General features: G+C 57.0%; 55 protein-coding genes, 1 tRNA gene, 1 pseudogene and 1 riboswitch (1 of these 58 running past the window's edge). Of the genes and pseudogenes, 15 read left to right on the forward strand and 42 right to left on the reverse strand.

What is annotated here, in order from left to right; translation table 11 throughout:
• From RGB73_RS23285 to RGB73_RS23345, 13 genes and pseudogenes are all read right to left on the reverse strand, one after another.
• Window positions 1-227, reverse strand: partial view of a TIR domain-containing protein gene (locus RGB73_RS23285; RefSeq protein ID WP_310765134.1) — the beginning only. 802 nt of this gene lie to the left of the window's left edge; 227 of the gene's 1029 nt are visible here — the first part of the coding sequence; the start codon lies at window positions 225-227; the stop codon falls past the left edge of the window.
• 129 nt (window positions 228-356) lie between these two features.
• Entirely contained in the window at window positions 357-686 is a 330-nt protein-coding gene (locus RGB73_RS23290) for a hypothetical protein (RefSeq protein WP_310765135.1), read from the reverse strand.
• A gap of 10 nt (window positions 687-696) precedes the next feature.
• On the reverse strand, window positions 697-2946 hold the full coding sequence (locus RGB73_RS23295) for a YcdB/YcdC domain-containing protein (RefSeq protein WP_310765136.1): 2250 nt from the start codon (window positions 2944-2946) through the stop codon (window positions 697-699).
• A gap of 117 nt (window positions 2947-3063) precedes the next feature.
• Window positions 3064-3816, reverse strand: a complete 753-nt coding sequence (hemQ, locus tag RGB73_RS23300; protein WP_310765137.1) for a hydrogen peroxide-dependent heme synthase — start codon at window positions 3814-3816, stop codon at window positions 3064-3066.
• 121 nt (window positions 3817-3937) lie between these two features.
• Window positions 3938-4681: a glucosamine-6-phosphate deaminase gene (gene nagB / locus RGB73_RS23305; protein WP_310765138.1), complete on the reverse strand. Its 744-nt coding sequence runs from the start codon at window positions 4679-4681 to the stop codon at window positions 3938-3940.
• 17 nt (window positions 4682-4698) lie between these two features.
• Complete coding sequence (locus RGB73_RS23310; protein WP_310765139.1) at window positions 4699-5592, reverse strand: MurR/RpiR family transcriptional regulator; 894 nt, start codon at window positions 5590-5592, stop codon at window positions 4699-4701.
• 128 nt (window positions 5593-5720) lie between these two features.
• On the reverse strand, window positions 5721-12251 hold the full coding sequence (locus RGB73_RS23315) for a carboxypeptidase regulatory-like domain-containing protein (RefSeq protein ID WP_310765140.1): 6531 nt from the start codon (window positions 12249-12251) through the stop codon (window positions 5721-5723).
• A 155-nt stretch (window positions 12252-12406) separates the two neighbouring features.
• Window positions 12407-12760 carry a DUF1516 family protein gene (locus RGB73_RS23320; protein WP_310765141.1) on the reverse strand — a complete coding sequence of 118 codons (354 nt, stop codon included), beginning with the start codon at window positions 12758-12760 and terminating at the stop codon, window positions 12407-12409.
• Between the two features lie 563 nt (window positions 12761-13323).
• Complete coding sequence (locus RGB73_RS23325) at window positions 13324-14328, reverse strand: proline racemase family protein (RefSeq protein WP_310765142.1); 1005 nt, start codon at window positions 14326-14328, stop codon at window positions 13324-13326.
• Between the two features lie 30 nt (window positions 14329-14358).
• Window positions 14359-15798: an aldehyde dehydrogenase family protein gene (locus tag RGB73_RS23330; RefSeq protein ID WP_310765143.1), complete on the reverse strand. Its 1440-nt coding sequence runs from the start codon at window positions 15796-15798 to the stop codon at window positions 14359-14361.
• Window positions 15799-15813: 15 nt separating this feature from the next.
• Window positions 15814-16698 carry a dihydrodipicolinate synthase family protein gene (locus tag RGB73_RS23335; protein WP_310765144.1) on the reverse strand — a complete coding sequence of 295 codons (885 nt, stop codon included), beginning with the start codon at window positions 16696-16698 and terminating at the stop codon, window positions 15814-15816.
• 30 nt (window positions 16699-16728) lie between these two features.
• Window positions 16729-17753, reverse strand: a pseudogene (locus RGB73_RS23340) (proline racemase family protein).
• A complete protein-coding gene (locus RGB73_RS23345) occupies window positions 17750-18949 on the reverse strand; it encodes an NAD(P)/FAD-dependent oxidoreductase (RefSeq protein WP_310765145.1) in 1200 nt (399 codons plus the stop codon). The pseudogene RGB73_RS23340 and the gene RGB73_RS23345 overlap by 4 nt, the downstream one beginning before the upstream one ends.
• A 181-nt stretch (window positions 18950-19130) precedes the next feature.
• Here RGB73_RS23345 and RGB73_RS23350 point away from each other — a divergent pair, with 181 nt between their 5' ends.
• Window positions 19131-20831, forward strand: coding sequence for a sigma-54 interaction domain-containing protein (locus RGB73_RS23350; RefSeq protein WP_310765146.1), 1701 nt, complete (start codon window positions 19131-19133; stop codon window positions 20829-20831).
• Window positions 20832-21024: 193 nt separating this feature from the next.
• Here the strand turns inward: RGB73_RS23350 and RGB73_RS23355 are convergent, their stop codons facing one another.
• From RGB73_RS23355 to RGB73_RS23385, 7 genes are all read right to left on the reverse strand, one after another.
• On the reverse strand, window positions 21025-21741 hold the full coding sequence (locus RGB73_RS23355) for an ABC transporter ATP-binding protein (protein ID WP_310765147.1): 717 nt from the start codon (window positions 21739-21741) through the stop codon (window positions 21025-21027).
• Window positions 21738-22514 carry an ABC transporter ATP-binding protein gene (locus RGB73_RS23360; RefSeq protein WP_310765148.1) on the reverse strand — a complete coding sequence of 259 codons (777 nt, stop codon included), beginning with the start codon at window positions 22512-22514 and terminating at the stop codon, window positions 21738-21740. The genes RGB73_RS23355 and RGB73_RS23360 overlap by 4 nt, the downstream gene beginning before the upstream one ends.
• Complete coding sequence (locus RGB73_RS23365; RefSeq protein ID WP_310765149.1) at window positions 22474-23481, reverse strand: branched-chain amino acid ABC transporter permease; 1008 nt, start codon at window positions 23479-23481, stop codon at window positions 22474-22476. Before RGB73_RS23365 ends, RGB73_RS23360 begins: the two co-directional genes overlap by 41 nt.
• Window positions 23482-23484: 3 nt before the next feature.
• Window positions 23485-24387 (reverse strand): branched-chain amino acid ABC transporter permease, encoded by a 903-nt coding sequence (locus RGB73_RS23370; protein ID WP_310765150.1) that lies wholly within the window; start codon window positions 24385-24387, stop codon window positions 23485-23487.
• 21 nt (window positions 24388-24408) lie between these two features.
• Window positions 24409-25554 carry a branched-chain amino acid ABC transporter substrate-binding protein gene (locus RGB73_RS23375; RefSeq protein WP_310765151.1) on the reverse strand — a complete coding sequence of 382 codons (1146 nt, stop codon included), beginning with the start codon at window positions 25552-25554 and terminating at the stop codon, window positions 24409-24411.
• Window positions 25555-25575: 21 nt separating this feature from the next.
• Window positions 25576-27237, reverse strand: coding sequence for a peptide ABC transporter substrate-binding protein (locus RGB73_RS23380; protein ID WP_310765152.1), 1662 nt, complete (start codon window positions 27235-27237; stop codon window positions 25576-25578).
• Between the two features lie 300 nt (window positions 27238-27537).
• The gene (locus RGB73_RS23385; RefSeq protein ID WP_310765154.1) at window positions 27538-28605 is read right to left on the reverse strand and encodes a M24 family metallopeptidase; all 1068 of its coding nucleotides are present in this window, start codon (window positions 28603-28605) and stop codon (window positions 27538-27540) included.
• A 161-nt stretch (window positions 28606-28766) separates the two neighbouring features.
• Between RGB73_RS23385 and RGB73_RS23390 the strand changes: the two genes are divergently transcribed.
• The 3 genes from RGB73_RS23390 to RGB73_RS23400 are packed head-to-tail and all read left to right on the forward strand — an operon-like array spanning window position 28767 to window position 30574.
• Complete coding sequence (locus tag RGB73_RS23390) at window positions 28767-29036, forward strand: (2Fe-2S)-binding protein (protein WP_310765155.1); 270 nt, start codon at window positions 28767-28769, stop codon at window positions 29034-29036.
• The gene (locus RGB73_RS23395) at window positions 29037-29372 is read left to right on the forward strand and encodes a (2Fe-2S)-binding protein (protein WP_310765156.1); all 336 of its coding nucleotides are present in this window, start codon (window positions 29037-29039) and stop codon (window positions 29370-29372) included.
• Window positions 29369-30574 (forward strand): NAD(P)/FAD-dependent oxidoreductase, encoded by a 1206-nt coding sequence (locus tag RGB73_RS23400; RefSeq protein ID WP_310765157.1) that lies wholly within the window; start codon window positions 29369-29371, stop codon window positions 30572-30574. The genes RGB73_RS23395 and RGB73_RS23400 overlap by 4 nt, the downstream gene beginning before the upstream one ends.
• Window positions 30575-30778: 204 nt before the next feature.
• Here the strand turns inward: RGB73_RS23400 and RGB73_RS23405 are convergent, their stop codons facing one another.
• The 10 genes from RGB73_RS23405 to RGB73_RS23450 all read right to left on the reverse strand — a co-directional run bounded on the left by RGB73_RS23405 (window position 30779) and on the right by RGB73_RS23450 (window position 40462).
• Window positions 30779-31972 (reverse strand): MFS transporter, encoded by a 1194-nt coding sequence (locus RGB73_RS23405; protein ID WP_310765158.1) that lies wholly within the window; start codon window positions 31970-31972, stop codon window positions 30779-30781.
• Between the two features lie 78 nt (window positions 31973-32050).
• A complete protein-coding gene (locus RGB73_RS23410) occupies window positions 32051-32362 on the reverse strand; it encodes an ArsR/SmtB family transcription factor (RefSeq protein ID WP_310765159.1) in 312 nt (103 codons plus the stop codon).
• A 60-nt stretch (window positions 32363-32422) separates the two neighbouring features.
• The gene (locus RGB73_RS23415; protein ID WP_310765160.1) at window positions 32423-33250 is read right to left on the reverse strand and encodes a carbohydrate ABC transporter permease; all 828 of its coding nucleotides are present in this window, start codon (window positions 33248-33250) and stop codon (window positions 32423-32425) included.
• Between the two features lie 14 nt (window positions 33251-33264).
• Window positions 33265-34560 (reverse strand): carbohydrate ABC transporter permease, encoded by a 1296-nt coding sequence (locus tag RGB73_RS23420; protein WP_310774496.1) that lies wholly within the window; start codon window positions 34558-34560, stop codon window positions 33265-33267.
• Window positions 34561-34692: 132 nt separating this feature from the next.
• Window positions 34693-36033, reverse strand: a complete 1341-nt coding sequence (locus RGB73_RS23425) for an ABC transporter substrate-binding protein (protein WP_310765161.1) — start codon at window positions 36031-36033, stop codon at window positions 34693-34695.
• 58 nt (window positions 36034-36091) lie between these two features.
• A complete protein-coding gene (locus RGB73_RS23430; RefSeq protein WP_310765162.1) occupies window positions 36092-37150 on the reverse strand; it encodes a Gfo/Idh/MocA family protein in 1059 nt (352 codons plus the stop codon).
• Between the two features lie 10 nt (window positions 37151-37160).
• Window positions 37161-38129 carry a sugar phosphate isomerase/epimerase family protein gene (locus RGB73_RS23435; protein ID WP_310765163.1) on the reverse strand — a complete coding sequence of 323 codons (969 nt, stop codon included), beginning with the start codon at window positions 38127-38129 and terminating at the stop codon, window positions 37161-37163.
• A 60-nt stretch (window positions 38130-38189) separates the two neighbouring features.
• Window positions 38190-39128, reverse strand: coding sequence for a substrate-binding domain-containing protein (locus RGB73_RS23440; RefSeq protein WP_310765165.1), 939 nt, complete (start codon window positions 39126-39128; stop codon window positions 38190-38192).
• 238 nt (window positions 39129-39366) lie between these two features.
• Window positions 39367-39442, reverse strand: a tRNA-Thr gene (locus RGB73_RS23445).
• A gap of 150 nt (window positions 39443-39592) precedes the next feature.
• Window positions 39593-40462 (reverse strand): YitT family protein, encoded by an 870-nt coding sequence (locus tag RGB73_RS23450; RefSeq protein ID WP_310765166.1) that lies wholly within the window; start codon window positions 40460-40462, stop codon window positions 39593-39595.
• Window positions 40463-40902: 440 nt separating this feature from the next.
• On the opposite strand from RGB73_RS23450, the gene RGB73_RS23455 reads away from it, so the two are divergent.
• Complete coding sequence (locus tag RGB73_RS23455; RefSeq protein ID WP_310765167.1) at window positions 40903-41157, forward strand: transcriptional repressor; 255 nt, start codon at window positions 40903-40905, stop codon at window positions 41155-41157.
• Between the two features lie 17 nt (window positions 41158-41174).
• Here RGB73_RS23455 and RGB73_RS23460 read toward each other — a convergent pair whose 3' ends face one another.
• Window positions 41175-41993 carry a serine hydrolase gene (locus tag RGB73_RS23460; RefSeq protein WP_310765168.1) on the reverse strand — a complete coding sequence of 273 codons (819 nt, stop codon included), beginning with the start codon at window positions 41991-41993 and terminating at the stop codon, window positions 41175-41177.
• A gap of 21 nt (window positions 41994-42014) precedes the next feature.
• Complete coding sequence (locus RGB73_RS23465; RefSeq protein WP_310765169.1) at window positions 42015-42374, reverse strand: cupin domain-containing protein; 360 nt, start codon at window positions 42372-42374, stop codon at window positions 42015-42017.
• 354 nt (window positions 42375-42728) lie between these two features.
• On the opposite strand from RGB73_RS23465, the gene RGB73_RS23470 reads away from it, so the two are divergent.
• Window positions 42729-43541: an MOSC domain-containing protein gene (locus tag RGB73_RS23470; protein WP_310765170.1), complete on the forward strand. Its 813-nt coding sequence runs from the start codon at window positions 42729-42731 to the stop codon at window positions 43539-43541.
• A gap of 209 nt (window positions 43542-43750) precedes the next feature.
• On the forward strand, window positions 43751-44608 hold the full coding sequence (ant(6), locus tag RGB73_RS23475) for an aminoglycoside 6-adenylyltransferase (protein ID WP_310765171.1): 858 nt from the start codon (window positions 43751-43753) through the stop codon (window positions 44606-44608).
• Window positions 44609-44697: 89 nt separating this feature from the next.
• Here ant(6) and RGB73_RS23480 read toward each other — a convergent pair whose 3' ends face one another.
• The 6 genes from RGB73_RS23480 to RGB73_RS23505 all read right to left on the reverse strand — a co-directional run bounded on the left by RGB73_RS23480 (window position 44698) and on the right by RGB73_RS23505 (window position 50064).
• Complete coding sequence (locus tag RGB73_RS23480; protein ID WP_310765172.1) at window positions 44698-45720, reverse strand: ROK family protein; 1023 nt, start codon at window positions 45718-45720, stop codon at window positions 44698-44700.
• A 67-nt stretch (window positions 45721-45787) separates the two neighbouring features.
• Window positions 45788-46708, reverse strand: coding sequence for a 1-phosphofructokinase family hexose kinase (locus RGB73_RS23485; RefSeq protein WP_310765173.1), 921 nt, complete (start codon window positions 46706-46708; stop codon window positions 45788-45790).
• 1 nt (window position 46709) lies between these two features.
• Window positions 46710-47858, reverse strand: coding sequence for a bifunctional phosphoglucose/phosphomannose isomerase (locus tag RGB73_RS23490; protein ID WP_310765174.1), 1149 nt, complete (start codon window positions 47856-47858; stop codon window positions 46710-46712).
• Entirely contained in the window at window positions 47855-48718 is an 864-nt protein-coding gene (fba, locus tag RGB73_RS23495) for a class II fructose-1,6-bisphosphate aldolase (RefSeq protein ID WP_310765175.1), read from the reverse strand. Before fba ends, RGB73_RS23490 begins: the two co-directional genes overlap by 4 nt.
• Before the next feature lie 7 nt (window positions 48719-48725).
• Complete coding sequence (locus RGB73_RS23500; RefSeq protein ID WP_310765176.1) at window positions 48726-49505, reverse strand: DeoR/GlpR family DNA-binding transcription regulator; 780 nt, start codon at window positions 49503-49505, stop codon at window positions 48726-48728.
• Window positions 49506-49794: 289 nt separating this feature from the next.
• Complete coding sequence (locus RGB73_RS23505; protein WP_310765177.1) at window positions 49795-50064, reverse strand: winged helix-turn-helix transcriptional regulator; 270 nt, start codon at window positions 50062-50064, stop codon at window positions 49795-49797.
• 199 nt (window positions 50065-50263) lie between these two features.
• Between RGB73_RS23505 and RGB73_RS23510 the strand changes: the two genes are divergently transcribed.
• Together RGB73_RS23510 and RGB73_RS23515 are read left to right on the forward strand one after the other, a co-directional pair.
• Window positions 50264-50659 (forward strand): YybH family protein, encoded by a 396-nt coding sequence (locus RGB73_RS23510; RefSeq protein WP_310765178.1) that lies wholly within the window; start codon window positions 50264-50266, stop codon window positions 50657-50659.
• Window positions 50660-50756: 97 nt separating this feature from the next.
• The gene (locus RGB73_RS23515; RefSeq protein WP_310765179.1) at window positions 50757-51308 is read left to right on the forward strand and encodes a sugar O-acetyltransferase; all 552 of its coding nucleotides are present in this window, start codon (window positions 50757-50759) and stop codon (window positions 51306-51308) included.
• A 105-nt stretch (window positions 51309-51413) separates the two neighbouring features.
• Here the strand turns inward: RGB73_RS23515 and RGB73_RS23520 are convergent, their stop codons facing one another.
• The 3 genes from RGB73_RS23520 to RGB73_RS30750 are packed head-to-tail and all read right to left on the reverse strand — an operon-like array spanning window position 51414 to window position 52902.
• Window positions 51414-52100: a copper homeostasis protein CutC gene (locus tag RGB73_RS23520; protein ID WP_310765180.1), complete on the reverse strand. Its 687-nt coding sequence runs from the start codon at window positions 52098-52100 to the stop codon at window positions 51414-51416.
• Window positions 52101-52141: 41 nt separating this feature from the next.
• Complete coding sequence (locus RGB73_RS23525; RefSeq protein ID WP_463675645.1) at window positions 52142-52834, reverse strand: asparaginase; 693 nt, start codon at window positions 52832-52834, stop codon at window positions 52142-52144.
• Entirely contained in the window at window positions 52774-52902 is a 129-nt protein-coding gene (locus RGB73_RS30750) for a hypothetical protein (protein ID WP_463675646.1), read from the reverse strand. The genes RGB73_RS23525 and RGB73_RS30750 overlap by 61 nt, the downstream gene beginning before the upstream one ends.
• A gap of 206 nt (window positions 52903-53108) precedes the next feature.
• A riboswitch (PreQ1 riboswitch) is annotated at window positions 53109-53152 on the forward strand.
• Window positions 53153-53248: 96 nt separating this feature from the next.
• On the opposite strand from RGB73_RS30750, the gene queC reads away from it, so the two are divergent.
• The 4 genes from queC (at window position 53249) to queF (ending at window position 55709) form a co-directional block, all read left to right on the forward strand.
• Window positions 53249-53920 carry a 7-cyano-7-deazaguanine synthase QueC gene (gene queC, locus RGB73_RS23530; protein WP_310765181.1) on the forward strand — a complete coding sequence of 224 codons (672 nt, stop codon included), beginning with the start codon at window positions 53249-53251 and terminating at the stop codon, window positions 53918-53920.
• Entirely contained in the window at window positions 53917-54405 is a 489-nt protein-coding gene (queD, locus tag RGB73_RS23535; protein WP_310765182.1) for a 6-carboxytetrahydropterin synthase QueD, read from the forward strand. Before queC ends, queD begins: the two co-directional genes overlap by 4 nt.
• A complete protein-coding gene (gene queE / locus RGB73_RS23540; protein ID WP_310765183.1) occupies window positions 54402-55127 on the forward strand; it encodes a 7-carboxy-7-deazaguanine synthase QueE in 726 nt (241 codons plus the stop codon). The genes queD and queE overlap by 4 nt, the downstream gene beginning before the upstream one ends.
• A gap of 84 nt (window positions 55128-55211) precedes the next feature.
• Window positions 55212-55709 carry a preQ(1) synthase gene (gene queF, locus RGB73_RS23545; RefSeq protein WP_310765184.1) on the forward strand — a complete coding sequence of 166 codons (498 nt, stop codon included), beginning with the start codon at window positions 55212-55214 and terminating at the stop codon, window positions 55707-55709.
• Between the two features lie 146 nt (window positions 55710-55855).
• On the opposite strand, the gene RGB73_RS23550 is transcribed toward queF, so the two are convergent.
• Window positions 55856-56215, reverse strand: a complete 360-nt coding sequence (locus tag RGB73_RS23550) for a winged helix-turn-helix transcriptional regulator (RefSeq protein ID WP_310765185.1) — start codon at window positions 56213-56215, stop codon at window positions 55856-55858.
• 133 nt (window positions 56216-56348) lie between these two features.
• On the opposite strand from RGB73_RS23550, the gene RGB73_RS23555 reads away from it, so the two are divergent.
• Window positions 56349-56981, forward strand: coding sequence for an NAD(P)H-dependent oxidoreductase (locus RGB73_RS23555; RefSeq protein ID WP_310765186.1), 633 nt, complete (start codon window positions 56349-56351; stop codon window positions 56979-56981).
• A 134-nt stretch (window positions 56982-57115) separates the two neighbouring features.
• The gene (locus tag RGB73_RS23560) at window positions 57116-57331 is read left to right on the forward strand and encodes a hypothetical protein (protein WP_310765187.1); all 216 of its coding nucleotides are present in this window, start codon (window positions 57116-57118) and stop codon (window positions 57329-57331) included.
• Window positions 57332-57342: the final 11 nt, after the last annotated feature.

Consider the following 57342-nt stretch of genomic DNA (forward strand, 5'->3'; position numbering starts at 1 on the left):
CCTCTATGCAGAGCGACATCATCGGGTGCAAAGACGAAGATGCCAAAGTCGTGAAGGTCAAGCTGCCGCTCCAATGCTTCCATCGTATATTCGTTCGGATCAAATACTCCTGCGTACCAAGGGGTGACTTGGACAAAGCGGCTGACTTGAGCGTGGATGGCGCTTGCCAGGTCCATGGCTTCTCTCGAAGAGCCGATAAACGCATTCGGTTTGATGGGAGTGGACATGACGGTAGCTCCTTTTCACGTGCGAAACTTTGGGATTGCCTCTCCTTTTACTTCTCGGGCCTGCCCCCGTTCACCTTTTTCGTTTGAGAGAAATCAGGTCATGGACGGAAAAGGTACCGCCTTTCAACGCTAGTCGAATTTCACCCATTCGCCGGTGTGGGCGTCGACCACCCCGTAGTCCCCGAGACGGTATATGAGTCTTGGCGGAAAATCCCCCAACGTCTTTTCGTCAGTACCGGGCGGCTGATAGTAGACCAGTTCGAGCGGGTTGTTTCCCTGAAATCGCGTCGACAAATTGCGGATCGGTTTCGGCGTAAAGATACACCAGCCTGTATTCCCGATTCCCTTTCCCGTCGTCCTTCCCCAGATAGGAGAGGGAGGGCTCCATGCCTTTTTCCAGCGTTTCACGTGCCGTTTTTTCCGGAATGACCAGCTTTGCGTCTGGCAGCTCTCCTTCATACTGCCTCCTCTATTTTTTCGATTGCCTGTGCTCCAGCACCGCTTTCATCAACTGAGCGGCTTCCGCCCTGGTCACTGGATCGTTCGGATGGAACGATTGGCTTTGCTCACCGGGCAAAAGCCCGAGGGAATGGAGAATCGTGACGGCCGGGGTATCCTTTTTCGCGACATCGGAATAGGGCGATACGAAAATCCCCGGCTTATCCAGCAGATCCCCGTAACCGAGCAGTCTGGCGAACATGTCTGCCGCCTGCGCGCGCGTGACGGCCTTGTCCGGTTCAAAGCGCGATCCTTCCTTGGGGATCAGTCCATACTGGACCGCCTTGTAGATGGCGGCGAACTGCGGATGCTTGTCATCGACATCCGCAAACGGGAAGGGATTTTCTCCCTCGTCATCCGAGCTGGAGACGTGAGAGGAATGAAACTCGATACGGTTGGTCATCCGGGCCAGCATCTGCGCCAGTTCGCCTCGTGTCACCTGCTTGTCAGGCTCGAGGCTGCCTCCTTCCGCCGTCAGCAAGCCCATGCGCTGGGCGAACTCCAGAGCTTCCTGCTGCGGGTGGTCGGCAATATCGCCGGGCCGCTGCTTTTTTTGCTCCTGCTTGAAGCTGATCCATTCGCCGGTCAGCCCATCCACGACTCCTTGGTCGCCAACATAGCGATACACCAGCATGACCTTTTGGTTAGCTGCGGGCATCTGTACGTGGCGCTGTTGCGGCGTGTAGTACGTCAGCATCACTGATTTCTGCTGTCGCTCGGCTTTCTTGGCGGCCGAAGCGTCGATCGCTTTCCGCTTGTCCCCGGCGAGATACGTCCGGTCTTCCGGACGCACTTCCAACAGCTCCGCCTCTCCCGACTGCGGATTGACCTGCACGAAAAACTCCGCGTCTTCGATCGGCACGCCGTCCTTTATCCATCCAAACCGAATCTCGTATGCCCTGCCGCGCTCCAATTGATTCTGCAGATCCTCATCCGAAGGCTGTTGATCCAGCAAGTAGATTTCACCCAGACGGTCCGATAAAAGATTCTTCACCAGAGCTGCTGCGCTTGCCTCTGCCTCCTTCCAGGACACGGCTTTCTCGATTTTTGCGCCGTCCTCCCGGAACCGAGCCCGCTCGCTGGTGCTGAACTCGTCCAGTTGCCCGCGATCGTCGATCCGCACCTGCACCGTATCTCCTGGCTTGCCTTTGGTATGAAGAGGCGTAAAATCAAACTTCCAGTTGCGAACCTCGATCCCGCCAGGGCCCGACCTGCCTCCTCCGCCCCGGCTGCCTTCCGAACGGTATTCGCCGGGCAGTTTTTTGATCAGCTGTTCGGCGATTTGCTGGGCCTGCTCTTTGGTCACCCGCGTCCGGCTGTCGTCCTGCGGGGAGACCGTCGTACCCAGCGGCTGCACGCCCTTGCTTTCCGCAAGTTGGCCCAGAGCGTTGACAACAGCGCCTGAAACGGCGTCCACGAACTGGGGATCCCTTGGGCTGTATTCGTAGACCAGCTTGTACTTTCCGCTGTCCTGATCATAGGCTCCGGTCATGCTGGACAGCTCCTTGTAGAGGAGGGAGGGACCCGCTTTTTCCGCCAGCAGCTTTTCCGCCTGTTCCACAGGCAACACGCTTGTGGGCTCAGGCAGTTCGCCTTTGGTCCACTCCCGGGTGAACGAGCTAACTTCTCCCGAGCGGTCGACGACTACTTGAAAACCGTTTTCCAGAAACGGCAGCCCGTTTTCTACTCTCGTAAACGTAAACGCATGCTCCGAAATATCGGTAGAATAGAATCGTAGAGGGCCGTATTGATTGGGCTTGGCCAGCTCTTTTCGTTCGTCCGCGCTGGTGACCCGCTGCAAAAAATCCGTCGCCACTTCCAGCGCCTTCTCCTGGCTGATCGATGCGGACGGCGATGTGGCCTTGGCCGAAGAATCGTAACGCGAATATTGGAGCAATTCTCCGGTTGCTGCATCGATTCGGACATAGATCCCGCTCTCGTCCTTTTTATCCTGCCACGTGATCTGCCAGCTGGACTGGCCGAAGAAGCGCTCACGCTCCGCGTCGAGAAACATAGCGTCTTCTTGCTTGTAGTCTTGCGGAATCGCGATCCACTTTTGGGCGAGCCCGATCGCTTGCTCCTTCGTGACATGAGGAGAAGCCGACTCGGCGGCGTATGCAACAGGGGGTGCAGCAGGCAACGGAATCCCGAGCGTCGGCGTCAAAACAAGCGCAAGCGACATTCCCGCAGCCATTTTCCACGCGGGGGTTTCTTTCCTCACAAAAACATCTCCTTTTCCAAACTTTGTATACATTCCCCATTTTACCATTAATTTGGAAAAAACAAAAAAGATCTGCCCGCAACAGTTGGCTGCGGGCAGACCTTCTCGTTTCTTTCGTTATACTTCGAGCATTTTTCCGAGCGACTCGACATTCAGCACATTTCCCACCAGGAAATTGCCGAACTCGCCGAAGCGGGCGCTCACTTCGTCAAAGCGCATTTCATACACGATGTGCTTGAATTCCAGCGGATCGTTGGCAAACAGGGTGACGCCCCACTCCCAATCGTCGAAGCCGACGGAGCCGCCGATGATTTGTTTGACCTTGCCGGCGTACTTGCGGCCGATCATGCCGTGGGAGCGCATCATTTCCTGGCGCTCCTGCATCGTCAGCATGTACCAGTTGTCCTGCAGCTCGCGTTTTTTGTTCATCGGGTAGAAGCAGATGTGCTCCCACTTCGGCAGGATCGGATACAGGCGTTCACGCACGTGCGGGTTGGCCTTCGGATCTTCGCCCGGATTGTTTACGTAATTGCTCAGCTCTACGACAGACACGTAGGAGTACGGAGCTTGTGTATATGTAGCAAAGCGAGTCTTGTTGAACGCCGTCTTGATCTCATCGAGCTCCTGCATGGTCGGGCGCAGGAACATGAACACCAGGTCGGCCTTGTGGCCCAGAATGGAATAGATGGCTGTGCTGCCTTGCTTCTCCGCTTCATTCGCTTCCCACGTGCGAATCAGGGCGTTCAGCTCGTCCAACGCCGCCTGGCGCTCCTGCTCGGATGCCGCTCTCCATTTTTCCCAGTTGATGGTGCGGAAATTGTGGTACGTATACCAACCTTCCAATGTAAGCAACGCTTCGTTTGCGCTCACCTGAAATCAGCTCCTTTGAAAAATCTGGTTATCCCCTTGGCAACATTCCCAGTATAGCATAAGGAGCTGACTGATATTCGGAACAGATTGGTGAACAAGCGTTCTTTCCCTTTTCGCATGGCTAAGCTCGCGTTTTCGCCGACAGCCTCGACGCTGCTTCCTCGTCCACGATCACGGTGACGTCGGGATGCTGCTGCAAAAGCGACGCCGGCACATCCGCCGTCATTTCTCCCTCGATCATGCGGCGCACTGCCTCCGCTTTGGCCTCGCCGCTTGCCAGCAGTACGATTTTTTTCGCGCCGAGAATGGTGCGAATCCCCATGGAAACGGCCTGGGTCGGCACTTCATCGATTGTATCGAAAAAGCGGGCGTTCGCCTGAATGGTGCTCTCTGTGAGCTGAACCACACGGGTCGTCGTCTCTTGCCCGGATCCCGGCTCGTTGAAGCCGATATGACCGTTGTTGCCGATGCCCAGCACCTGGATGTCGATACCGCCTGCCGCGGCGATGGCTTGCTCGTACCGCTGACATTCGGCTGCGAGATCGGCTGCATCCCCCCGCGGTATGTTGGTTTGGTCTGCCGGGAGATTGATGTGGGAGAACAGGTTTTGCTCCATGTACGTCCGGTAGCTTTGCGGATGATGGCCAGGCAAGCCGACATACTCATCCAGATTAAAGCTGGTCGCGCGCGAAAAATCGATCCCTTCCGTCCTGCAGAGCTCGACCAGCTCCCGATACATGCCGACCGGGGTCCCACCTGTCGCCAGCCCCAGTACCGTCTCCGGATTGCGGGTGACCTCATCCGCGAGCAGCCGTGCTGCCTGCTTGCTCATCTCGTCGTAGTCTTTTGCGATCACAAGCTTCATCCAACGTTTCACTCCTGTTAATATTTTCGCTCCAGGACAGCTTTGGCCGTCCGTTCCTTGTACATCAACGCTTTTTCTTTGTTGCGCATCGCGATGGCCGTGAAAATGACATCGAGTACGTGCAATTGCGCCATTTTGGCTGCCAGCGACCCGCCTTGCAGAGGCCCTTCCTGCGCCGCCGTCAGCAAGGTGATGTCCGCCACGTTGGTGATCGGCGAGCGGCGGTAATGCGTCACGCAAATAGCGGTAGCCCCCGCCTCTTTCGCCACTTTCAACGAGTCGATCGTATCTTTCGTGCTGCCCGAGACGGACAATCCTACTGCCACATCTCCGGGGCCGAGCGTCGCCGCCGCCATCGCCTGCAGGTGAGACTCGGTGAACGCATCGACCCGCAGCCCGATGCGCAGGCAGGTGTACTTGGCATCCTGTGCCGTCACCGCCGAAGTGCCCACGCCGTAAAAGTGAATCGTTCCGGCAGTCCGCAATAGCTCGATACAGCGCTCCAGCGTGTCCATCTCGAACAGTGCATTTGTATCTTCGATGGCTTGGCGATTTGTCGCCGTCACCTTCTGCGCGATGATTCCAAGCGAATCGTCTTCGCCGACTTCTCCGTGCAGGTTTTTCACCGGATTCACCAGCTCTTGCGCCAGCGCGAGCTTGAACTCCTGATAACCGCGAAATCCGATCTTCCGGCAGAAGCGCAGAACCGTCGTCTCGCCTACCTCCGCCTTTTCCGCCAAGTCGATGACGGAGGAGTAAATGACGCTTTCCGTCTGGGCGAGCACGATCTGCGCCACTTTTTGCTCCGACTTGGTAAAGGAAGGCAGCAAGCTTTGAATTTCCAGCAGGGTATTCGTTTTTACGCCCGCTCCGGACAAAGCGTCCAATCCTTCCTCCTGTCGTCCGGCCATCCGTTTTCCCTCCCATATCAAAAAGGCTGTAGTTTTCCTACAGCCATTATACACAAAAAGGAGTAATCCACCACATATTTTATTGGTAGTGGAGTTTTTCTCCATTTTGTACTCTTCCGGTTGTTTCCCTAACAGGATCTTACTCGTACGTAGCCAACAGCAAGCTGAACCCGCAAAAGAAAATCCAGCACGGTAGTCGCTCCTGTCTCGACAGTTGCCACAGCAGCTTCTGCTGCATAGCCGGGGGCACTGACGACGACCAGATAGCTGCCTGGGGCAAGATCGGGGACGATATACCGCCCCTGGCCGTCCGTTTGCACGGTCGCCACGATCCCTACCGGCGACTGTCTTGCTTGCACACGCACGACCGCTCCCGCAATGGGCAATCCTGTGGCCGACGAGCGAACGGCTCCTGTGATGCTCCCCGTCGCAGACAGGCGAATGGTGATAAACGTCGTCTGATCGGCCAGCACGACGGCTTGGGCGCTTCCCATCCCGATCCCGGGTATCATCCCTTGGACCGTGTACGTACCTGGAGCTACGTTGACAAAACGGAACGTGCCGTCCGGCTGCGCCAGGATGTTCTGCAGGCGCACACGGTTTGCATCGAACAAGGCGAGCTGAATGTTGTTGCCTTGCGCCTGGGCCCCGTCAGGAAGCAGCACGCTCCCCGAGATGTCCCCAGCCAGCGGCAGCATCCCTACCGTTTTAGTAGCAGTCTGGCCGCCGAGTACGGAAACCGTACGGTAGGTGGTCCCGTAACCATCCGCGCTGGCGATGACGTTGTACATTCCTTCCGGCAGACCGGCGACAAGGAATTGCCCTTCGTTATTCGTAACCGTATTGGAGACGAATTGACCGTTGGCATAGAGCTGAATGGCTACCGCAGCTCCCGAGATGGAAAGTCCGGTCACCTGATCGATGACCGATCCGGCCAGGCTTCCCGGCAGCGCAGCCATCGTCAGCGTGAGTCCCGCGACCGTCTGTCCTGCCCCGACGGTCACGGTCTGCATGGCTGCAGCGAAGCCGCTTTCCATCGCACGGACGATGTAGGTGCCCGGCGGGAGATTGCCTATCGAATAGTTGCCGAGATCGTCGGTGACTGCGCTCCCGAACAGTGTCCCGTGCGAATCTTTTACCTGCACGGACGCATTGGGGATGGAAGTCCCTGCGTCAGTTTGCACGCGTCCCGTGACCGTAGCCGGGTTGGGTGGAAGGCCCACTGCGATGACCGTGGTGGTAACCGAAAAGATCGTCGCTCCCACTACTTGCGTCGCGTAACGGTCCGTGCTGATCGACAGCGTGTAGGTCAGCGGAGCCAATCCTTCGATCACAAAATGCCCCAGTCCGTCCGTGATGGTCCGCGCCAGCAAATTGTTGGTGGACGGAAAGTAGACAATCACGTCGACTCCTACCAGCGGTGTTCCGTCAAACGCATCCAAGACTGTCCCCCGGAGTGTTCCCGGGTCGGGGATCAGCTGGACATCTACCATCGCGGTCGCCCCCGCCTCCACCGCAAAAGAGACGTTCTGGCGTTGGTAATCTGCTTGGCGGACAAGCAAGGTGTAATTCCCAGCCTGAAATCCGTCGATCATGTACCTGCCCTGTGCATCCGTCTGGGAAGAAAAAAGAATGGTGCTGTTGTCGTCGAGAAGACGGACCAGCGAGTTTGGCAAGGGAGTGCTGACCCATGCGTCACTGACCTCGCCCGAAACGCCGGACGGCAAAGGCGGCAGAGAGAAATCCAGCACGGTCGCAGCTCCCTGACCAACCAGCGTCGTGGAAGCCTCGGCCGCATACTCAGCGGCAGTGGCGATCAGCGTGTAGCTTCCCGCACTCAGACCGCCGGTTGAATAGCTGCCTTGATCATTCGCCACGAGAATCGTCATGATCGTACCCGAAGGGCTTCCTTGCCTGACCGTTATGACCGCTCCCGGGATTGGCAGTCCAGAGCTTTCATCCCGTACCGTGCCGGCAATGCTCCCCGGCAATCCGACCAGGGCAAAGCTTAGGACAGAAGAGCTCCCTGCCTGTATTTCGGCACCCGCTGCATCGCTCCCGAATCCTGCTGCACTCGTATTCACCGTGTACACGCCAGGGGCCAGATGGCTCACCGAATAATTCCCGTACGGATCCGTCACTACCGAGACGACCGGCGCTCGTGTGCTGTCGTACACAATCACGGTAGCACCTGGGATGGGCAAGCCTGTATTTTGGTCGGTAACGGTGCCGGACAGGCTGCCCGGATCTGCTGTCAATGTTTGCTGGAAGTTGGACGTTTGCCCCGCTTGCAGGAGCACCGACTGGGAGGCAGACGAAAAATAGGGAGCAGAGACCGTGACATTGATCACTTGGGGAGGCAGATTCTCGATTTGGAATGTCCCTAGACCGTCCGTAAGCACTTGGGTAATCAGCAAGCCCCGCACATCAGTCACAAGCACTTTGCTGCCGGGGATCCCCATACCCGTTGCCTGATTCATCACGAGTCCGGACAGGACAGCAGGAAGATCCTTCAGGACGACCGTAGCGCTGGCGACGGCATTCGCCGTTACTGTCACTCCGACGCTCCCGGCTCCGTACCCGGGGGCGTTTCCCAGTACCGTATACGTTCCGGGAGCTACATTGCCGAAGGAAAACGTGCCATCTGCGCTTGCCAGCAGGCTTTGCAGGACTACTTGGGCATTATCCAGCAGCTTGACGTTTAGATTGCTCCCGGTGACAGGAGTCCCCTGTCCGTTTACGATGACACCCGCGACAGCTCCGGGCAGGGGAAACAGAACGCTGCTTGCGTCTGTCGTATCTCCGCTAACCACATTGACGCCAATCGTTCTTGCCGCATAACCGGGGGCGCTAGCTGCCACCGTATAGGCTCCTGGCACAAGATGATTGATCACGAAATTGCCAAACATATCTGTATGGGTCGAGGCTGCAACATTTCCGGCGCTGACAGAGCGAACGAGGATGGACGCGCCGACGAGCGGGGTACCCGGGGCGGAGGCATCTGCAATTTGACCGCTGATTCCCCCCGGATTGGCTGTGAGGACGAAGCCAAGGCCCGTCTCGCTTTCCCCCGGTGCGAGGGTCACCCCGACCATTCCATTTGAAAACCCTGGCGCCGTCGCCGTCACGGTAAAGGTCCCCGCAGGGAGATTGCCGATCGTATACGCACCAGATGCATCTGTATAGCCAAACCCCAATGTCGTTTCGCCTGCGTCCAATACGCGGATGATCGCATTGCTGATTGGCGTAAGTCCGGTGTCTCGTACCGTCCCCGCGATCATAGCAGGGTCGGGGGTCATGCTCAGCGACACGTAAGACGTTCCGCCGGCGGAGACGACCGTACCCACCGACTGGACAGAATAACCGGCCGCAGCAGCCGTCACTACATAAGTTTCGGGTGCTACTCCCGCAAGCGAAAACGTCCCGTCCTCCCCGGTCAATTGAGAAGCGATGAGGATATTTTGGATATCGAAAATTCGCACGACGGTACCCGGAACCGCAGGAGCGATCACACCCTTGATCGTCCCGAACTCCATGGCAAGCAAGCTCTCTACCGAGGTGGTCGTATCGGCCAAAACGTTGGCGCCCGTGCGATTGGACTGGTAGCCGCCGGCAGAACCGATGACCGTGTAATGGCCGGCTCCCAGCCCGGACATCTGAAAATTCCCTTGGCTGTCCGTCCTGGCGGTGTCTACAAGCGAGCCGTTGGCGTCCAGAACATTCACTTGCGCCCCCGCAATTGGCGCCGATGTTCCTTGTGCCAAGATACGCCCTTGAATCTCGCCGGGACTGGGGAACAAGGATAGGGAAACGGTCGTGGCCGCATTTGCCGAAACAGCTGCCGTTGCGCTGCCGCTTCGGTAATCCGCAGCGCTTACCGACACGGTATAGCTGCCAGGCGAAAGCCCGGAAATGACGTAGTTGCCCGACAGATCGCTGTATGTGGACGCAACTACCGCTCCAGCGCTGTTGAGGACACTCACCTCCACATTCGCCCCTGTGATCGGCAGACCGTTCGTTGCATCGAGGATCGTGCCGAAAATGGATCCGGGCAAATCGGCCAGCTGGGCATTCAATGTCGTCGTTGCTCCGGATTGGATCACGGCTGCTGTCACGTAGGTCGCTTTATCGGCGGCAGAAACCATGACCGCATACGATTGCGGCAGCAACCCCGGCACTCCGTATTGCCCGTTGCCGTCCGTCAGCACACTCGCCGCGACTGGACCTCCGGGCACATTTTCCCGGACAGTCACAAGCGCTCCCTGGATGGGCTGGCCGGAGCTGTCTACGACCTGCCCCGCCAACGCCCCCGCCGTAGAAAGAAGGACCATGCTCAAAATCGTCATCTGCATCGGATAGATGGTAGCCCCCAGAGTCACGGTAGCAAACGTATCAGCGTTGGCCGTTACCAAGTAGGAATCCGGTGCAAGATGGGGAAAAGAAAAGCCGCCCGCTGCATCCGTCAAGGCATGGGCAATCGGAACCGCCCCCTTGGAAACCGTCACCGTCCCATTCGCGATCGGATTCATCGCGGTGTCCGTCATCGTTCCGCTCAAAACTCCTGCCAAAAATTCCAGCGCCAGGTCAGCCTGAGTCGTGCCTCCCGCAGATACCTGGATTCCTACCGTTTTACTGGCGTATCCTTGTGCAACAACTACTAGCGCATAAGAACCTGGGGGAATAGAGGAAAGGGTGTACTCCCCATTGATGTCCGTCAAGGTACTGCCTACTATTACACCACCGGTCGTTACAACCTTGACGCTGGCGAATGCCAGATCCGCAGATGTCTCCCCGTCCGTGACGGTTCCGCTGACCGTCCCTGGGAGAGCAGACAAGCGAAACGAAAGAATTTTCGCATCCCCAGGGACCAGTGAGACGCCTGCGTACTGAGCGGAGAACCCAGCGGCGCTTGCCCGCACTTGATACACCCCCGCCGTCAGCTTGTTCAACAGGTAGGCCCCTGTGCCATCCGTCGCAGCTTCCGTCACCGGCATTCCCGATTGGCTGAGGACTTCTACAAGTGCGCCAACGACCGGGACGTTGCCGGGTCCGGTCACGGCTCCGGACAGTTGGGCAGGCAACGGCTGCAGCACGACATCGTGCGTCGTTGATTGGGCTTTGCCGACATTGACTGCAGCAGAATTCGATTGGCACGCATCCGCACTGACCGTTACCGTATAGGCTCCGGGCGCTATGCCAGCGAACTGGTACGTCCCGGAAGCCCCGGTCGCCACCTGCGAGACCGTGACACCCGCGCCGTTAACCAGCTTGACTAATGCACCCGCGATAGGGGCCGCTCCCTGAATTGTCACCGTTCCCGCTATACTCCCCGGGGTCGGAGACAGCAGGACGGTCGCATGGGTGGTTTGGCCCAAAGACACCGTCGCGATTTGAATCTTTTGGTCATAGGTGGGAAGCGACACCGCCAAGGAGTAGGTAGCCGGAGTCAGCCCCGCAAAGGAATAGGCCCCATCGGCATTGGAGGTGGTCGTTCCCACAAGAGCGAGACTGCTGTCGAACAGCTCCGCCGTGGCACCGGCCAGCGGAAAATTCGTCGCTTGATCGAGGACGACCCCCGCGATACTTCCTGACGCAATGACGTTCAGGAAAATCTGGTCTTGGACCGGCGCGATCTTTCCTCCCGAAAAGCTGTCCAATCCGGAGACCATAGCCGTGTCGAGGCTTCGAGTCCCTCCGGAAGAATTGGTGTAGATGCCGCTCACGGTAAACGCTAGCGTTGCTGTCGCACCTGCCGCCACATTGCCGAGTGTCCAGCTGAGGACCTTTGTCAGCGGATTGTAGACAACCGACCCGGTACTCGCGCTGTTCACGGTAATAGCCGTGATTTGGTCGAGCTCGATCAGATCGTTTACCACCACATTGTTTGCCTGGCTTTTCCCCGGATTTGACACGACGATGCTTCCTGTCCACTGGGAGACCTGGCCCGTCGTGACGTTGCCAGGCCCTCCTGTCAGCTGCTTGTCGATTGCCAGACCCGCACGGACGTCGCTGACCGCAACCGTACCGGGATTGCTGAAGGCCGCTGTAAAGGCAAAGCCTTCGCTCGCCCGCAGCGAATCCTTGTTGTAGTTGTTGTCGTTCGCAGAAGAAAACGGGATGAAGCGCAGCGAAGTCAATGTATTGATCGACAAAGTGGAAAGGAATGCCGCTGCCGGCATCACCAGGTCGATGAAATAATCCGGCGTTCCGCCGAAATTGGAACCGTCGCCCGTCAGCCTTACCCGCGCCGTATCAAAGTTGATAATCGGCGACTGCCAGTTCGGCGTACCGTTTCCATCGGTCCCTTCGGCTGGGTCGTTCCAGGAGTTGGCTTGGACTATCGTATTCTGTATCAAGGCAATCCGGTTGCGCAGTCCTTGTACGCCGAGCATCCACTGGTACGTTCCTGCTACACCGTTTGTGTTGATCAGATATCCCCAGGCAAAGTTCTGAAACCCTGTCTTTTGGGAATTCCGGGGGTCTTCGTTGACGCGCATCCGAAAGTACAGGGTAGTGCCGTCGTAGGCCAGAAACACCGCCGGAAACGTCGCATCGCCGACGATGTCCGCACTTCCCGGAGACTCATCGTTGGGCACATCGCCGAACGGTACTCCGCCAAGAGAAAAGGGGATGAACTGGTTGTCTGCAGGGTAGGCCATGTAAACTCACCTCTTGCCTTTACGTTATGTACCCACATCCCCCAAGCGCTGTAAATCCCTCCAAATCGGGCTTATCCGCTTCTGTCCCATGTACAAAAAGAGGCCCCCGCCCACCAAATCAGTGAGCGGAGGCCTCTGCCTCGTTCCGTTTTTCCTTACCCAAACACGCGATATCCGAGCATGATGACGGCGACCATTACGATGAGCGCCCCGATGAAAAAGCCGATGCTGCCTTCATTCCTGCGTGCTTTGCCCATCGTCATTTCGATGAGGCCGAACGATACGATGGCGAGCAGTCCTTTTACATAGTAATACACATCGCTGGTATGGAATTGGAACAGCATCCACAAGCCGGTAACGAGAATGATGACCATCATGAGCCTAAGCAGCATGTGAAGAACTTTTGCCACTGTGGTTTTGCCGGCGCGATACAGGATGTACCCGACGATCAAGAGGACAAAGGCGAGCTCCCAGCTTCCGACATGCGCTTTCAACAACGCAGTACCCAAGCGAAATCAACTCCTTGATTCTAATTATTGCCTGTCCACGACATTATAACAGAAGTGTCGGTTGCATGCAGATGCCTGAACACATGGCATTATTGTGACAGAAGTGTCGGGAAGAGTGCGAGGGCTTCGCTTCGTGGTTTTCTTCTGCCACACTCTCGTGCCGGGGGCGGAAAAAGGGGAAAACGCTCCAGGTTAGTACGGACACTGCTCGGGGGTCTTTCCTGGCCGGCTCCGCTCCAAAAGTGGAACGGCGGCCAAAGTTGTGATCTCAGAGAGCTTTCTCATGGGTGGCCGCTCAAGCGTGTTCCACTTTTTCCGCTCCTCGATTTTCCCGCTTTCTTTCGTATTGAACCGCGTGCCCCACCCTCTGATCTGATCGGGAAACCACGGCTTCCGGGCAAGTACTAGCATCTAAATCCCGGGCTCTTAGTGTACGGGCTAACAGAATCGCTCCGCTCATTGCAGCAACGTACTCCCCATTCAGAACACGAATCAAAAAAGGCTGCACAAATCGCGCAGCCTTTGCCTTTACCTCTGCTCTCTGCTCACTTCTCTTCCTACCATCAACGCAGCAGAAAACCGTCTTTCAGTGGATCGGTCGGGTCGACGACGAATTGGTGGAGGCCGGTGATGAAGGCCTTGCCTTCGATTGTCGGGATGATCGCCTCATATTTGCCTACCTGGGTGGTGGCGGTTACGGTGCCGACGAATTGGCTGTTGACGATTCCTTCGTGGACGAACGGCTCCCCGGCTGCCAGCTGTCCCCGGGCAAACAATGTGGCAAGTCGTGCAGCCGTGCCTGTGCCGCAGGGGGAGCGGTCGATTTGTTTGTCTGCAAATATGGTGACATTGCGCAGGTGCGAGGTCGGCTTTTTCGGCTCGTCGGAAATGATGACTCCGTAAATGCCGGTGAGCTCGGGTTCCAGCGGGTGGACGACCGTGAGCTTTGATTCGAGCTGCTCCTTGATCCGGGCTCCCCACTCCTGGAGCTGGGGCAATTGTTCGATTTCCACCTGCACGCCCAAATCTTTCGCCTGCACGACGGCGTAAAAGGCTCCACCGAAGGCGACGTCGACAACAAAAGAGCGATCCCCCCACTCGATTGGGACATCCTGGGCAAACACGAAAGAAGGGACGTTTTCAAACGTGACGGACTTCACCTGGTCGTCTTCCACCCGCGCCTGCGCCCGGATGCGGCCGGCAGGACTGTCGATGACGAGGCCGTCCTGGACGTCTTCCGCCTTCAATAGTCCTGTTTCGTATGCAGCCGTGACAACCGCGATGATGCCGTGGCCGCACATGGTGCTGTATCCTTCGTTGTGCATGAACAGCACACCGAACGCCGCATCCGTGCTCACGGGGGCAGTCATCACGCAGCCGTACATGCCGTGATGGCCCCTCGGTTCGTACATGAGCACACGCCGGATGTCATCCAGCTCCTCGCGAAAGTACTTTCGTTTCTCGAGAATCGTCTCACCCTTCAGCGGAGGGATGCCGCCTGTAATGATGCGCAGCGGCTCTCCTCCGGTGTGCGAGTCGATGGTTGTAAACAGCTGGTTGATCTTCATGCCATTCTCCCCCTCCCTTCTATCTCTTGGCTACCAGGCATACTTGATCGCGCACGTCTTGACCTCGCTGTAAAACTCCAAAGCGGCCTGTCCCTGCTCGCGGGTATGGGAGCTGGACTGCTTCATACCGCCGAACGGAGCCTGGTATTCCACACCCGCCGTCTCCTGGTTGACCCGGACCATGCCCGCCTGCGCCCTCTCCAAAAAGAGATGGGCCTTTGCCAGATCCCGCGTGAACAGCGAGGCGCTCAGACCGTACACCGTCTGATTGCACAGCTCGACGGCCTCTGTGAAATCATCGGCAGGAAGCATGACGGCCAGCGGACCAAACACTTCCTGTTGCACCAGCGGATGAGACGCTTCCACTCCCTCGACGATCGTCGGGCGGATGAAATACCCTTGCTCCGCTATGTCTGTCGCAGGGCTTTGGGCGACGAGCCTAGCCTCTTCGTTTGCCACCCCCATGTACTTGTTCACTTTTTCATACTGCTCCACCGATGCGACCGGCCCCAGGTAAGCCGCGGGATCGAGGGCATCCCCCGCCAGGCACGAGGAGATGGCTTGTTGGAGCCTCTCCGCCAGCTTCTCGTAGATCGCCTTTTCTGCGATGATCCGGCTGGTCGCCGTACACTTTTGCCCAGCGGATTTGAACGCCCCGCTGAGAAGGATCGGCACGGTCTTGTCGAGGTCGGCATCGGCCAGGACGACCGCGGCGTTTTTCCCGCCCATCTCCGTCTGGTATTTGATGTTTCGTCCGGCGCAAGCGATGGCGACCTGCCTTCCCGTAGCGGACGAGCCCGTAAAGCTGACGGCATCGACGGCGGCTTCCTCCGTGAGCGCCGCACCGACTTCTTTGCCTCGCCCGATCACGAGGTTTAGCACGCCAGCGGGGAGCCTGGTTTCGGCAAACAGCTCTGCGAGCCGCGTCGCGGTCAAGGAGCTATTCTCTGCGGGCTTCCAGATCACGCTGTTGCCGAGAATCAGGGCAGGGGCGATTTTCCAGATCGGAATCGCCACCGGAAAATTCCAAGGCGTAATCACCGCCACGACACCGAGCGGCACGCGCCGGGTGAATTGCAGGACATTGGTGTCAGCGGAGGGAATGACGTTTCCGTTCGCCCGCATGCCCTCTCCCGCGTAGTAGCGCAGCAGGCTCACTCCTCGCGCCACTTCCCCGCGCATTTCGCCGATCTGCTTGCCCATCTCCCGGCTCGCCAGCCGTGCCAGCTCATCTGCGTGGGATTCGAGTGCAGCGGCCATTTGGTACAAAATCTCCCCGCGTGCGGCGCCAGTCATCTGAGCCCACTGTTTCTGCGCATCGCGAGCCGCTTGTTCGGCCGCCAATACGTGGGAGCGGTCGGAAAAATGCACGATCCCGATCTCTTCCGCCGTACGGGATGGGTTTTGCACCGTCATTTCGCTGCCGGACGGCGTGATCCATTCGCCGCCGATCCAGTTTTTGCTTTGCATCGCTGCCCGTCCTCCTTATTTTCCGGCGGCTGTACCAACCGCGTTGTCAAACGCCTTTTTTATCCCGGCATAGTAGTCTTGCGGCAGCGGGAGGCGCGGCGGACGGGTCGGACCTACGGGGAAGCCTGCCAGCTCCATCATGTATTTGATGGACTGTACCAGCTGTGGACTCGCATCGTAGTGGAACAGCGGCAAAAGGCGGCGATAGAGCGCTTGCGCCTCTTCCAGCTTTCCGGCCCGGGCCAGCCGGAAGATTTCCACGCCTTCTTTCGGCAACGCGTTCGGTACACCCGCAATCCAACCGGTAGCGCCGATCAGCGCGCCTTCCATGACCAGATCGTCCACGCCAACCATGACTTCCAGATCCGTTTGGGCCAAAATATCCTGCATGCGGCGGACATCGCCGGAGAACTCCTTGACAGCGACGACGTTTTCCAGCTTGGCCAGCTCGGCCAGGATGTCCGGAGTCAGGTCGATTTTGTAGTCGTGCGGGTTGTTGTAGGCGATAATCGGCAGCCCTACCGTATTCAGCGCTTCGTAGTGGGCGAATACCTCAGGCAAGAGCGGCTTGTAGTTGATCGGCGGCAAAGCCATCACCCCAGCCGCCCCCGCGTCTTTGGAAAACTGCACCCATTCCACTGCCTGGCGCGTAGACGGAGCGGCAGAGCCGACGACGACCGGGACGCGCCCTTTTGCTGCGGTGATGACCGTCTGAATCACCTTGGCCCGCTCCTCCGCCGTCATCGTCGCGTATTCCCCGAGGGAGCCGGACGGCACGAGACCGTCTACGCCCTCCTGAATGAGCCATTCGCACAGCTCGGTGAGACGCTTGTAATCGACCTCGTAGTCGTTCGTAAACGGAGTGACAATCGCCACATAAACACCTGCAAACTTCGTCATTGTGCATGCTCCTCTCCAAATCGGATGGTTTTAATGGTCGGTCGACGGCGGGATCAGCAGGAAGCCTGCTGCCAGCTCATCGTCCGGATGGTAAAAGATCGTATGCTTGCCCATCAGCCAGGCACTGCCCGCGATTTCGGTCACGACCGCAGGCAGTCCGCCCTCCTCGGTCGCCTCCAGCACCTTTCCCGTGAACAAGGAGCCAACGATGCTCTCATGCACGAAAGGCTCGCCGATGCCGATTTCCCCTTTGGCGTACAGCGTCGCCAGCTTTGCCGACGTGCCCGTGCCGCAGGGCGAGCGGTCGATGCACCGGGCGGGACGACGACCGTGTTTTTCACGTCGGCATCCGGGTGGCTGGGCGCGGTAAAAAACTCCACATGCGTGAGCCCTCGTATGAAGTCTTTCTGCGGATGTACGACCTCGATGGCTTGATTGACCGCCTTGCGGATGCGAACGGCGGTGTCGACAATGGCGGACGCTTTCGAGGGAAGCAGCTCCAGACCGAGCTTTCCCGCGTCCGTGATCGCGTAAAAATTGCCTCCGTAAGCGATGTCGCACGTGACGGCGCCCAATCCCTCGACTTGGACCGTCACATCTTGCCGGTACAAAAACGCGGGAATATTGCGAAAGGAAACCTGTTGTGCCCGACCGGACTCGACGCGAATCTCCACTTCCACCAGCCCGGCCGGCGTATCCAGCTTGAGCTTGGTGACCGGCTCCGAAACGGGGATCATCCCGGTCTCGACAAGCGTAGTGCAAAGCCCGATCGTATCGTGCCCGCACATCGGCAGGTAGCCGCCCGTCTCGATGTAGATGACCCCTACGTCCGCTTCGGGATGGCACGGCTCGACCAGCAAGGCCCCTGACATCACGTCGTGTCCCCGCGGCTCATACATGAGCAAGGTGCGAATCCAGTCGTACTCTTCTTTCATGTGCAGCATTTTTTCCGCCATCGTCTTGCCCTCGAGCTTCGGCAGTCCGCTAATGACGGTCCGCGTCGGATTTCCGCCGGTATGCGTATCCACCGTGCTAAAGACCCGGCTCGCTTTCATCGATGCAACACCCCTTTCTGAGTAAACCTGTCGTGGCGGAGCGGCTCGGTCGGGATGATGGTGTCGCTTTTCCCGTGCAGCATTTCCGACACGAGCTTGCCTGTGACCGCTGCGAGGCTGATGCCGTCTCCCTCATGCCCGGCCGCGATGAAGTAGCCGGGGACTTCCTCCACGCGGGAGACGATCGGCAAGTGATCCTCCGTCCATGGCCGCAGCCCGCAGTACGTCCGGATCACCGCAAAATCGGCAATCTTCGGGTAGTAGCGCAGAGCTCGTCTGGCCATGCAGCGCACGACATTAAGGTCGACTTTGGTATCGAATCCGACGAACTGACGGCTGGATCCGATCAGGAAGTTTTGGCTTTCCGTCGGTTCGAACACCAGCGCCACACCGTATTTCTCCGTTTCTTCGTCCACCTGGCGCTGACCGCCGAACTTGGAAATGAGATAGCCAAACTCCATGACCTTGCGCAGCCCGACAGGCTTCTGCCGGGATGCGACGATCAAGTGGCCCTTGCGTGGATGAATGGGAATATCGACGCCGACCATTTGCCCTACCAGCGGGGCCCATACACCAGCCGCATTGACGACTTGCTTCGCGGTGAAGCTGCCCGAGTCCGTCTCCAGATGAAACGTACCAGTCGCCTGATCTCGCCTCACTGTCTTGACCTCTGTACGCTGCCTGATCCGTGCGCCATGCTTTTTGGCCCCTTCGAACAGGGCGAAGGTGAGCAGGTACGGGTTGACGGTCGAGTCCGTCGCGCATTCGAGCCCGCCAAGCAGATCGTCCGCAAAATAAGGGGACTCCTGCCGGATGTCGGCGCGGTCCAGCATGCGAAACGGCAGCCCCGCTTCCTTTTGCCGCCTCACCCACTCCTCGGCCGCTTCCATCTCCGCCTCTGTCTCACAGACGAGTATGCTCCCCGGTGCCCGGTACTCGAACGAATGCTCGAGCTCACGGCTCAGCTCCTCCACCAGCATTTGGCTTTTCAGCGACATCTGGCTGTCGAAGCCGGGGTCCTTGTCGATCGCCAGGATGTTGCCGTCGCAGCGGGAGGATGTCCCCGCAGCCAGCTCTCCTTTCTCCAGCACCACGACGTCAAGGCCGGACTTGGCTGCGTAATAGGCGATCGCTCCTCCGATAATGCCGCCTCCGATTACGGCGATCTCGGCATGGGATTGCGTAGGTACCGTCATGGCTGATTCTCCTCGAAAATGATTATGGACCTTCCACTTTTCGTAATTGCAAAGCGCATGCCAACCGGATTTTGCTGATTTCCCTCCTCCTTTGTCTAAATTCTTTTACAATTCAATCGCGCTATGTATAATAAGCAAGAAAGTGTTGATGATTTTATACACTCCGAAAAGGGTGAGCAGGTTGAAGCATCAATTGCCTGATATCGCGAAAATCATGCAGTCAAACTTTTGCGTCTGCCAATTGGATGAGTTGGCGTTCGTGGATGCGAAGGACAATCTGTTTGTTTTTGTACAGGCGGACAGCCGCTGGCACGCCGCCCCCGCAGCCCGTCTGACGGCAGAGAACCGGACGCTGCTGTCCGATTGGCCCTGGGAGCCGACTGTCGCGATCTCACAGGACACTCCCCTGGCGCAGGCGGTTCCACTCCTGACAGCGCATCACGCACTGCTGGTCATGAATGCTGCGGGTCATCCGACAGGCTATCTGGACCGAAGCACCGTGCTGAACGCCGTTTTTTCCTCGTATGAAGTGCTCGAGGCCTACTTTCAGACGATGATCAAAACGATGGACGCCTCCATTTCCGTCATCGATGAAGAGACAAAGATCGTAGTCTGGACAGAGGGAGCGGAGCGCATCTTTTCCTTGAGAAGCAAAGACGTGCTCAGCCATCCCATCACCGACTTTTTCCCGCTCGACATGCTGGAGACGCTCAAATCGCTCACCACCGGACAGTCCGTCTACCGTCACCAGCACCAGCCTCGCGAAGACCTGGTCGTCCTGATCAATACAAACCCCATTTACCTGCACGACAAGATCATCGGAGCAGTGGCCGCCGAAACGGACATTACGAGCCAGGTGCGGCTCAATCAGGAGCTGCTCAACGTCAACAAGAAAGTGCTTCATTTGCAGCAGGAAATGGCCCGAATGAGCCCTGCAGCCGACCCCTTCCAGCCGATCAAGGGAACCAGTCAGGCGATTCGCCAGATCAAAGGAATGATTCAAAAGCTGAAGGCAACCCAAGCCACTGTCCTGATCCTGGGGGAAAGCGGTGTCGGGAAGGAGCTGTTCGCCAAAGCGGTGCACGACGTGCGGGAAGGTCCGGACGCCCCGTTTATCGCCATCAACTGCGGAGCGATTTCGCCGACGCTGTTCGAGAGCGAGCTGTTCGGCTATGAAAAAGGGGCTTTTTCCGGTGCGGATCAAAAAGGGAAAAAAGGGATGATCGAGCTGGCGCGCGGGGGGACACTGTTTCTGGATGAGGTCGGAGAAATGCCGCTGGACATGCAGGTGAAGCTGCTGCGCGTGCTGCAGGAGAAAAAATACTATCCCGTAGGCGGCACGAGGCAGATCGAAGCCGACTTCCGCATCGTCGCCGCCACGAATAAAAATCTCGAGGAACTGGTGAAGGAAGGAAAGTTTCGCGAGGACCTGTTCTACCGCATCAATGTGGTGACCTTGAAAATTCCTCCGCTGCGAGAGCGCATCGAGGATACGATCGAACTGGCGCATTTTTTCCTCTACGAATTTTCTTTACGCTACAATCGTCCCATTCATGCCATTTCGCAGAACGTCATGCAAAATTTGCTGCAATACGACTGGCCCGGCAATATCCGCGAGCTGAGAAACGCCATCGAGCGTCTGGTGGTGTTTGCGACCGACGGGACGATCAAGGAAGAAGACTTGCCGTATTCCCTGCAAGGCGGGCATAAGCCCTCGCCGCCTCCATTGCCGGGCGAGCTGATTTCGCTGCAAGCGGAGCTCGAGGCGCATGAACGCCGCGTCATTTTGCGGGCGATCGAGCTGGAGAACGGAAACAAGCAGGCCGCGGCCAAGCGGCTCGGGATTTCCCGGGCGACGCTTTATAACAAGTTGAATAAGTAGCAAAAAAGCAGCCTCCTCCAGGCTGCTTTTTCTCACTTCACTACCCCTACTTTCGGAAAAAAAACGAGAAAAGACGCCGATAGACGATGCGACGGTGGCTTCCCCTTCTGGGGGGCAGCGCCTCTGACAAAATGCGGACCCATTCCATGGTTGATTCCTCCTTTGTCTGATGGACGTGCAGCCTTCCACGCTCCTACGCACCCAGGTACGCTTTTACGATGGACTCGTCGCTGCGGAGCACTTCCGCCGTATTTTCCATGACGATCCGTCCCGTCTCGAGCACGTAGCCTCGGTGGGCCAGGCGCAAAGCGGCCTTGGCGTTTTGTTCGATCAAAAGGACCGTCGTTCCTTGCTGGTTGATTTCCTTTATGATTTGCATGATCTCTTGCACAATGATCGGGGCGAGCCCCATAGACGGTTCATCCAGCATCAGGAGCTTGGGGCGGGCCATGAGACCCCGGCAGATCGCCAGCATTTGCTGTTCCCCGCCGCTGAGTGTGCCCCCGAGCTGTCCGCTGCGCTCCCTCAACCTGGGAAACAAGGTAAAGGCCCGTTCGATTCCTTCCGCGATAAACGCCCTGTCTTTTCTCTGTGTGAATCCGCCCAGCTCCAGATTTTCGCGGACGGTCAGGCCGGCGAAGATGCGGCGTCCTTCCGGCACGTGAACGACGCCTGCCTCCACGATCTGATGGGGGGACTTGCCGACGAGGCTGTTCCCCTCCAGGCGGATGTCGCCGCCCCCGGGGGAAACGAGTCCGGAGATGGTTTTGAGCGTCGTGCTTTTCCCGGCTCCGTTGCTTCCTAGCAAAGCGACAATCTCTCCCTGTCGCACCTCGAGGCTGATCCCTTTCAGCGCCTCGATCTTCCCGTAAAACGAATGCACGTCATGGATCGTCAGGAGGGCGCTCATCCGACCTCCTCCTTCCCGAGGTAAGCCTCAACCACACGGGGATCGTTCAGGACGTCTTGAGGCGATCCCTCGGCGATTTTTTGTCCGTAGTCGAGCACGATGACCCGATCCGAGATTTTCTTGATCAGGCCCATGTCGTGCTCGATGATGACTACCGTCAGCAGGTAGACATCGCGGATGCGCCGGATCAGGGCGATGAGGTTTTCTTTCTCCTCGTAGTTCAATCCTGCAGCCGGCTCATCCAAAAGCAGCACGCGCGGCTTCGTCGCCAGCGCCCTGGCGATCTCCAGGTAGCGCTGTGCCCCGTACGGCAAATGTTTGGCGATGCGCTGGGCGTATTCGCTGATGCCGACGAACTGCAGACAAGCCATAGCCGTCTCTTCGATCAGCTGTTCTTCCTGCCTTTGGGCCCGCGTCCGCCACAGCGCTCCCCACACCGCCTGACTGGTGCGGCTGTGCATGCCCGACTTGACGTTGTCCAGTACCGTCAGATTGGGAAACAGCCGCAGGTTCTGAAACGTGCGGGCCATCCCCAATCGAGTGATCTGGCTCGGCTTTTTGCCCACGAGGTTTTCGTCGTCCAGCAGGATTTGTCCGGCGGTCGGCCGGTAGAAGCCCGTTACCATGTTAAATACGGAGGTTTTCCCCGCACCGTTCGGCCCGATGACGCTGGTGATGGAGCCCTCCTCGACAGCAAAGCTCAAATCGCTCACCGCCGTCAAGCCGCCGAACTTAAGCGTTATATTTGTGAGTGTCAAGGCCGACTTCGACATCGACTTCGTCCCCCTTTCGCGCCCTCTGTCCCTTGCGCCCGGAGGCCTTGACCCTTTCGTAGCTGGCAGGCCACAAGCCTTGGGGACGGAACAGCATCATGGCGACCAGCGCGGCGCCGAAGATCACATAGCGCCAATCCTCCACGGAGCGCAGCAGCTCGGGCAGCGCGATGACGAGCACCGCTCCCAGCACCACGCCAGGGATGCTGCCGAGTCCGCCAAGAACGACCGCGAGCAATATCATAATCGACTGTGTAAAGCTAAAGCTGAGCGGAGCGATGGCGCTCATCTTGACGGCGAAAATGGAGCCCGCCATGCTCCCGATCACCGCCCCGATCGAGTACGCAAGCAGCTTCATGTTGATGCGATTGATCCCCATCGCCTCTGCCGCATCCTCGTCTTCCCGAATGTACATCCACGCCCTGCCCAGCCGCGACGACCCCAGCCTCCTGACGGCAAGCACGGCGAGCACGGCTACGATCAGGATCAAATAGTAAAAATCCAGCTGCCCTCCCAGCACATACCCCCCGATGGAGGGACGGGGAATGCCGTAGATCCCGGACGCGGAGCCGGTGATGCTCAGATTGATCGCCAGGATGCGGATGATTTCTCCAAAGCCGAGCGTGACGATCGCCAGGTAATCGCTGCGCAGCCGAAGAGTAGGCGCTCCTACGATGACACCCACTACCGCCGCAAACACCATGGCCACCGGCAAGGTCAACCAGAACGACCAATGGTAGACGGTCATCAAAATCCCCGTCGTATACGCTCCTACCGCGAAAAAAGCAGCGTAGCCGAGGTCCAGCAGCCCGGCAAAGCCGACGACGACGTTCAGGCCCTGGGCGAGCACCACGTAAAACAGGGCCAATGTCGCGACATCGAGCCAGTAATTGTTTGACAAAAAGGGAAGCAGGCAAAGGGCGACCAGCAAGAGGGGGATACCGAGCTTTTTTGATGGGAGTCTCATCCGCTACATCCTCTCTGTTACTTTCTCGCCCATGATGCCGGTCGGTTTCAGCACCAGGATCAGGATCAAGAGGGAAAAGGCGACGACATCCTTCCATGAGCCGCCAAACACAAAGGTCCCTGCCGTCTCCATCAGCCCGAGCAACAGACCGCCCAGCATCGCTCCCGGGATGCTGCCGATGCCTCCCAGCACTGCCGCCGTGAATGCTTTGAGCCCGATGATGAAGCCCATCATGAAATTGACCGTGCCGTAGTACGCACCTGCCATCGTACCCGCTCCGGCAGCCAGGGAAGCGCCGATGAAGAAGGTCAGGCCGATCACCCTGTGGACGTTGATGCCCATGAGATGGCAGGCTGTCTGGTCGTGGGCGATCGCACGCATCGCTTTTCCGTACAAGGTCCGGTTAATGAACAAATGCAAGCCGAGCATCAGGAGGGCGGAGATGAGCACCAGACCGAGCTGCGTATAGGTGATCTGGGCTCCGAAGACGTTCCAGCCGTCATGGGAAAGCTGCAGCGGATATACCTGGTACTGCGCTCCCCACACGATCATCGAGCCGTTTTCCAAAAAGAGCGATACGCCGATCGCCGTAATCAGGATGGACAGCCGGGGGGCGAGCAGCAACGGCCGGTAAGCCACCCGCTCGATCCCCATCCCGACCACCCCGACGATCGCCATCGTGAGCAGCAGCACGACGGCGATGCCCATGAGTCCGGTGCCGGAGCCGTTTCCGCTGATGAGACTAAGCAGGCTGTATCCGACGAATGCCCCTAGCATGTACAGGTCGCCATGTGCGAAGTTGAGCAATTTGATGATGCCAAAAACCATGGTATAGCCCAGAGCGATCAGGCTGTAAAAAGCGCCGATCACCAAACCGTCTGCCAGCGTCTGAACCAGAATGTCCATGCGTCCACCTTCCTTTCGCGATTATTTGGCGAGCGAAAACTTGCCGCCTGCCACTTTCAGAACCGCAAAGTTGGAAGTGTCCAGGGTGTTCTGGGCGTTGAAGGAGATCGTCTGACCGAGGGCTTTGAAGTCTTTCGTTTCCTTGATCGCTTTTTTCAGCGCATCGTGGTCGGTGGAGTTGGCGCGCTTCAGTGCATCGGCAAGCAGGTTGACGGCGTTGTAGCTGAGCGCGGAGAAAGGTCCGGGAGCCAGGTTGTTGTACGTTTGCTTGTACTCGCTGGTGAACGCTTCCGCCCCTTCGATAAACTCGGCTGTCGGGGTCGCGGTGATCAGCAGCCCTTCCGCATTGTCGGTCCCGGCGATCTTGATGATGTCTTCGCTAAACGATCCGTCGCCGACCATGAACAAGCCGGATACTCCTTTTTGCCTGAACTGCTTGAGCAAAAGTCCTCCCGCCGCGTAGTAGCCAGTGAAATAGGTGGCATCCGGACCGATTCCCTTCAGCTTGGTGACGAGGGCGCTGAAATCTTTTTCCTCGGGGTTGATGGCTTCGTACGCCACGACGGAGCCGCCCGCCTTTTCGACCGCCGCTTTGGCGAAATCGGCCAAGTCTTTGGCATAGGCCGAGTTGTCGTGAATCAGCGCGACTTTTTTCGCCTGATTGGCTGCCATGTAATCCGCAGCCGTCTGGGCCTGGTCTGGCGTCAGGCCATTGATCAGAAACAGGGTGTCATAGCCTTGGGCAGGCAGCTTGGCAGAGTTGGCGGCAGGGACTATCATCGGAATATTCGCATTTTTAAAGACGCCGGAAGATGGCAGCGTCGCACCAGAGCAGTAGCCTCCCACGACAGCCACCACGTTTTGCGAGACGAGCTTGTTTGCCGCCGTCGTCGCCATTTGCGGATCGCATCCGTCATCCGCCACCTCGATTTTCAGCTTCTTCCCGAGTACCCCGCCGCTGTCGTTCACCTTTTTGACCGCCATCTCGATGGCGTTCTGCATGTCCTTTCCATCCGTAGCGTTGTTGCCCGTCACAGGCAGGAGCACCCCGACCAGGATTTCATCCCCGCCAGCCGTCCCCGACGACTGTCCTTGATTCGCACAACCCGCCACGGCAAGCGAAAGTGCCAACAATGCTGCCGTAATCGCGCTTCTCCATTTTTTCATACCCATCCCCCCGCATGAATATTATTCGATGGACGCCCATTTCCAGTCGATTGCGCCCAGGCCGTCCTGGAAAACACCTTTGACCTTGTCGTTTTTCACCCAAGTATGTGTATAGAAGTAAATCGGCATGATCGGCATTTCGTCCATCATGATTTGTTCGGCTTCGCGCAGCAGCGTCTTGCGCTTTTCCGCATCCCCCTCTGTCGCCGACTGGTTCAGCAGCTCCTTGAACCTCGGATTTTCCCAGCGCGTGTCGTTGTTTCCTCCGTTCTTGTCCTTGAACAGCTCCAGGAAGTTGATCGGATCGTTGAAATCTCCCGACCAGCCCAGGCGGCCTACCTGGTAGTTCCCTTCGTGCAGGGTTTCGAGGTAGACTTTCCACTCCTGGTTTTCCAGCTTCACTTCTGCCCCCAGATTTTTCCGCCATTGATCCTGAATGGCCTCCGCGATCTTTTTATGGACATCCGACGTGTTGTAGACGAGCTTGATTGGAGGCAGCTTGGTCATTCCCAGCTCCTGAAGCCCTTCGGCCAGCAGCTTTTTGGCTGTCTCCTGGTCGTTGTCCTTGAAATAGCCGTCCTGGCTCAGCGCCATCGTCGGCGGCACAGCGGCCATCGCTGGCTGTTCATTGGCCTGCAGGACATTGTCGATCAGCGCTTGCCGATTGATGGAATAGGCAAAGGCTTTTCGGATTTTCACATTGTTGAACGGAGGTTTCTCTGTATTGAATTTATACCAGTACGTAGCGCCCACCGGCTTGACCTGCAGCTTTCCGCTGTCTTTCATGGCGGGCATCGCATCGATCGGCAGGGTGCTCATCGGCGAACCGGCCCAATCGATTTCCCCGTTTTCAAACATGGACAGCTCGGTGTTTTCATCCTCGACCATGGAGAAGTCGATCTCGTCCAGCTTCACGCTGTCCTTGTCCCAATAGTTGTCGTTTTTGACGAGTACCAGCTTGCTCTTGTGCTCCCACTTTTCCATCTTGAATGGACCGTTGCCCAAATGCGTCTTTGCGTCTGATGCCCAGTTCGGATTTGCCTCGATAAGCTTTTTATTTACCGGGAAATACGTTTGGAAAGCGGTCAACTCCAGGAAGAAGGGAGTCGGGTTTTCCAGTTCCACTTGCAGCGTCTTGTCGTCAATGGCTTTCACCCCTACGTCTTCCAGCGAGCCCTGGCCTTTATTCGCTTTCTCCGCATTCTTGATGTAGTAGAGCTGGTAGGCGTAGTTGGAGGCTGTCTTCGGATCCAGCGCCCGCTTCCAGGCGTACTCGAAATCGTGCGCGGTAACCGGCTCGCCATTGCTCCACTTGGAATCGCGCAAGGTGAAGGTGTACGTTTTCAGATCCTTTGATACGTCGATTTTCTCCGCGACAGCTTCTGCCGGTTTTCCGTCGGGTCCGATTCTCGTCAGTCCGTCGAAGAGTGCCTTCGTAATCGCAGCCGATGTCGTGTCCTCGGCCAGACCCGGGTCTGCGCTCGGCGGCTCGGAATGCAGATTCCACCGCAAGACTTGCTTCGTTTTCGGCTTTTCTGCCGGGGCAGGCTGCGGTGCTCCCTGCTGCTGCGCTTGTCCTTGTGGCTGCTCCGCGGGCTTGGCGGCCGGCTGTCCTCCGCATCCGGCCAAGGCAGCTCCCAGCATGGCTATACCGCCGATGAGCGCAAAGATACTTTTTTTCAAGCGATCAACCCCTCATTCTATCGTTTGCAACTTTCGCAATTTACAGAAAAATGCAAGAGGTGTGCCAAACCGGAGCAGACCGAAACCTGCCGATATTTGAAGCAGGTGTATCAATCCTTTTACACTATGCTGTCTAGTGTCTTGAAAGCTAGACAGCCGTGCAAGTAGAAACCTGGCTACGCCATCCCTTTTGGCGGAGCCGCTTTCCCTTATACCGGACAGGAATTGGATGCATTTCTCTCCAAAAAAATAACCCTTGACTGCCATGCATCCGTCAAGGGTTTTACGCTTCGCTTTTGTCTACAGGATGATCAAATCGCGCGGTGAATGGGTCAGCACTTCATTGCCTTCCTCCGTTACCACGATGTCGTCTTCGATTCGCACGCCACCAAGGTCCGGGATGTAGATTCCCGGTTCCACCGTCAGCACCATGCCTGGCTGAATGGTCGCCGTGCAGCGCGTGGACATGAACGGCTCTTCGTGAATATCCAGGCCCACTCCATGTCCCATGCCGTGGCCAAACCGCTCCCCGTAGCCTTTATTCGTGATGTAATCGCGCGCCAGAGCATCCGCCTCCTTTCCCGTAATGCCGGGGCGAATCCCAGCCACAGCGCGGTTCCTGGCCTCGAGAACGATCCCGTAAATGTCCTTCAACGAGGCGGCCGGCTCTCCCACCGCCACGGTACGGGTAATGTCGGAGCGATACCCCTCGTACAGGGCGCCGAAGTCCATCGTCACCATATCGCCCGCTTCGATCTGCTTGGTGCTTGCCACTCCATGAGGCAAGGCGGAGCGATGCCCGGAAGCGACGATCGTATCGAAGGCCGATGCGGTTGCTCCCTGCTTGCGCATGAACATTTCCAGCTCGTTGGACACCGTCAGCTCGGTCATGCCCGGCCGCAGAATCGTAAGGATATGAGCAAAGGCGGCATCGGCGATCTGGGCGGCCGTCTTGATCCTGGCCAGTTCATCTGGCGTCTTGATCATCCGCAGACCTTCTACCACGCCGGCGGTCGGGATCAGCTCCGCCTTGGCCGCTTCCGCGTACTTTCGGTGCACCGCAACAGACAGATGGTCTTCTTCAAAGCCGAGCTTCGCGATTCCCATCTCTCCCGCAAGCCTTGCCACTTCGCTATAAACGGACTCCTTCGCAGGCAAAAAGACGATCTCGAAATCCGTAGCCTGTGCCTTCGCCTGAACCGTATAGCGGAAGTCGGTAAGCAGCTTGGCCTGATCCCGGGAGATGAGCACAACTCCGTATGTACCGGTAAACTGGGTCAAATAACGACGGTTTTGGGCGCCTGTCACGAGCAGTCCGTCGATCCCTTCCGCATCAAAGCGCTGTCGCAGCTTGTTCAATTTCTCCATCTTTGTCATCCCCTCGCACGTGGTTTGCAAACAGGCATTTCAACAAAGCAATCTCTATGCCAGCCTCATCCGAATCTACCATTCTCCCCGGACTCTCATTCTCCTTCGTGGCACGACACTTGCATTTTTCCATCCGCACCACACAAAAGGAGGTCAACCGCTTGGACACACATCAATTGATCGTCTGCCGCTGCGAGGAAGTGACCTTGGCCGAGCTGTTGCAAACAGCCGAAGCCTACCAATGCAGCGCACGGGAACTAAAGCTGAGGACGCGGGCGGGAATGGGCTGCTGCGGCGGGCGCACCTGTCGGATGCTGGTGGATCAGGTGATCGCACAAGTGACCGGCCGCGTACCGGCGCATACGATCCCGCTCGGGTATCAGCCGCCTGTGCGCCCCATTTCGTTTCAAACACTCGGAGGTCGAAAATAAATGAATCAGCGAATTGTACATCACCCGGTCCTGGGCTCCTGGACCGCAGGCAAGCCCGTGAGCTTCCGATTCAACGGGACAGCATACACCGCATACGAGGGAGAGACGATCGCGGCAGCGCTGCTCGCGAACGGTGTCCGGACGCTTCGAGTACATGAAGAAAAAGGAACGCCACGCGGCATTTACTGCAATATCGGCCATTGCTACGAATGCCGTGTGCATGTCAACGGCGTCCCCACCGTTCGGGCCTGCATGACGCTGGTACAGGAAGGGATGGACGTCTCAGCTGGTACGGTCCTCCCCACTCCCCTGAAGAAAGGAGGGCACGTAGGATGATCGATGTCCTGGTCATCGGCGCCGGGCCAGCAGGGTTGGCAGCTGCTATCGCTTGCGCCAAGCAAGGCTTGCACGTGCATGTCCTCGATGAGTTTTACCGCCCGGGGGGACGGCTGCTTGGACAGCTGCACCAGGAGCCGGACGGCACATGGTGGAACGGGATCGAAGAAGCGGCCAGGCTGGAGAGCGAGGCAAAATCGTCCGGCGTGGAGCTGCGCTGCGGACTTTCCGTCTACGATGTGACTCGCTCGTCGGATGGCTGGATCGTCTCGACAACCGCCGGTGAGCTGCATGCGCCCATGCTCCTGCTCGCCACCGGCGCTTCGGAGACCGCCGTCCCTGTGCCGGGCTGGACCTTGCCCGGTGTCATGTCCATCGGAGCCGCCCAGGTCATGACCAATGTGCAGCGAGTGCGGGTGGGCGAGCGCGGGGTGGTGATCGGGGTGAACATTCTCTCCGTCGCCATCGCACGAGAGCTTCAGCTTGCCGGCATCCAGGTCGACCGGATGGTTCTGCCGCCCGTCTCCCCCGTCTCGGGGAATGCCGGTGTACCCGCAGATGTCATGCGCTCGATTCTGAGAGTGGCTCACCTGGCTCCTTCTCCTGTCATCCGCTTCGGCAGCTCCTTGATGAAAAGCGGCTGGATGCAGCGCCTGGGAGTGAGCCTTTACCCGTCACAGGGCGTGTCCATGTGGGGGATTCCTGTCCAGCTCCGCATGGCCGCGCTCGAAATCGTCGGGACGAGCGAAGTGGAAGGGGTAAGAATCGCCCGGATCACACCGGACGGCCAGCCCATCGCCGGGTCGGAACGAGTCATCCCTGCCGATTTCGTCTGCATCGCGGGTGGTTTGAGTCCGCTCGCCGAACTGGCTACCGTCGCGGGCTGCCCATTCGCCTACATCCCTTCCCTGGGCGGGCATGTTCCGCTTCACAACGAACGCATGGAGACCCCGCTCCCCGGCCTTTACGTAGCCGGCAATATCACCGGCATCGAGAGCGCAAAGGTAGCGATGGCCCAGGGCACGGTAGCCGGACTGTCGATGGCGTGTGCAAAGGGCGTGCTGGCAGAGAAGGAACAACTGGACGAAGCGATTCGGCAGGTCGACAGCGTGCGAAGACGGGCAACCATTCAGTTCCACCCGGACATCGCCGAGGGGCGGGCCGCCATCGGCAAACTGGTGTCCGCTTATCCGGGAAGCTGACGGCAACGGCCGCCCATCGGCTTTCCCGGCACGACGGACAGCGATCTCGTATTGATCCAACGACAATACAGTCGCGGCCAAAGTTCCCGCTTTGACCCACGGAAAAGCAGCTGCCAAGGTTCTCGCATCGCCCCATACCAAAGCCAAAGCAGCGACAGCCAAAGAGCCGCATGCGAACTCCCGGCTCCGCTGCTGTTTTCTTTGTCAATGCTTTTCGGTTATCGTCCCACCTCGAAGGATGCTCTGCTGCGACTTGCCTCTCACAAGCTTGGCCAGAATCGAAACGAATGCTAGCAGCGCGAACAGCACCCCGCTCCAAACGAGCTGATGCACGCCCCACAGCGTCAGAAACCAGCCGCCGACAGCCGCCCCGACCGTAATCCCCAGATTGGAAAAGGAGACAAACAGGCTGTTGCCGAATTCCGGCGCTTCCTTCGCCTCCTCCATCAGCCACGTCTGGCTGACAATCAGTCCGCCGGAATGCACCGCACCCCACACTGCTGCCAGCACGGCCATCGATAGGGGGGATGTCCCCAGGCAGTAGACGAGCACGTACATGACCGCATACAGCAAGGGGAAAGCGGCGATCGTCCTGGTGGCGCTTTTTTGCAGCAGCCCTCCGAACAGGAAATTCCCGAAAATCATGACGATGCCAAAGACCATCAGCATGGCGCTGATCCATGCCCCGCTCATGTGTGCGACCTGCCCCAGGTACTCGGCAAAGTAGCTGTACACCGAAAACATCGCCGCAAAGATCAACGTGACGGCCGCGATGTGCAGCCAAAGCTGGGGCTTGCGCAGAATGCCGAGCTGCTGGCCGTACGTTCTTTTTTCCCGGGCAGGCATGGAAGGCAGCCCGAACAGGATCCCTGCGAATGCGATCAGGCTGACCGCTGCGGCGAAAAGGAATGCGGCCTCAAGCGAAACGCTCTTCGCGAGATACGAGGTCAGCGGAACGCCAAAGGCAAACCCGACCGTAATTCCGGCGAATACCTTCGTCACCGCCTTGCCGCTTTGTTCTCTCGGGACGAGCTCGGCTGCGGCCACGAGTGCCACCGAAAAAAAGACCGGATGGGCAAGCGCGGGCAATATACGGAAAATCAGCATGGTCTCAAAACTCTCGGCAAAGGCGTACACTGTGTTGGAGAGCGCAAAAAGCAGAACAGCGGAAAGCAGGATGGTCTTGCGATTGATGCCGGATGCAAGCAACGTCAGGAACGGACCCGAAACGGCAACGACAAGGGCAAAGATGCTGACGAGCCACCCGGCCTGCGCCGCCGTAATGCGAAACTGCTGCGTGACCTCCGGGAGAACCCCGATGATTCCCATTTCCGTCGTGATGATGCCGAATACGCCTAGTGCCAGGACGAAAATCAGCAGAGGATGAACGTTTTTCATGTTGTGGAAAGCCTCCTTATGTATCCATATATCTATAAATATAGATTTAATATCACAAAAAAAAGACCCCCTCCCTCTTTATAATTGGTTTTGAACGTACTCGACAAACTGGGCGATCGTCTTTTCATTCCGCCGATAGTACGTCCACTTTCCGATTCGCTCCGACTCGAGCAGACCGGCCTTTTGCATCGCAGCAAGGTAGCTCGAGATCACCGACTGCGCAAGTCCAGCTTTGGCCTGGATATCCCCTACGCACACGCCGATGCGAAAGCTGAGCCCTTGCTGCACATACGGCTTCTCATCGAAAAACTGCTCCGGGTGCTTCAGCCATTGCAATATCTGACTGCGCGTTTCATTCGACAACGCTTTATAAATCAACATAGGGTCCATGCCGAACATTATATATCTACTTTTATAGATTTGTAAATCCATCGCGCGGAATTTGTTTTCTCACTCTTTGACCGCACCGGAAGTCAGGCCGGAAATGATGCGCCGCTGAAAAATGAGCACCATGACGACCAACGGAACCGTCACAATGATGGACGCCGCAGAAATTTCCCCCCACGGGACGGTGAACATCCCCTGAAACATGACGATCCCGACCGGAACGGTCTTCATCGCCTCCTGCGTGTTCAGCGTCAGGGCAAACAAAAATTCGTTCCACGCAGCGATAAAGACAAGGATCGCGGTCGTGAACACGCCCGGCATCGCCAGCGGAAAAAACACGCGTGTCATCGTCTGCCAGACCGTAGCCCCGTCCACCTTGGCCGCCTCTCCCAGGTCGATGGGAATCTTGCGGAAGAAGATGGTCAAATTCCAGATCGCAAGCGGAAGCGCAAAGGTCGTATACGGGATGATCAGGCCCAGGTAGCTGTTCGTCAGACCCATCGACTGCATGAACATGAAGATCGGCGAGATAGTGGCGATCTGCGGGAACATCGAAACGGCGAGCACCACGCCCAAAATGACCGCCTTCCCCCGAAACGACAGCCATGCGATCGCGTACGCCGCAAACGAAGCGATCGCAATCGAATACAAGGTGGTCAGTGAAGCGACAACCGTAGAATTCCACAGATAGCGGGCGAACGGCCTTTCCGTGAACACCCTGACAAAATTGTCAAAGCTGGGGCTTTGGATGAGGAAATGGAAAGCACGCTCGCCGAACAGCTCGCTGGGCGGCTTCAGCGCCGCAATGAGGATCCAGATGAACGGAAACATCACAACCAGCACAAACAGGACTAAAAAGAGGTAAAACAAAGGCCCCGCCTTCTTCTGCATGTCACACTCCCTCCTTACCTACCGCCGCCTTCGCCCAGCAGGTCGGCCCCCAATATTTTGATATAGCCGATGGAAATCAGCGCCACGCACAGAAACACGATCACGGCGAGGGCCGAGCCTTCTCCAAAGCTCATCTGCGCAAACATCGTCTTGTAGGCCAAAATGGTAATCGTCTCGGTGGAATTGGCGCCTCCCGTCAGCGCGTAAATCAGATCAAATACCCGAAACGCATCGAGCGTCCGAAACAGCAAGGCTACCAGCAAGGTCGACCGCAGCATCGGCAGCGTGATGCGGAAAAACTGCTGCATCCGGCTCGCCCCGTCTACCTGCGCCGCCTCGTACAGGCTGGTCGGAATTGTCTGCAGGCCTGCGAACAAGAGCAATGCCATGAACGGCGTCGTCTTCCACACGTCCGCCAATATGACCGAAAACATCGCCCCCGCTTTGGTCGTCAAAAGAACTCCCATGTCCGAGACCAGCCCCATCACTTCAAACAGGTGGGCGACAATGCCGTTTTGCCCGTCGTACAAAAACTTCCACATCATGGCGGAGATGACCGTCGGAATCGCCCACGGAATCAGCACGGTCGCACGCACGAGCCCGCGTCCGAAAAACTGCTTGTTGATCAGCAGCGCAATCCAAAGGCCGAGCACCAGCTCCACGGCGACCGAAACGACCGTAAAAAACAGCGTGTTGTACAGCGCCTGCCACATTCTGGCGTCGGTGAGAAACTGCTTGTAGAAGGCAAAGCCGACGTAGTTCGGCTCGATGACGGACGCCGAGATCCCCTGGATCACGCCCGTAGCGCCTTCAGGCTTGCTCAGTTGCTTTTGCCTGCCCAGTTCGCCGAGCTCCTTCCCGATCCGGTCCAGGGTTGTCCGCACCGAATCGATTTGCCCGTCGGACAGCTCTACGTATTTCATTTCGTTCGGGACAGGCTTGAACTCAAGCAGCAGCTGGTCGATCGCCTGATAGCGCGCCGCGATTTCACCGGACTGCATCAGCATCGCGTTCATCTGCTCCGCCTGCTGCCGCAGCGCGAGCAGTTGATCCTTGCCTGGTCCGTTTGCCGCGTCGGCCTCTTTTTTCAAGTAACGGAGCAGGTTGGGGAGGGTGCTTACATACCGCTCCATATCCAGTCCGTACGTATTGTGGACTTCGGTCTTGGTCGGGTCATTGAGCCTGATGTCGTGCAGGCTGATCCAGAAGGAACGCACGACGGGCCAGATGGCGATGACGAGAATGACGACGATGGCAGGCAAAATCAACAAGTAGCCCATCTGCTTTTCCGACAGCGAGGTTCGCTTCATCCATTCACCCTCTTCCTTGCATGTAGGGGCAGCGAATCGGATCCTGACCAGACAGCCGATGGCCGTCCCGGATCGCACCCGAAGAAGCCTCCCTCCCGCTTCTCCAGGTGCTCTCCATGATCAGAGGCGCTCCTACTTTTTCATCAGCCCGTTCATTTGGGTCTCCATGTTTTTCACGGCTTGCTCCGCCGTTTGCTGGCCCGCAAGCGCTTTGGACACTTCGATCTGGATGACTTCGGAGATTTTCGGATAGATCGGCGTGGTCGGGCGGGATACGGCTGCGCTCACGCCTTCGACGAACTGTTTGTTGGCAAACAGCGGGCTCGCTTTTTGCACGTCGGCGTCATCGTAGGAAGGCAGGTAGGTCGGAGCGAGTCCGCCATGTATCGCGGACAGCTTTTGTCCTTCGGGTCCGGTCATGAACTTGAGGAATTCCCAGGCTTCTTTCGGATGCTTGGTGAACTTGTTGATCCCGCCCATCCATCCGCCCAGCGCGGCAGCGGAACCGGCGTCTCCGGCAGGCAGCGGAGCGATCGCGACTTTGTCTACAATCTTGGACTGCGCCTTGTCTTGGGCCATGGCGTACTGGTACGGCCAGTTGCGGACGAAGGGGGACTGGCCCTCCAGGAACGCCGTGTGCGACTCGGTTTCCGTGAAGGTCGTGATGTTTTTGGGGACGAAATCGGACTGGACGATCTCCATCATTTTTTTCAGCCCTTTGATCGTGCCCGGGTTGTTGACGGCGACGTTGCCCTGCTCGTCGAGGATCTTGCCGCCGTACGCCGCGCTGAACTCCACGAAATTGCAGACCAGTCCTTCGTATTGCTTGGCCTGCATCAGGTAGCCGAACTTCGCGCCGCCTTTTCCTCCGAGCTCTTTTGCCTGCTTGATCAAGTCGTCCCACGTCTTCGGCGCTTCCTTCACCAGGTCTGTGCGGTAGAACAGCAAGCCGGCATCGATGAATTTCGGCATGGTCCACTGCTGTCCGCCGAAGTTGCCTGCGTCGAGCGCCCCTTTGATGTACTTGCTCGTATCGATGCCATCCTGTTCAATCAGGCGGTCGAGAGGGAGGAGGTAGCCGGCCTGGGCGAATTCGGCCGGCCAGATGACATCCAGATCGAACACGTCGATCTCGGACGACTGGGCGCTGAACATGGTGACGTATTGATCGTGGCTCTGGCCGGTGTCCGAAGGCATCTCGCGGATTTCCACGTCAATGTCCGGATGGGCGGCTTTGAACGCTTCGACCAGCTTTTTCGTGGAATCGGTCGAGTCTTTTCCGCGGGCGTACACCAGTTTGACTTTTTCGGCTGCGGGCGGGGACGTCTGTGGTTGGGGAGCGGGTGCATTGGCTGGAGCCGCCGGTTGTGCGGGAGCGGGCGAGGACTGCTGCGGGGCGCTGGAACACGCCGCCAGAGAGAGTGCCATGGACAAGGTCAGGCCAATCGATGTAAGCCCTTTCAACACTTTCATTTTCGAATCCCCCTTAATCGGTGAACTTCAGGGGACATCTCCTAAGGGAGAGGCCCCGTCACAATTTGATCGCTTCCCCTGCCCTTGCCGAGGCGTAGATCGCTTCAATCAGGCGGTTGATGTACAGAGCCTGATCCGGCGTGCACAGCGGAGCGGCCTTGCCTTCCAGAGAATCGATGAAGTTGTGGAACAGCCGTACCCTTTCTTTGGTTCGAACCGGCTGGATGTTCGTGGTGGCGGGTGTCCCGTTCCAATCCTGGTAAAGCGTGAAGCGCTCTTGCTGCAAGTCGAGCGATGCTCCCCCTTCTTGCCCGTACAAATGGAGGAAAACGTTTTCCTCTTCGATATGGGATGCCCAGCTTGCATCCAGGGTGAGCGTCATGCCGTTTTCAAAGGCAATCATCGCGACCGCCATGTCTTCCACGTCGAAGCGGCCGTTTTCATCCCGTCTGCCCCATTCGGACAGCCCTTTTTTGCGAGGACCGAACTGGGCATACGTCTGTCCGAGAACCGAAGTGGGCCTGGGATGTCCGAGCAGCCAGAGGGTCAGATCGAGCATGTGTACGCCGATGTCGATCAGCGGTCCCCCGCCTGCCAGCTCTTTTTGTGTAAACCAGCTCCCCCAACCGGGTATGCCGTTTCGTCTGACCCAGCCTGTTTTGGCGTGGTAGATTTGTCCGAGCCTGCCCTCGTCGACAAGTCCTTTGACGTACATGGCATCGCTGCGAAACCGGTTGTTTTGGGCCACCATGAGAACCTTGCCCGATCGGTCCGCGGCTTCGATCATTCCCTCCGCCTGCCGGACGTTCATCGCCATCGGCTTTTCGCACAGGACGTGTTTGCCGCTGGCCAGCGCCAGCTTGGCCGCCTCGGCGTGCAGGTAGTTGGGCACGCAGACGATGACGGCATCGATATCCGGCTGCCCGAGCAGCTCCCGGAAATCCCCATAGACTTGTGGAATCGTATGCCTGGCCGCGCGTTTTGATGCCACTTCCGCCGAGATGTCGGCGATGGCGACGACTTCTGCCCGCGGCTCTTCCCGGATGGCCTCCAGATGCGCTTCGGAAATGCCCCCGGCCCCGATGATTCCGATGTTCCACGTATGCTTGGCAGCCATGCTCTCCCTCCTATACCCACCAGAGATTGTTCACAGGGTCTTTGATCAGGACTTGTCTCAAATTGTGGACGGCCCGCTGGAAGCCTTCCTCGATCGACATGATGGCATCCTCGTGCTCAATGCTGACGACGTAATCGTAGCCGTTCATGCGCAGAGCGCTCATCATGTTCGCCCACGTCTGCTGATCATGGCCGTAGCCGACCGTCCGGAAGTACCATGCCCTCTCGTTTAAATCCGCGTACGAATTCATGTCGGTCAGTCCGTACAGATTGACCTTGTCCGGATCGATGTACGTGTCCTTTGCATGGAAGTGGTAAATGGCCTTTTCTTTTCCCAGGATTTTGATGGCGGCTACCGGATCGATGCCTTGCCACCACATGTGGCTCGGGTCGAAGTTGGCGCCGATACCTTCTCCCACCTCTTCACGCAGCTTGAGCAGCGTCCCCGGCGTATGGACGAGGAAGCCGCCGTGCAGCTCCAGGGCGACTTTTACCCGATGGGAAACGGCGTAGGCTGCCCACTCCTTCCAGTACGGCACCAGCTTGTTTTCCCACTGCCACTTGAGGACGTCCCGGTATTCGTTTGGCCAGGGAGCCACCGGCCAGTTCGGGTACTGGGCGCCTTCATGGTCGCCTGCCGTGCCGGAAAAGCAGTTGACGACCGGGACCTCCAGCCTCTCCGCCAATTGCACCGTCTTGACGAAGGTCTCGTGGGACCTTCGGGCAAAGTCCTTGTCCGGAGTCAGCGGATTTCCGTGGCAGCTGAGCGCGCTGATAATCAGGCCGCGATCCTCCACCGCCTTTTTGTAGGCGCGCAGCTTTTCCGGATTTTCCAGCAGTTCATCCGGATTGCAGTGGGCATTGCCGGGATAGCCGCCTGTTCCGATTTCCACTGCGTCAAGTCCTGCCGCCTGCACATGGTCCAGCATTTCTTCGAACGTCTTTTCTCCGAACAACACGGTAAATACGCCAAGCTTCACATTTCCCACTCCTTTTTCCAGCCTGCAGGAGGCCGCTATGTGACACATCTTGCTGCCGTCTTACACCAGCGCTTTTACGCTTTGCCGAATGACGAGATCGTGGGGAACCGTGCTCATCCGCTCCACCGTCTCGCCCCGCAATTGCTTGAGGAGCTGCTCTCCCGCCGCCCGGCCGTACATGTACGGATCGTTGTGCACCGTGGTGAGCATCGGCCTGGTCAGGGAGGCGATTTCCAGATTGTCGAAGCCCATGACGGATACGTCGTCCGGCACACGTATGCCTTCGTCGTGCAAGAAGTTCAGGACCCCGACTGCCATGAGATCCGTCGCGACGAAAATAGCGGTCGGCCGCTCCTGCTCCTCGAAGATCCGCTTGGCCGCCTCGTAGGCGCTTTTGGCCGTGAAATCCCCTTCGGCCACGAAGCCTTCGGGGATCGGCAAACCGTGCGCCCTCATGGCCTTGCGGTAACCGCCCATCCGGTCGAGTCCGCAGGGCGGATCCCACAGCGGGCCCGAGATGCAGGCGATACGTCGATGGCCGAGCCCGATCAGGTAGGCAGTGGCATCGTACGCGGCCTGCACGTTGTTGACGTTGACCGTCGGGATCTGGTAGCCGTGCAGATCGTGCCCGGTCACGACCACAGGCACTTCGATTTCATGAAGAGTCTGGCTATGTCCTTCGAGAAAGTGGATGCTGGAGAGAATGATGCCGTCGAGCTGCTTTTCCTTGAACAGCCGCAAATACTTTCGTTCCTTCTCGACCGCTTCGTCCGATATCGCAAGAAACATGCTGTAGTCGAATTCGCTGATGACGCTGTCGATGCCGTAGAGGAGATTGGAGTAGAAGTTGTTGGAGATGTCGGGGATCATGACGCCGATGATGCGTGTTTCTTTGCTGACCAAACTCCTGGCGATGGCGTTTGGCTGGAACCCTGTTTCTTCCACCGCTCGCAAGACCTTTTCCCGCAACTCGGGACGGACGGGCTTGGAATTGTTCAAGACCCGGGAGACGGTGGCGATCGATACGTTGGCGAGGTGCGCGATGTCTTTGATCGTGACCGATATGGTAGTTCACTCTCTTTCCCTTGATTAGGAAAACGCTTTCCTACACTCAAAATACAACCGCCTATTATTTTTGTCAATATTCTGTTTATTTTCATTTTTCGACATGACAAAAGAGCTGCATTCGCCATTCCTCTTCAGAAAGAAATCGCGAATACAGCTCTTTTATCGATAGTGGTGCCGGCAATAGGACTTGAACCCACAACCCCCTGATTACAAGTCAGGTGCTCTACCAATTGAGCTATACCGGCAAGTGTCGTTTTCCCTGTGATTCGCGGCCGCTTTTCGACGGCGCCCCTCACGAATTTCAATATAACATGAAATTTTTTCTTCTTCAATAGAAAAGTTCATTTTTAATTAAAAAAGGGAAGTGCAGCTTTCCTTCCACTTCCCCCTTTGGGTTATCCAGCTCGGAAGCCTTCTCCCAGTACTTCCTGCGCCGGACAAAGAATAATGAACGCGTCCGGGTCGATCGAGCGTACCAGGATTTTCAGTTTGCTCACTTCGCTCTGGCTGACGACCGCCATCAGCACCTTGCGCTCGTCACCCGTGTATCCTCCTGCGGCGTCGAGCAGCGTTAGCCCCCGGTCCAAATCGTACAGGATCGCTTCCCGCAGCGTCTCGATTTCATTGGAGATGATATACGCCACCTTGGACGTATTGACCCCCATCTGGACGATGTCGATGGTCTTGCTGGTGACGAACAGGGCGATCAGAGCGTAGAGCGCCTTTTCCGGGTCGAAGACGATCCCCGCCAGCAGGATCACCAGTCCGTCGAAGACCGCTACGCACAGTCCCAGGCTGAGCCCCGTGTACTTGTGCAAAATTTGCGAGGCGATCGAAAACCCGCCGGTAGAGCCTCTCCCGCGAAACACGATGCCGATCCCAAGCCCAACCCCGATGCCTCCGTAGATACTGGCCAAAAGCGGGTTGGTCGTAAGCGGCTGCAAGTGACTCGTCAGCATGACGCAAAGAGGAAGGACGATGGAGCCCAACGCCGCTTTCACGCTGTAATGCCGCTCCATTATTTTAAACCCGAGCAAAAACAGGGGAATGTTGCACGCCCATTGGACTATGGCAGGCGAAACCCCGAACAGATTGTGCAAGATGGTCGACAGGCCGGAGACCCCTCCGGAGGCGATCTGGTTCGGGTTGAGAAAGAGATTGAAGCTGGTAGCCAGCACGAGCGATCCGATCAAAAGCATGGCGTACTCCAGCGCCTTGCGCTGCGGGCTGTTCAACTGGATGGCTGCACGTCTTTTTCGCGCCACAGTATTCCACTCCTGACTATTTCACTTTAACTAAAATCGCACATACACTACCATGTTTTGGGCAAAAAAGAAACCCTTTTTTTCCAAAGGTCCCCTTCCCTTCCTAACCTGTCCTGCCGCCGGTAGATGCCGTCCCTTTCTTGGTTTTCCCAAAGCGGACCGCCTCGAATCCGGACTGTTTGCGGAGCACCCGGGGAAAGTCCGGTAATGAAGCTGCAGACCAGTCAGCCGGTCCGGCAAGTACGGGACAGAAAGCCGAAAGAAAAGATTGACGGCAGGATGGCAAGAAGCGATAATAATAATTACATAAGAATAATTTTAATAAATAGATTGAGCTTGTACGATTCTCAAACGGCCGCCACTGCGCGGACAGTTCTCGTAAAAGAAGGTGACCTGTGTTGGAACGCCATCATTCAAGTTTCACTCAGCAGGTAAAGCATTTGGGCAAGCGTTTGACCATTCAACGAAGAGCAGTCCTGCTCTACATGCTGCATTCATTTACCGCCACCACTGCCAAAGACGTCTATCACGCCCTCAAGACAGACATGCCGAATATCACCTTGTCTACGGTATACACCTCCTTGCGATTTCTGGTGAAAATGGGCGTTCTCGAGGAACATGTCCACCATGATGCTCCCAACCAGTTTGTGTGCGTCGTCCCGGCCAGCTCTCTGGATTTGCAGGAAGTGATGTAAATAAGGTAGCCCTGATGTCAAGGGCTACCTTTTTGTGTGGCGTACTCGTATACTTCTTTCCCCAATCGGCCGAGGACATGCAGCGCGGCCTCCGCCTTGACGTTCCTGGACAGGGCGACGATGGAAAAGCGCCGTCCTTTGGCGTACAGGACCCCGACATCGTGCTGCCGCCCCGTGTCCCAGCCTGACTTGCAGGCGATCTCCCAGTCTGTCTCCCCTGGCGTGCTGCCGTCGACTGGCCCCCCAGGCAGCATGGACGGCAGACCGTTTCGCCACTGCTGTTTTTTCATGATCGCGATCATTTCCTCGCAGGCCTGATGCGACAAAACCCTTCCTGTCGCAATGGCCCCAAGCATCCGTGACACATCTTTGGGCGTGATCGTGTTGTTTTCCGCGACGTCTGCCGGGTAGATCATCAGCTTGCGGGAGTATTTGCTGCTTTTCATTCCCAGCTCGCGCATGGTTGCGTCGATCTGCTCTTTTCCGATCAGATCGATGAGGACGTTCGTAGCCGTATTGTCGCTCTGGATGATCATCAGCGTCACCCATTCCCGGATCGTCAGCCTGAGCCCCGGCGACAGCGCGAACACCATTCCCGAACCGCCGACGCGGTCTTCCCTTCGCAAAGCGATCCGGTCGTCCATGGAGAAGCGCCCTTGCTGTGCGGCAGCGTACACTGCCGCCATGATCGGCACCTTGATGACGCTCTCGGCGATAAAGACTTCTTCCTCCCCATGTTCAAAGCGGACGCCGCGATCCAGGTCCTCCACCACGACTCCCCACGTTCCTTCGGCTTTTCCGAGGATGTCGCTCAGCCTTTGTCGCAAACGCTCCATCACCTCGTCCTCCTCGCCCGGTCAGATGCGTTCGAGGTCTGTGACCGTCCGTTCATTGGTCACATTTCCCGTATTCAAGGTACTCTTGGGTTCGATCAGCATGACCTGGCACAACTCCGGCGCTACGGGACGATGCTCGACACCTTTGGGAACGACGATGAACTCGCCTTCCTCCACCCATACCTCCCGATCGCGGAACTGCATCAGCAGTCTGCCTTTGACGACCAGAAACAGCTCGTCCTCTTCGTCGTGGTGATGCCAGACGAATTCTCCGTGCAGCTTTGCCAGCTTGATGTACGAATCGTTGAGCTCACCTGCGATTTTCGGGCTCCAGCATTCCTCGAACTGCGAAAACTTCTCTGCGAGATTGACTGTTTCCATCCGTTCCCCCACCCTTCTTTATTTCGTACCGCATCGTTTTATCATACAATTTCGAAAACGATATGGACAGACTCATTTTGCCTGGAGGTGTGCCTGGACGGGTATGCTGCATAAATCGTTTTGCTCCGAGGGAAATGATGGCGAGTCCACTGCACAAGGAGGGAATGCTATGGCTCTGGTTCCTTGCGAGCCATTACGCTTGCTGGAAAACACGCGAAAAGATTTGGATCATTTTTCTACATTCATCCATTGTCATCATAAAAACCATGACAGTGATCTATGATGTAGACAGCAATAGATTGTGGATGAGACTCTGCATTTCTTGTACGTTTGTGCATCCATTCATAAAAAGGAGTGAGGAGATTGCTGCCAAAACTTGTTTCAACGTGGAGATACCCAGTGAAGTCTATGATGGGAGAAGAGATGAATGCAGCAACCATTACAGAAAAAGGCGTTCTCGGTGACCGCGCATACGCACTCATGGATACTTCGACGGGAAAGCTGGCTAACGCAAAGCATCCGCAAAAATGGCCAACCATCTACGAATATCGCGCTTCATTTACGGAACCTCCCGCTCTCGGTCATCCGACCCCGCCCGTTCGATTTACTTTTCCTGACGGCTCTACACGGATCAGTACGGACTCTGATGTAAATGACAGGCTCTCCGCGAGCTTAAAGCGCACTGTTAGGCTGATGACTCCTTCCAAACAAGCGGTACAATTTGAAGGCTACATCCCTGACATGGAGGAGCTCGCCAACAAAAACTCCGTCTTCACCGGAACATCTCCGGAAGGAACATTTTTTGATATATCCATGCTCCATATCCTTACTACTTCCACCATCAATCATTTGCGATCCATCATTCCCGGGAGTCGAGTCGAGGTCCGTCGTTTTCGGCCAAACATCGTGATTGATGCTCACGATGAAGAGGGTTTTGTTGAAAACAAGTGGGTGGGGAGAACTCTGCGCATCGGAAATCAGGTCCGCCTGCAAATTGTTCAGCCTACCCTCCGCTGCGTCATGACTACCCTGCCTCAAGGAGACTTACCCAGGGATCCCGATATCCTGCGCTCTGCAGTTACGTACAACAATGGGGGAATAGGCGTTTATGCTAGGGTACTTGAAGGAGGGCATATCCAACGGGGAGATACGGTAGAGCTTGAATAGAGAATAGGGAGACCAGCCATTCGAGTTGACTCTCTCCTCCCGGGGTAACATTGATCATTTTCGTGAAAGCTGGATCCCGTCCTTTTTTTGCTGACGGATGAGGCAGGAATCCTGCTCCTTCCGTCGTAAACGTAGAGTCGATCTGTTTTTGGAGCCGCTGTCTGGGTAGCTCTACTTTGATGAAGCAGAAAACGGGGGGGGATCCCGCATTGCGAAGTGAACGAGAAATGATGCAGCTGTTTATGGATTTTGCCAGCAATGACGAGCGAATCCGCTTGGTGACGCTCGAAGGGTCTCGCACCAACAAGAACATTCCCCGCGATGCGTACCAGGATTATGACATCTCCTACTTTGTCACGGAGATGGATCGTTTCAAGCAAGACGATCGCTGGCTGGATGTTTTCGGCAAGCGCCTCATGATGCAAAAACCCGAGGACATGGAGCTTCTTCCACCCGAGCTGGGCAACTGGTTCTCCTATCTCCTGCTGTTTGAGGACGGCAACAAGCTGGATCTGACATTGATTCCAGTCGAAGAGGTACAGGACTATTTCGCCAATAGTGACGGGTTGGTCCAGGTCTTGCTCGACAAGGATGCCCGCGTCCCGCAAGAGGTGATTGCAAATGACAGCCGCTACTGGGTGAAAAAGCCGACTGCCCGGGAATTCGACGATTGCTGCAACGAATTTTGGATGGTTTCCACGTACGTCGTAAAAGGGCTGGCGAGAAAGGAAATCCTTTTTGCGATCGACCACTTGCATGAAGTCGCACGGCCGAACCTGCTGCGCATGATGGCGTGGCAAATCGGGGCCGAGCAAGGATACACCTTCAGTGTGGGGAAAAACTACAAGTTCATCGACCGCTACCTGCCAACGGAAGATTGGGAGGCACTGCTTTCCACGTATGCACAAAATGGGTACGGGGAAATGTGGCAGTCTTTGTTTGCTTGTCAGGAGTTGTTTCGAACGTATTCGAAAGCGGTGGCAGACAGTCTCGGATACGCGTATCCCGATTACGACGAGGCCATCACCAAGTATACGTCGACGATTTACCAATCGCTGACCGAGTGAAAGCGGGGGCAGGAGAGCGGCCCAATGCGAACGAGGCGCTTGCCGGGCAGGACAAGCGCCGTACTTCTTTTCTCTCTTTTTTAGCGGCCTCATCTCCCGCGATCCCATTCGGCCATAGAAGCCGCACCGCTTCCTTTCCAGATGTCTGCGCCCAGGGCGAGTGCCCCTGCGCCGAGCATGCCCGCATCTGGGCCCAGAGAAGCCCGAACAATTCTCGTCTTCTCGTGGCCCGCTTTCATGACATGCTGCCAGGCGCTTTTCCTCACAGGATCCAACAGCAGCTCTCCCGCCTCGGATACGCCACCGCCAATCACGACGAGCTCGGGGTTGAAGAGATTGATGACCAGCGAGATCGCCCAACCGGTGACTTCGCACACTTCTCTCCATGCCTCGGCTGCCACCGGGTCGCCTTTGAGGACGGCCGCAGCTACGTCGTAGGCCGTCAGCTTCTCCAGCTCGCCGCCCGTCATCTGCACAAGAGGCAGCATTTGAGCTTCTTCGGGAATCTCTGCAAATGCCCTCTGCAAACGCACCTTCGCCAAGCGAACGATCCCCTCAGCGGACGCCACCGTCTCCACGCAGCCGACTTTTCCGCAATTGCAAACGGCTTCATTTCCCGGTACGGATATGTGTCCCAGCTCTCCCGAAATCCCGAACGCTCCGCGCATGAGCTGACCGTCGATCACATTGCCGAGTCCGATCCCCGTCCCGATGGGAACAAACGCCATATGGCGGACGCCTTTTCCGGCGCCAAACACGGCTTCCCCGAGCGTCGCCGTCCGCAGGTCATTCTCGAAGGCAAGGGGCAGCCCCACCGCCCTTTCCAGCGGAGAGCGCACATCTACCCCGTGCAGGCTCAAATTGGGCGAGTGGATGGAGTAACCTCTCGGACCATCGAACGGTCCGGGAAATCCGACGCCAACAGCCTCCACCGGGACAGCCGCACGCTGCTGCAGCTCCTCGATCAGCGCGGCCATCCTCTCGATCAACAGCGGCAGATTGTTTTGCAGCCGGGTCTCCCTGCTGCCCCGAGCGAGAATGCGCCCCGTCTCGTCCAGCACCGCTCCTTTCATCGTCGTCCCGCCTACATCCAGGCCGATTACATGCCGCATGCTCCAGCCTCCTCTTGTTCCAGCTTCATCCACAGCTATCTATCCATGGGTGCGAGAAAGCCGCTCTTCACCTCTCCTGGTGCAGAAGCCGCTCCACGACAACCGGGTCGATCATTCCCGCCCCTATCGAGAGGGCGTTTGCTCCGGCGCTCGCCATCCCGAGCCGGACGGCAGCCTTCCAATCCAGACCTTTGAGCCTGCCGGCAAGCACCCCCGCCAGGAGCGCATCGCCGCACCCGACCGGGTTGGCCACTTCCTCCAGCACAAAGGCCGGAACACGCCATCGCTCCGCTCCCGTAGAGAACCACGCGCCCTCTTCGCCGAGCGACAGCAAGACATGCCCTGCTCCTAACCCGTGAATCTCCCGCAGCGCCTGGTCCACGGCAGCTTCGCTCTCCAGCGGATAGCCGAGCAGCGCTTCCGCCTCATCGCGATTGGGCTTTACGAGATAGGGGCGGCCGCTTAGGCCACAGGCAAGCGCCTTTCCGCTCGCATCCAGGACAGGTAGGGCCCCCGCCTTTCGGACCTGATCGATCAAGGTCGCATACGCATCGTCCGGGACTCCGGCAGGCAAGCTGCCGGAAAAGGCGACAAAAGCAGCTTGGCTGGCGAGCAGCCGCACTTTGTCAAACAATTGCTCGAAGGCTGCTGCAGAGACAGTAGGGCCCTGCTCCAGCACCTCCGTCACCGCTTTCGTCTCGTCATCCAGCAGGGTGAGGCAGCAGCGCGATTCCCCTTCGGCTTCCACGAAGGCCGGGGCGATTCCGGCCTGCGCGCACCCTTCTGCGATGAACCGCCCATTGTGCCCCGCCACAATCCCGGTCGCAATCACGTCGGCCCCCAGCGACTTGGCTACCCGCGCCACGTTGATTCCCTTTCCCCCCGGCAGGCTGAGCTGCTCCTTCGTGCGATGCAGCTGGCCAGGGAGAAAGCGCGACAGCCGGTACGTCTTGTCGATCGCCGCATTCAAGGTCACTGTCACCAGCATCCTAGCGCACCTGCACCTGGACAAGCGGCTGTCCCAGCTTGCTCTTGAACAGATTGATGACCTCTACAGGCGTGGGATCGACTCCCCGGATCAATGCCGTATACAAAGAAACGTAGTCGGCGAGGTAGACGATGGAAAAGAGCCGGGCCAACCGGGACGTTCCCTGGGAGTGGACGATCCGCACGGCGCCGGCCCGCTCGCGCAGGATGTCCGCGCTGATCTCCACCCGCTTGCACATCTTATCGCTGTCCTCTGCGTCGCGAATGAGCGTGAAATGGTAGCCTCTGAGCATGGCGCTCGGTGCGTCCCAGCCCACTGCCTCATCGTGGTGCAGACTGGGAATGGCGTTCCAGAACGCCATCACCTTGCCGTTTTCCCCCAACTGGTTTTTCCACCGCCATGCGGGTGCATCGAAAAAGGGCAAGGTGCCGTAGATGACCGGTGTCAGTCCGTCCATTTCCCGTGCGATTTGCTTGGCGGGATTGGCCGCAAGCGGTGTCTGCAATCCGTACTGCTGGTGAAGGGCCGCAAACAACGCGATCGTCTCCGCGACCTCCTCCGCTTTGTCTCCCGCCAAGCCCAGCTTGCCGAGAAGAGCGAGCATCGGCAGGAAAATATATCCTAGCGCAATGCGCGGCATCATCCCGCCTGGAACGAGCAGATGGGGGTGGCCGTTTTGCCTGGCCATCTCCAGGACTTTTCCCCCCGCTGTGATGACGGCGATCTTGGCCCGTGCTGCGATCGCCTGCTCGTAGCTGCTGACCACCTCTTCCGTATTGCCCGAATGGCTGACCACGATGACGAGTGTCCGGTCCCCGACAAAGGCAGGGATCGAGTAGCCTTGGTTGAGCACGAGAGGTACCTTGAGCTCATCAAACAAGTACGATTTGAGCAGGTTGACGCTCGCGGCCGAACCGCCACCGGTCCCGAGCACCACGATGCCCTCGATGGGAGCCTCGATGGAGGAGACATCAAAAGTGGCGGACAATTCCCATCCTTCTGAAAACTGTTTGCCGTATTCGTCCGTATCGCGCAGCGCCTTGATCGTATCCAATTCTTCCATTGCCGACACATCATCCAGATTGACTCGCATGTCCCAACGTCCTTTCATTGCCTGCACCTTGTCAGGCAGGCACCATGTGGTTGTCAAAGGCCAGCCGCCTTGCCTGCGCAGCCGCACATCGCCATTTTCGCATGGGCAATTGCCTTTACGGCTTGCTTGGCCCGTTTCATGTACGTCCGCGGATCGTTTTCATCCGGGTTTTCCCCGAACACCTGCCTGATCGCGCCGGAAAAGGCGATGCGCAGCTCGGTCGCAACATTCATTTTTGCCATGCCGAGCGAAACGGCTCGCTTTACCTGCTCTTCCGGTATGCCGGAGCCGCCGTGCAGCACGAGCGGAACCCCGACCCTCGACGCGATCTCCTCCAGCCGGGAGAAGGCGATTTTCGGTTTGCCCTTGTACATGCCGTGCGCCGTCCCGATGGCGGGGGCCAGCGTATCCACTCCCGTCAACGCGGCAAACCGTTCGCACTCCGCCGGATCGGCCAGCACGGCGTCCGCTTCGTCTACCGCCAGCTCCTCCTCGACACCCCCTACCTTCCCCAGCTCGGCCTCCACATTGACACCTGCACGGTGGGCGAGCTCGACAACCCGCTTGGTCTGCTCCACGTTTTCCTCGAAAGGGCGCATGGAAGCGTCGATCATGACCGACGTGTAGCCTGCCGCTATGCATCGCTCGATCAGCGCGTAGTCGTGGCAGTGATCCAGATGCAGGGCGATGGGGACACGAACCGATCCGGCCGCGACCCGCGCGATTGCTGCGATGTATTCCGGCCCGAGGTGTCCTACCGTGCCGACTGTTGTCTGGAGGATGAGGGGAGCCTGCGCTTCCTCCGCCGCTTCCACCACCGCCTGCAGCATTTCCAGCGTATGCACGTTGAACGCGCCTACGCAGTACCCTTCCTTTCGCGCCTTTCTCAGCATTTCCGTCGATGATACCAATGACATGTCCGGATCACTCCTTGTCCTCCTGGCCCTCCGCCAGTTCGATCTTCACGCCCAGCTCGCGAAACGTGGCAAGCGTCTGCTCATCCAGCCGGTCCGTAACGATCCGGTCCACATCCGACAAATCGGCGAAGCTGCTGAAATGCGTCTCGCCAAATTTGGTATGATCGGCGAGCACGTACACCTTGCGCGAGCGTTCCATCATGATGCGGTTTGCTTTGCCCTCGGCCAGGGAAAGCGTGGATAAGCCGTCATGCTCATGTATCCCGTCCGCGCCAATGAAGCACTTGGACACGGACAGCTTTTTCAGATTGTCCTCCGCTACCGGACCTACGAGCGCGAAAGACTTTGCCCGCATCTCCCCTCCGATCAGAATGACGTGGTGCGCTCCGTGGCTGTTCAGCTCCATCGCGATATTGACCGCATTGGTCACGATGGTGAGGTCGGGGATCTGGCCGAGCAGCTTGGCGAGCTCCATCGTCGTCGTCCCTGCCCCGAGGATCAGAGTATCGCCCGGCTGGATATGGGCGAGAGCCTGTCTCGCGATGCGCGCTTTCTCTTCTACGCGCTCCCCCTGCTTTTCTGTGAAGCTGCGCTCCAACGGCAGGAAGTGGGCAACCGACGCTCCTCCGTGCACGCGTGACAACAGCCCTTCCTGCTCCAGCTTGATCAAGTCCTTGCGAACCGTCACCTCGGATACGTCAAGCAGCCTGCTCAGCTCGGCGACTGTTACGGTTTTTTTCTTCTGCACATGCTCCAGGATCCTGCCGTGTCTCTCTGTGGCCAACATGAATGAAATCCTCCCTGGGATGAGTGTCTGTCGGTCTGCTGTAGTTACTTTCACGTTTCGATTACATTCGATTTCTTTCGTTTTCTTTCAGTTTCATCCTACCATTTGAAATGAACATCCGTCAAACAAAATCAAATTTTCCAAAAACAACAGATTGTCGGAATCTCCGGAAGCCAGGGAACACCTAGGCCGCTGTCCATATCCTGACCGCAGCGTATCGGTGTACCCGTCAAAAAAACAACGAGTGTATCTGCTCGTTGTTTTTTCTGGATCGTCGATGTCGATGTAATCAATCGCCGTCATTTTCTTCCGCTATTTTTCTCGACTGAATATACTGATCCCCAATCGCGGCAAACGGCTCCAGCAAAGCTCCCAGGCTGCGCCCCAAATCCGTCAGGGAATATTCCACCTTCGGGGGCACCGATGGGTGGGCAATCCTTCGAACGATCCCATCCCCCTCCAGCTCGCGAAGCTGCATCGTCAGCACGTGTCTGGATACTTCGGGAATGCTGCGTTGGAGCTCCCCGAACCGCTTCGTTCCTCCGTGCAATACGTACATGATTCTTGGCTTCCATTTCCCACTTACCATATGCAATCCTACTTCTACTGGACAACCGTATGTTTGATCCTGGTAAGGCATTGCCATTCCCTCCATGGTCAGCTTTTCCTGACATAGTCAGCTAATTGTGCGTACTTCCCTTGGTTCAAATCGACCGCTACGATAAGAATATCCTTATCATACAAAGGGAGGAGATACCATGAGTCAACTGAAAAGTCCCGTGATGCACCCCCAGGACATGAATGCCGCATTCGCGGATGCTTACAATTCTAGAGACTTGAAACGAGTGTTGGCATTATACGAACCCGAAAGCATCCTCGTCAACCCGCGTGGAGACTTTGAACAAGGTACAACTGCCTTCCGAGCCACGCTGCATGATTTTTTAAAACAAGAGGGAACCTTGGTCTCGAAAAATATGTATTGCATCCCATTCGAAGATCTCGCTCTCCTGCGGGCCCACTATATTTTGGAGACAGTGGATGCGAACGGAAACCCCGCAACAGTGGAAGGACATACCTCGGAGGTGGTTCGAAGGCAGGCGGATGGCAGTTGGAAATATATCATCGATCATCCGTTTGGCGCCGATCCGGTATAACCACGGACTCCCCAGCCATACAGTCCTTACCGCAGCCATGTATCATCGTATAAGATAAAACTGCGAAAGGTAAATCTATGGCTGAGGAGGGATACCTATGAGCGAAAAAAAGAAAGAAAAGATCTTCTACGAACGAGGGACGGATGAACTTCGGGAGAAAAGCCTGCGTGCTCAAAAGCTGGTGATGGACTTCAATCTGTCGGATCCCGCGGATACAGAAAAGAAAGACCGATTGGTGAAAGAGCTGTTTGGCAGCGTCGGTGAAGGGGTGTGCATCGAGCACAATTTCCATTGCGATTTGGGCTACAACATTCATGTTGGCCGCAACTTCTATGCTGGCTATAACTGCACCATATTGGATATGGCAGAAGTACGCATCGGCGACGACTGCATGATCGCACCGAATGTAGGGATCTACACGGCCGGTCATTCGATTGAGCCTATGAACCGAAACAAAACGGGCTACGCCATACCCGTTACGATCGGAAAGAATGTGTGGATTGGAGGCCATTCCGTCATTTTGCCGGGCGTTTCGATCGGGGACAATTCGATTGTAGCTGCCGGTTCGGTAGTGACGAAAGATGTGCCAGCCCATACGATTGTCGCGGGCAATCCGGCTAAGGTGGTAAAGTACATCACTGAGCAATAAAATGGATGCTCGGAAGCATGGATGGAACTAACGGGAATCGCTCACTCCATACACCAAGCCGGTCTACTTTTCTGACCGGCCCGTTTGGATGACACCCCGCAAGATCTACAGTTGGAACCTTTGTTTCAACTCCCGTACTTTTTCCACATCTACGTACTGAAGGGCTTGTCCCCCTGTGCGGACTCCCGTGCCGACATGCACTTCTTTCACGCCTGTCTTTGCGATCAGCCCGCCGACGTTGTCCAGCGTAAGGCCGCTGCCTGCCAGAATGGACAGCTGCGTGTGCTTCGTCCGCTCTACCAGGCTGGCGATGCGCTCGGCCCCGTCGAGCGCGTTTTTTTGTCCCCCCGAGGTCAGCAGGTGGCGCACCTGCGGGTAGCCCAGAAGAACTTGAAGCGCTGCGAAATGATCGGCAGCTTCGTCGAATGCCCGATGGAAGGTGACATCCAGCCCGTCCGCTTCGGATAGCAGCATTTCCAGTCCCCTCTGGTCGATCGTCCCCTCTTCCGTGAGCATGCCGATGACGATCCCGGCAGCCCCGATCTCGCGAATCACCCGCACATCCTCTCGCATTACGCGCAAGTCGTCCTGATTGTAGCAAAACGATTGGCTATGCGGGCGAATCATGACATTGACGGGAATCGAAACGGCTTTGACGACCGCTTCCGCCAAGCCCCAGCTCGGAGTCAGTCCCCCTTCCAAGATCCCGGTGATCAGCTCCAGCCGATCGGCTCCCCCTTGCTCTGCCCGTTTGGCATCTTCTACCGAGGTCGCGATTACCTCTACGATCATGACTATTCCTCCGTTCTATTCCATGATGAGACGGTTTGCGCCTATCTTCTTTCCAGGGCGAACACTGCTCTTCTCTCGCCCACGACCCGCTGGTTGTCGTTTTTGATTTCTGTCGGCACCAGTGCTTGCAGCCGCTGGATGGTCTCCTCATGATCGTAACCGATCTGCTGCAGAATGGATGCGATGACGAGAGGCCACACCTGCTCGGAGCCGTCGATCACCTTGAGCGAGAAGCCGAGTCTTTCCTTTTTGAGAGCGAAGCCGTACACCCCCATCGCTCCCCCTTTGGCGATGATGTTCGGGTCTTCCAGCAAAGCGGTACAGGTGAAGTGGCGGCTGGCCACGATGTCTGGGTTTTCGCTCATCCAGCCCGTCAGTTTGACGACGGCCTCCCGCGTCTCGAGATCCGCGATCAAATCCGGGCACGCCAGCTTCAGGTACGCGATGGCCAAATGTCTGAGCGGCAGCGCGAAGACGGGAAAGCCGCAGCCGTCTGTCCCGAGCCGAATATGCTCCTCGGGGTAGTCGGCCAGATCGGCGAATGCCGCCAGCGCCTCTTGCTGCAAAGGATGCTCCGGCTCGAAGTAATCGATGGTAGAGAGGCCACGCACCTTGGACAAGGTGAGATAGCCGAGATGCTTGCCCGCGCAGTTGTGAAAGAGCCGCCGCTTCGCTATCCCGCTCGCCAGGCAGGCGACGAATAGATGACCTCGCCCCTCTCGTTTACCCCGCACACGATGCCCATATGGACATTTTCCAGCACACCGCCGCGATACTCTTCCACCAATGTCTTGCAGTTCATTCTCATCATCTCCGCCGCATGATCGGTACCTCTACGCAACGCCATACTAGCAGGGAGCCCGGCGTCCGTCAATCGGCCGTGAGTCGGCGAGGGACCTTTTCGTACGGGAACCAGATACCGACAGCCCACGCCAAGCCGATTTGTTGTATAATGTCTGAGGGCGCAAGCAGCATGTGCCCAACCGAATACGAAATCCATGCAGCCGCATGGGAGAGGTTCGCGAACTCCCTCTATAAAAAACTAAGGTGACAGGCAGTACCTTTCCTTCGGTATTGTTTTGTTTTTTTCAGAGCAAAGTTCAAGAACTCTCTTTCTTCCCCTACAATTTCAAAGGAGATGGAGAGCGATGAAAAAGGAAAAAGCCGTCGTTGTTTTCAGCGGTGGACAGGACAGCACCACCTGCCTGTTCTGGGCGAAACAGCAATTCGGCGAAGTGGAAACAATCACGTTTGACTACGGGCAACGGCACAAGCTGGAGATCGAATGTGCACAGGAAATCGCCCGGGAGCTCGGCGTGGCAAACACGGTATTGGACATGAGCCTCTTGAATCAACTGGCGCCCAATGCCCTCACCCGCACAGACATTGACATCACCCATGAGGAAGGCCAGCTTCCTTCCACGTTTGTCGACGGACGCAACCTGCTGTTCCTGTCGTTTGCCGGCATATTCGCCAAACGGCGCGGGGCGCGCCATCTGGTCACAGGCGTGTGCGAAACGGACTTTAGCGGCTATCCCGACTGCCGCGATTCGTTCATCAAATCGCTGAACGTGACGCTGAATCTGGCGATGGACTATCCGTTTGTGATTCACACCCCGCTCATGTGGCTTAACAAGGCGGAAACGTGGAAGCTGGCGGACGAGCTGGGTGCCTTCGCTTATATCCGCGAGAAGACCCTCACCTGCTACAACGGCATCAAAGGGGACGGCTGCGGCGAATGCCCGGCCTGCCTGCTGCGAAAAGCCGGACTTACCGCCTACCTTTCCGAGAAAGACATGCAAGGAGAGCATGCCCGATGAGCGCTAACTTCGACTTCCGCATCGTCGACCGCATGCAGCAGCTCGGGACTCACATCCAAAAATCCGAGCTTCGCTATCACAACAAGCGCGTGCTCGTCAGCAAGGAATTCACGTTTGACGCCGCCCACCATTTGCACGCCTACGAGGGCAAATGCAAAAACCTACACGGCCATACGTACAAGGTCGTGTTCGGGATCAGCGGCCACCCCGACGAGATCGGCCTGGTCATCGACTTTGGCGACATCAAGCAGATCTGGAAAGAGCACATCGAAATCTATCTGGATCACCGCTATCTGAACGAAATGCTCCCTCCGATGAACACCACGGCCGAAAACATGGTCGTCTGGGTGTTTGAGCAGATGGAAAAGCAGCTGCAGTCGGAGGCGTACCGCAACCGATACAACGGCGCGCGCGTGGAGTTCGTCCGGCTGTTCGAGACGCCGACCAGCTACGCCGAAGCGAGACGGGAGTGGATGTACGAATGAGCCGAATCCCCGTATTGGAAATCTTCGGACCGACAATCCAGGGCGAGGGCATGGTCATCGGACAAAAGACGATGTTCGTGCGTACCGCCGGCTGCGACTACCGCTGCAGCTGGTGCGACTCCGCCTTTACCTGGGACGGCTCCGCCAAGGATGAAATCAGGCAAATGACCGCGGAGGAAATCTGGGAAGAGCTGAGCCTTCTTGGGAAAGACCGCTTCTCGCACGTGACGATCTCGGGAGGCAATCCCGCTCTGCTGGAGAGCATCGGGGAGCTCGTACAGCTGCTGAAAGAGCGTGGCATCCGCTCCGCCGTAGAGACGCAGGGCAGCAAATGGCAGGACTGGCTGGCCGGCATCGACGACATCACGCTTTCTCCCAAGCCGCCCAGCTCCGGCATGCAGACCGACTACGCAGCGCTGGACCGGATCGTCGGGAATCTGCTTGAGTCCGGACACTCCGGCGTCAGCCTGAAGGTCGTCGTCTTCGACCAGACCGATTTCGAATATGCTCGCGGCATACATCGCCGCTATCCGGGCATCCCTTTTTACCTCCAGCCGGGCAATGCCGACATCGCAGAGGCTGATACGCAGGAGCTGCGGGAAAAACTGCTGGAGACGTTCGAATGGCTGATCGATCAGGCAATGGCCGCTTCGGACATGAATGACGTGAAAGTCCTGCCGCAGCTGCACGCCCTCGTCTGGGGGAACAAGCGCGGCGTGTGAGAGAGCAGCGACAAGACGTGCCACCACGCACCTCTGACAAACTGGCAAACTTGCAAACGAAAACAGAAACGAGGAGTTTTTTCTATGGCAAACCACCACGAACGCGATCTTTCTTCCCTGACGCTCCTGGGCAACCAGGGCACGACCTACCCGGCCACATACGATCCCGGCGTGCTGGAGTCCTTTGACAACAAGCATCCGTACCGCGATTACTTCGTCAAGTTCAACTGCCCGGAATTCACCAGCCTGTGCCCGATCACGGGACAGCCGGACTTCGCGACGATCTACATCAGCTACATTCCCGACATCAAGATGGTCGAGAGCAAATCGCTCAAGCTGTACCTGTTCTCCTTCCGCAATCACGGCGACTTCCACGAAGACTGCGTGAACGTGATCATGAACGACCTGATCAAGCTGATGGACCCGAAATACATCGAGGTGTGGGGCAAATTCACCCCCCGCGGCGGCATTTCGATCGATCCGTACTGCAACTACGGCAAGCCGGGAACAAAGTACGAGCAGATGGCGGAGTACCGTCTGATGAATCACGACATGTATCCGGAGAAAGTGGATAATCGGTAGAAATTGATGCAAAGAAGGAAGGAAAAACCCTTGTTTTACAAGGGGCGGATTGTCGAGGTTTTCTGGAAAGGTCTCGTTGCCAGACATGCCTCGTAATCTTTTGTGACTCGGTGCAGAATGAAACGGACTAGCGTAAATGTCGAACGCTAGTCCGTTTCTTTTTGTTCATTTTTCGCCTTTTTGAGCTGCTTTCGCTCGATATGGGCCACTCCCCATTGATGTAAGGTTTCCAAAACCGGAGACAGGCTCTTGCCGTATTCCGTGATGGAGTATTCCACTTTCGGCGGGATTTGCGGATAAATGACTCGTTGGACGATCTCTTCCTCCTCCAATTCGCGCAGATGGAGCGTAAGCATCCTTTGCGTGATATCGGGCAGCAATCTTCTTAGCTCATTGAACCGCAAAGGTTTGCCTTGAAGCAAGTGATACAGGATAATCGGCTTCCATTTGCCGACGATCGAATCCAGCGCCACAACAAACTGACATTGGGCAGGGTTCTTTTGCATGCGTTGGCCTCCGTTACGGTACCTTTTTTAATACTATACCACATTTTTGTGCGTACTTCGCAAATAAAATATATACGATATGATCATCCTAGAAAGTTTATTTCGAATTATTGCAGAAGGGAAGTTTTGATCCATGGCAACCGTATTGTACATCACCGCACATCCCCTTGATCCTCGGGAATCTTTTAGCCTCACGGTAGGCAAAGAATTTATGGAAGCGTACCGTGAGGCAAATCCAACAGATGAAGTTGTTCATTTGGATATGTACAAGGAAGATATTCCGCCATTTGATGCTGATGTTTTACGTGGTTGGGGAAAGCTTCGGTCGGGGGCATCTTTCGATCAACTGACAGATGCTGAGAAATCAAAAGTAGCACGTCTGGAGGCGATTGTTGATCAATACGTGGAGGCTGACAAGTACGTGTATGTTTCTCCCATGTGGAATTTCTCGATCCCACCGGTTTTGAAAGCATACACGGATGCGACTTCAGTTCCGGGTAAGACTTTCAAATATACGAAAAATGGCCCTGTCGGTCTGTTGTCCGGCAAGAAAGCCTTGCACATTCAAGCTAGCGGCTCCGTCTATTCGGAGGGTCCTCTCGCTCCAGTAGAGATGGGATACAGCTATCTGAATAAGGTTTTACAGTTCTATGGGATTCAATCTATTGAGGCAATTTTTGTTGAAGGAACAGCATCAGCCAAGCAAGCTCCAGCTATTAAAGCACAAGCAATTGCACATGCTAAGGAAGTCGCCAAACGTTTTTAATAGGGGGTGGCATCGTTCCCGAACCGGAATCCACCTGAACAAATCCCCCTATCGTGTGAAGGAATGCTTCCGCGACAAAACAATTGGAACTCTTCTTTGCTTCCTCCGTATAACGGATCAGGAGGTGTTGTTTGATGAATGAAGAACAAAGAGCCGCGATGAAAAATTTATTCAAAGGCTTCACCCAAACCTCTATTTTTGACTCCGACTTAGCCTCCGAAAAGGACAAAGAGGAGATCAAAAACTTCTCGATGAAACAGCTCTTCGATCACGCAATCGGGAAGAAGCCACTATCTCAGCAAGACCTGGATCAATTAAAAAAACAGGCGAAATACAGCCGGTTTCTTTGACAGCGAAGCCA

The organism is Brevibacillus brevis, assembly GCF_031583145.1.
In the GTDB taxonomy this organism is placed as follows: domain Bacteria; phylum Bacillota; class Bacilli; order Brevibacillales; family Brevibacillaceae; genus Brevibacillus; species Brevibacillus brevis_E.

What these genes read in the sequence shown, in the direction of transcription:
- RGB73_RS23505 (WP_310765177.1), bottom strand. Translation starts at nt 50,064, where the DNA reads ATGTACGTATTGCACGGAGGAACGAAGCGGTTCGGGGAGCTCCAACGC.
- RGB73_RS23430 (WP_310765162.1), bottom strand. Translation starts at nt 37,150, where the DNA reads ATGGCTGCCAAGCATACGTGGAACATCGGAATCATCGGGGCCGGGGGC.
- RGB73_RS23360 (WP_310765148.1), bottom strand. Translation starts at nt 22,514, where the DNA reads ATGTCGAAGTCGGCCTTGACACTCACAAATATAACGCTTAAGTTCGGC.
- RGB73_RS23510 (WP_310765178.1), top strand. Translation starts at nt 50,264, where the DNA reads ATGAGTCAACTGAAAAGTCCCGTGATGCACCCCCAGGACATGAATGCC.
- RGB73_RS23400 (WP_310765157.1), top strand. Translation starts at nt 29,369, where the DNA reads ATGATCGATGTCCTGGTCATCGGCGCCGGGCCAGCAGGGTTGGCAGCT.
- fba (WP_310765175.1), bottom strand. Translation starts at nt 48,718, where the DNA reads ATGTCATTGGTATCATCGACGGAAATGCTGAGAAAGGCGCGAAAGGAA.
- RGB73_RS23330 (WP_310765143.1), bottom strand. Translation starts at nt 15,798, where the DNA reads ATGCAAAGCAAAAACTGGATCGGCGGCGAATGGATCACGCCGTCCGGC.
- RGB73_RS23480 (WP_310765172.1), bottom strand. Translation starts at nt 45,720, where the DNA reads ATGCGGCATGTAATCGGCCTGGATGTAGGCGGGACGACGATGAAAGGA.
- queD (WP_310765182.1), top strand. Translation starts at nt 53,917, where the DNA reads ATGAGCGCTAACTTCGACTTCCGCATCGTCGACCGCATGCAGCAGCTC.
- RGB73_RS23370 (WP_310765150.1), bottom strand. Translation starts at nt 24,387, where the DNA reads ATGGACATTCTGGTTCAGACGCTGGCAGACGGTTTGGTGATCGGCGCT.
- RGB73_RS23460 (WP_310765168.1), bottom strand. Translation starts at nt 41,993, where the DNA reads ATGGAGCGTTTGCGACAAAGGCTGAGCGACATCCTCGGAAAAGCCGAA.
- RGB73_RS23345 (WP_310765145.1), bottom strand. Translation starts at nt 18,949, where the DNA reads ATGACGGTACCTACGCAATCCCATGCCGAGATCGCCGTAATCGGAGGC.
- RGB73_RS23555 (WP_310765186.1), top strand. Translation starts at nt 56,349, where the DNA reads ATGGCAACCGTATTGTACATCACCGCACATCCCCTTGATCCTCGGGAA.
- RGB73_RS23355 (WP_310765147.1), bottom strand. Translation starts at nt 21,741, where the DNA reads ATGAGCGCCCTCCTGACGATCCATGACGTGCATTCGTTTTACGGGAAG.
- RGB73_RS23310 (WP_310765139.1), bottom strand. Translation starts at nt 5,592, where the DNA reads ATGGCCGGACGACAGGAGGAAGGATTGGACGCTTTGTCCGGAGCGGGC.
- RGB73_RS23290 (WP_310765135.1), bottom strand. Translation starts at nt 686, where the DNA reads ATGAAGGAGAGCTGCCAGACGCAAAGCTGGTCATTCCGGAAAAAACGG.
- RGB73_RS23325 (WP_310765142.1), bottom strand. Translation starts at nt 14,328, where the DNA reads ATGAAGATCAACCAGCTGTTTACAACCATCGACTCGCACACCGGAGGA.
- RGB73_RS23485 (WP_310765173.1), bottom strand. Translation starts at nt 46,708, where the DNA reads ATGCTGGTGACAGTGACCTTGAATGCGGCGATCGACAAGACGTACCGG.
- RGB73_RS23560 (WP_310765187.1), top strand. Translation starts at nt 57,116, where the DNA reads ATGAATGAAGAACAAAGAGCCGCGATGAAAAATTTATTCAAAGGCTTC.
- RGB73_RS23415 (WP_310765160.1), bottom strand. Translation starts at nt 33,250, where the DNA reads ATGCAGAAGAAGGCGGGGCCTTTGTTTTACCTCTTTTTAGTCCTGTTT.
- queC (WP_310765181.1), top strand. Translation starts at nt 53,249, where the DNA reads ATGAAAAAGGAAAAAGCCGTCGTTGTTTTCAGCGGTGGACAGGACAGC.
- RGB73_RS23375 (WP_310765151.1), bottom strand. Translation starts at nt 25,554, where the DNA reads ATGAAAAAATGGAGAAGCGCGATTACGGCAGCATTGTTGGCACTTTCG.
- RGB73_RS23500 (WP_310765176.1), bottom strand. Translation starts at nt 49,505, where the DNA reads ATGTTGGCCACAGAGAGACACGGCAGGATCCTGGAGCATGTGCAGAAG.
- RGB73_RS23425 (WP_310765161.1), bottom strand. Translation starts at nt 36,033, where the DNA reads ATGAAAGTGTTGAAAGGGCTTACATCGATTGGCCTGACCTTGTCCATG.
- RGB73_RS23465 (WP_310765169.1), bottom strand. Translation starts at nt 42,374, where the DNA reads ATGGAAACAGTCAATCTCGCAGAGAAGTTTTCGCAGTTCGAGGAATGC.
- queE (WP_310765183.1), top strand. Translation starts at nt 54,402, where the DNA reads ATGAGCCGAATCCCCGTATTGGAAATCTTCGGACCGACAATCCAGGGC.
- RGB73_RS23420 (WP_310774496.1), bottom strand. Translation starts at nt 34,560, where the DNA reads ATGAAGCGAACCTCGCTGTCGGAAAAGCAGATGGGCTACTTGTTGATT.
- RGB73_RS23405 (WP_310765158.1), bottom strand. Translation starts at nt 31,972, where the DNA reads ATGAAAAACGTTCATCCTCTGCTGATTTTCGTCCTGGCACTAGGCGTA.
- RGB73_RS23520 (WP_310765180.1), bottom strand. Translation starts at nt 52,100, where the DNA reads ATGATCGTAGAGGTAATCGCGACCTCGGTAGAAGATGCCAAACGGGCA.
- RGB73_RS23395 (WP_310765156.1), top strand. Translation starts at nt 29,037, where the DNA reads ATGAATCAGCGAATTGTACATCACCCGGTCCTGGGCTCCTGGACCGCA.
- RGB73_RS23365 (WP_310765149.1), bottom strand. Translation starts at nt 23,481, where the DNA reads ATGAGACTCCCATCAAAAAAGCTCGGTATCCCCCTCTTGCTGGTCGCC.
- queF (WP_310765184.1), top strand. Translation starts at nt 55,212, where the DNA reads ATGGCAAACCACCACGAACGCGATCTTTCTTCCCTGACGCTCCTGGGC.
- nagB (WP_310765138.1), bottom strand. Translation starts at nt 4,681, where the DNA reads ATGAAGCTTGTGATCGCAAAAGACTACGACGAGATGAGCAAGCAGGCA.
- RGB73_RS23515 (WP_310765179.1), top strand. Translation starts at nt 50,757, where the DNA reads ATGAGCGAAAAAAAGAAAGAAAAGATCTTCTACGAACGAGGGACGGAT.
- RGB73_RS30750 (WP_463675646.1), bottom strand. Translation starts at nt 52,902, where the DNA reads ATGAACTGCAAGACATTGGTGGAAGAGTATCGCGGCGGTGTGCTGGAA.
- RGB73_RS23550 (WP_310765185.1), bottom strand. Translation starts at nt 56,215, where the DNA reads ATGCAAAAGAACCCTGCCCAATGTCAGTTTGTTGTGGCGCTGGATTCG.
- RGB73_RS23385 (WP_310765154.1), bottom strand. Translation starts at nt 28,605, where the DNA reads ATGGAGAAATTGAACAAGCTGCGACAGCGCTTTGATGCGGAAGGGATC.
- RGB73_RS23410 (WP_310765159.1), bottom strand. Translation starts at nt 32,362, where the DNA reads ATGGACCCTATGTTGATTTATAAAGCGTTGTCGAATGAAACGCGCAGT.
- RGB73_RS23315 (WP_310765140.1), bottom strand. Translation starts at nt 12,251, where the DNA reads ATGGCCTACCCTGCAGACAACCAGTTCATCCCCTTTTCTCTTGGCGGA.
- RGB73_RS23335 (WP_310765144.1), bottom strand. Translation starts at nt 16,698, where the DNA reads ATGACGAAGTTTGCAGGTGTTTATGTGGCGATTGTCACTCCGTTTACG.